Raw genomic sequence first — 57,671 nt, 5'->3', positions numbered from 1 at the left:
CGCCGTGCACTGGATCGGCACAAGATCCGCCAGGTGGGCCGCGGCCACATCGGCTGCTCTCTGCCGCCGAGCGGCGTCGGTCCACGACGCGTCGAGTACCACGCTCTCCCCGTGCGCCAGGGCGTGCGCCGCGCGCGCGAGCAGCGCCCCGTACACCCGTTCGGTTGCCTCCTCCGCGTAACGCCCCCGGCCGTAGCCGGGATCCGGGTCGCGGAGCCGCGCGTCCGCGAACATCTCCCGCCGCACCGCATCACTGGACACCAGAACCGCACCGACGGTGTCCGCGAGCGCCCGCGCGACTGTGGACTTGCCGGTCGCGGGCAACCCGCCGACGATCGCCAGCCGGACCGTCCCCGCCGCCAGGTGTTCCTCGGCCAGTGTCGTGTGGCGGCGGGCGTCGTCCGCGGACTCGACCCGTCCTTGCAGGTAGCGGACACAGTCCACCTTGGCTCGCATGAATGCCCGGTAGGCGACGTAGTGGTGCCGCAACGACGTGGGCGCGGGGTCCGTGGCCGCCGCGGTGTAGCGCTCGAACAGCAGCGCGGCCAGGTCCGCACGGCCGAGGTACTCGAGATCCATCGCCAGACAAGCAATGTCGTCGATGCCGTCGAGGTAGCGGAGCCGGTCGTCGAACTCGAGGCAGTCCAGGATCCGGGGTCCGTCGGGCAGACGGAAGATGTCGTCGGCGAGAAGGTCGCCGTGCCCGTCGACGATGCGGCCGGCATCGATCCGCGCGGTGAACAGCGGTGCCCGTCCGTCGAGGTAGCGCAGCACCTGTCGCTCGATCCGGCCCAGCCGGTCGTCGCCGAGAACGGCGGAGCCCAGGTCGCGGGTTTCGCGCAGGTTGTTCTGCCACCGCCGCCGTACGGCGGCGGTGGTGCCCTCGGCGTCCACGTCGGGTCCGCGGCGAGCACGGGCATGGAACCGGGCGACCAGCCCGGCGATCGTCCCGACGAGGTCCTCGCAACCGCCGGCGTCCACGAGCGTGGACAACCGGGCGTCCTCCGGCATCCGCCGCATCACGACCAGGGGCTCACCGGCCTCGGCCGCGCCGTCCGGGTCGCCGAGTTCGACGACCCCGAGGTAGACGTCCGGCGCCAGCCGCCGGTTCAGCTCCACCTCGCGAGCACAGACCGCTCGCCGAGCCGCGCGCGTCCGGAAGTCGAGGAAGTCGGTGCGAATGGGCTTCTTGGCCTTGTACACCCGCTCGCCGAGCAGGAACACCACACCCGAGTGCGTCTCGTGCAGCGCCGCGAACAGCTGGTCGTTCGGCGGCTGCGGCGGCGCGGCGTTCAGTCGGCCTCGCCGTGCTCGTCGTAGTGGCCCTCGTGTTCGGCGTGCCGGTGACCGTCGTGCAGGTAGTCGACGTGATCACCGTGCTGGACGGTCTCGTGGCCACAGTTCTCGCCGTGGACGTGGGGATGATCGGACGGATCGTGCTGATGATGCTCTGACGAAGTCATGTTCCCGCCTCTCGGTCGGTTCCACTGTGCACCGTCCACCGTAGTGCCGAGCCCCCCGCGAGGTGGCCGATCCGCGGCGGCCCGAAGATCAGCGGAAGCGCTCCGCGTCCCGGGCCATGCGCACCAGCCGGTCGGCGAGTTCGCTGAGCTCGGAGTGGTCGGCCTTCTCGTCGATCGCGGTGGCCACGTCCTCGGCGGCGCACCGCAACTCGAACATCCGGTCCGACAGCGCCGACGCCTCGTCCGGGCTCAGTACCACCGCGTCGGCGGAAATCGAGGTCCCCTTCACCGCGTTGCGCTGCTCGTAGGCGCGCTGGCGGCACGACTGCCGGCAGTAGCGGCGGCGCCGCCCGACGCCGGCCGAGGCCACGTCCCGTCCGCACCACATGCACGCGACGGGTCTCCGGGAAGCAGCCATGGTCGAACACCTTACTGCGGGCGGCGGGGCCGGCCCCGGTAAGATGGTGCGGCCGCATCCACGGGGGTCCCGGGAACGAATCGGGATTTCGGCACGTTGTAGATGGTTGTGAACGCTCGGTGCGCCGCCCACGGCGAACTGGCGCGGCGGAAGAACGAAGAGAGGACACACCATGGCAGATCGCGTACTTCGAGGTAGCCGGCTCGGTGCGGTGAGCTACGAGACCGATCGCGACCACGACCTGGCACCCCGCCGCATCGCCCGGTACCGGTGTGACAACGGCGAAGAGTTCGACGTGCCCTTCGCCGACGATGCGGAGATTCCCGGTACGTGGCTGTGCAAGAACGGCCTCGAGGGCACCCTGCTCGAGGGCAGCGCGCCCGAGACCAAGAAGGTCAAGCCGCCGCGCACCCACTGGGACATGCTGCTCGAGCGTCGGTCGGTCGAGGAGCTCGAGGAGCTGCTCAAGGAGCGCCTGGACCTGCTCAAGGCCAAGCGCCGGGGCGCCTAGAAGGCACAAGCACCGGGGCGCCTGAAGGGCGCCTGGCCGTCACCCGCTGTACTGTTCGGCGCCGCCACCGATGATCCGTGGCGGCGCCGAGCTGTTTCCGGACCGAAACAGCCGTCACGGGCAGTTGCGTGGAGCCGGTTCCCCGCGGAAACGCGCGTCGAGGTAGTCGAGCGCGCGGGGCGCGCCCAGCACCGCGGTGGTGAGGTGGTCGGGACTGGGGAACAGTTCCGACTGGATCGTCGCCCCGGCACGGCAGTACCGCTGCACGGTGGCGTCGATGGAGTCGACGGGGATCAGTGCGTCGGTGGGGCTGTGCCACTCGAAGATCGGTGCCGTCGGCACCCCCGGATACACCTCGACGCTGTTGTCGTCGAGGACGCGCTGGACGGCCGGGCTGTCGAACAGGCCCGTGGACGTGGCCACCTCGTCGACGCTGCGCCCGGCGCCGGTCGCGAGGATCTGATTGGTGCACGCGTTGGCGATCGCATCTCGCATCGCCAGACCGCGGTCGTTGAGCTGCTCCCCGATCGGCAGCTCGTCCGGGTACTCGCGTTCGAGGCCGATCGCGGCGGCGAGCGCGAGGCCGAACACCGGGTGCGGTGCGGTACCGAGCGCGCGGGCCATCTTTCCGAGGTTCATCGGGACCCCACCCTGGGCGACGCCCACGATGTTCAGTTCCGGCGCGTACGTCGGGGCCAGTGCGGCGGCGAAAGCGGTCGCCATGCCACCTCCCGAGTACCCGGCCATCGCGACGGGACTGCCCGACAATCCCAGCTCGGGCGCCCGCTGTGCGGCGCGGATACCGTCCAGCGTGATCTGGCCGCCGAGCCTCGCCGCGCCGTACGCGCTGGTCGGGCCCAGATGATCCGGTAGGGCCACCGTCCAGCCGCGGGACAGGGCGACGTTCAGCGCCGGTGCCTCGCGGATCATCAGGTCCGGGTCGCCGGTGTACAGCGCCCGCGAGGGTGCGCAGCGGGTGCCGAGAGCGTTGACGATGTGCTGATAGGACAGCAGCGGGCCGTTCGGTTGCCGGTTCGGCGGCGAGAGGACGGTGGTGACTGCTGCGATCGGCCGCCCCTCGGAATTGGTGGAGCGGAACTCGAGCTGCCACACCGCCGTGTTCGGGAAGGCCGCCAGCGCCGGCATGGGACGGACGGCGAGCACGTCGCCGTCGGACCGCTCGCCGAGCCCGGCGGGCGCGGTGTAGAACGGGTCCTGGGCGGCGGCCGGGTACACGGGCGCGGCGGCCGCGGCCGGAGCGACCCAGCCCGCCAGCGCGAGCACAGCCGCAAGCGCGGTCGCCCCCCGCCGCAGTCGGTGTGGCAGTGGATTCGACACGCGTTTCGACCCCATCGGCATTCCCCTCCGAATTCGTCCGCAAACCATGCAATTGCACCGAACGTCGCATTCGGTGCACGCTCGACGCCGCGGTCCGAATGTGACCGAACGGCGACCAAGCCTATGCGACGGCCGAGGGCTGCACGGTCCACTGTGCGAAATGTCTTGTGCCCGACGATCGTTGAAGTGCCCTTACTCTTCACTCGACTGTCGCGCAAACGAATCGGGACACTTCGGAAACGTCCGTGATCCGCCCGTCATCCATCGCGGCGAGACACACGATCGTGCTATTTCGAAATTCGCCGATGATTCGCCACACCTACGCACGCGTGACATCATGGAGAGAACGCACGCAGTCGGTGGACACGGCTGACGCGGGGGTTCCGGAGTGAACTGTCGCGCCGGTCCAGCACACGTAAGGCGGGGTGGCGCAATGGACGACACCAGCGGCTCGACACGGGCCTTCACCTCAGAACTCCCCTCGAACGGGTTTTCGGTCGAGCAACCGGATCTCAGAGACCTCCGGGCCGAACTCGACGCGATCGATGCACGTCTGCTCGAGGACATCCGGGCCCGAATCGACGTGTGCGTCCGCATCGCCGACGTCAAGCGTCGTCAAGGAATTCCCATGATGCAGCCGCATCGGGTGGGACTGGTCCAGGACCGCGCGGAGCGGTATGCCCGCGAGAACGGCTTGTCACCGGACTTCCTGCGGCGGTTGTACGAGGTGATGATCACCGAGACGTGCCGGGTCGAGGACGCCGTGATCGGCTCCGACGGCCACCCGACTCGCACATCGAGCTGATAGCCATGTCGACGCGAACGCTGCTCATCGACAACTACGATTCGTTCACGTACAACCTCTACAGCCTGCTGGCCGAGGTGAACGGGCGCCCGCCGGTCGTCGTGCACAACGACGCGGACTGGGGTGGGGTGCCCCTGGACGAATTCGACAACATCGTCATCTCTCCCGGCCCGGGGCGTCCGGATCGTAAGCGCGACTTCGGAATCAGCGCGCGGGCGCTGGCGAATCCCGAGCTGCCGGTGCTGGGCGTCTGCCTCGGACATCAAGGTCTGTGCCACCTGTTCGGCAGCGCCGTCGAGCTGGCGCCGGTCCCGATGCACGGACGGCTCTCGGCGATCCGGCACCGCGGCGAGGGCATCTTCTCCGGCATCCCGTCCCCGTTCCAGGGGGTGCGCTACCACTCGCTCATCGTCGGGGACCTGCCCCCGGAACTCGAGCCGTGGGCCTGGACCGACGACGATCTGCTGATGGCGGCGCGGCACCGCCGGTACCCGTTGTGGGGCGTGCAGTTCCATCCCGAGTCGATCTGCACCCAGTACGGACGCGAGCTCCTCGGCAACTTCCGTGACCTCGCGCCGGGCCGCGCCGGTTCCGGACCGTCGCGGGAAGCTGCCTGCCCCGCCCCCGTACCGAAGAACGAGAACGGCGCAACCGCACCGGGATACGTCGTCCACAGTCGCCGGGTGGATCGGGCGGTGGATCCGCAGGAAATCTATGCGCGGCTGTTCGCGGAGGGGACCGACAGCTTCTGGCTGGACGGCAGCGCCGCGAACGAACCGGAATCCCGATTCTCGGTGATGGGTGACTGTTCCGGTCCCCTGGCCGAGGTCGTGACGTACCGGGTGGCGGAGACGACGGTGTGCGTGCATCGGCCCGGACGCCCGGTCGAGCGGGTGCACCAGCGGTTCTTCGACTACATGGACGAGCAGTTGCGCGTCCGGCAGATACCTCCGGTGCCCGACCTGCCCTTCGCGTTCGGACTGGGCTACGTCGGCTACCTCGGGTACGAACTCAAGGCCGACGCCGGCAGCCAGGTGGTGCACACGTCGCCTACCGACGACGCGGCGTTCGTCTTCGCCGATCGCGCCGTCGTGGTCGACCACCTCGACGGCGTCTGTTACCTGCTCGCGCTCGGCGAAACCGCCGACGACCCGCGGGTGCCGGCGTGGTTCGAGTATGTCGAGGCGCAGATCCGCGACCTCGACGAGGCGGTGGCGTCGCCTCCCCCGCGTCCCCTGGTGAAGCTCGACGACGACACGAAACCGCGGATGCGGCACGGGAACGAGGAGTATCTCGCGCTCATCGGACAGTGCCTCGACGAGATCCGCTCCGGCGAATCCTACGAGGTGTGTCTGACGAACGAGGCGACGGTCGACCGGGCGATCGATCCGCTCCGCAGCTACGAGACGCTGCGCGAGATCAGCCCCACCCCGTACAGCGCGCTGCTCCAGTTCTCCGGCGTCTCGGTCCTGAGCGCGTCCCCGGAACGGTTCCTGCGGATCGGCGCCGACCGCGTCGTGGAATCGAAGCCGATCAAGGGCACCCGGCCGCGGCACGTTCATCCCGAGGAGGATGCCGCACTGCGCCGGGACCTGCTGGACAGCGAGAAGGACCGGGCCGAGAACCTGATGATCGTCGATCTCGTCCGCAACGATCTGTCCCGGGTGTGCGCCCCCGGTTCCGTGCACGTCCCGAAGCTGTTCGACGTCGAGACCTACGCGCCCGTGCACCAACTCGTGTCCACCGTGCGGGGCACCCTGCGCGACGACGTGTCCGTCGTCGACTGTGTGCGGGCGGCGTTCCCGGGCGGGTCGATGACCGGGGCGCCGAAGCTGCGGACGATGGAGATCATCGACAAACTCGAGGAGGGCCCGCGCGGTGTGTACTCGGGGGCCATCGGGTACTTCTCCCTCACCGGCACCGCGGACTTCTCGATCGTCATCCGCACGATGGTCGCGACCGACGACCGCGTCACCTTCGGGGTGGGCGGCGCGATCGTGGCGCTGTCGGATCCCGCGGAGGAACTCGAGGAGACGATGGTCAAGGCGGTGACCATGCGGCGGTGCCTGACGGCGACCACCCGCGAGACCGCCGCCGCGGGAAGCGATCCGGACGAGGTCGGCGACCGATGACCACCCACACCACACCCGCCGTCGCCGACGTCGTGGTGGTCGGCGGGGCCGGCGCGGTCGGGGGCATGCTCGCCGACCTGGCCCGGTCCGGCGGTGATTCGGTGACGGTGATCGACCGCGTCCGACCCGCGCGGGACGAATCGTCGGCGTTGCAGGGGGACGTCACGGCGCCGTCGGACGCGGTCCGGGCGGCGGTGGCCACCGCCGACACCGTGATCCTCGCGGTCCCCGACGACGTGGCGGCCGCGGCGATCCCGCTGCTGGCCACGCTGGCCCGCCCCGACGCTCTGCTGGTGGAGACGTTGTCGGTCAAGACTCACATCCATCGGGTACTGCGCGAATACGCCCCCGACCGGCCCGCGGTGGGTATCAACCCGATGTTCGCACCCGGTCTGGGAATGCCGGGGCGGCCCGTGGCCGCGGTCGTGCATCGGGGCGGGCCGGCGGTCGACCGCTTCCTCGGCGCCGTCGGGCGGTGGGGCGGGAGGGTGGTGACTGTCGATGCCGCCGAACACGATCGGGTCGCCGCCGCCACGCAGGCACTCACCCACGCCGCGGTGCTCGCGTTCGGCCTGGCCCTCGCCGATGCCGGACTCGGCATCGACACCTTGGCAGCCACGGCACCACCACCGTTCACCACCATGCTGTCCCTCCTGGCCCGCGTCGGAGGCGGCGCGCCCGCGGTGTACCACGACATCCAGGCCGGCAACCCCGAGGCCGCGTCGGCCCGCCGCGCGCTCGCGGGCGCGCTGTCGCGCCTCGCCGACACGGTCGAGCACGGCGACGACCACGAGTTCGCCACTCTGATGGCGGACGCCGTCCGCCCGCTCGGTGACCGACAGGCCGATTACGGCCGCGCCTGCGCGGCGGTGTTCGCGCACCTGCCGCGATTGCTACCGGAGGAAGGCGGTCGGCCATGACCACGGATCCGTACACGGACGAGGCGGCCACCCACGAATCGATGCTGCGGCTGCCGTCGCTGCCGTCGTTCGATCCCGGCGACCCCGTCGAGAGCGCGGTCATCAGGTCCCTGGCCGGCACCTGGCCTCGCCGCGCCACGGTCAAACGCCGCGAGCCCGACCTCGACGACCTATTCGACGCCGCCAGGGCCGACTACCCCGCCGGGCTCATCCCTTTCCGCGACGACGACCGGTTCACCCGGCTCGACGAGCCCGTACGGGCACGGGTGCACGCGTGGGCGTGGATTGCCTACAACAAGAACGTCATGGACGTCGAGCAGTACGTGGTCAATCCGGGTTTCCGGCTGCTGTCGCAGGACGCGTTCGGCACCGGTCTCGGCGACACCCTGACGGTGTCCACACTGCAGGCCATGGTCGACGAGCAGTACCACACGCTGATGCATCTCAACGCCAGCGCGCTCACCCGGCGGCGACGCGGATGGCACATGCCCGAGGCCCGACTCCCCTACGGGCCCACGGTTCGGCACCATCATGCGGCGGTCGCAGCGGCCGACACCCCTCGTGAGTCGGCGCTGCTGAGCCTGGCGTACACGACCGTCGCCGAGACGTCGATCAGCTCGTACCTGGGACTGATGACCGACGACCTCGAGTTGCAGCCGGTCAACCGCGCCACGGTCGTGTTGCATCGACGCGACGAGTACTGCCATTCGTCCATCGCCGGCGAGCTGCTGAAGATCGTGTACGAGCGTCTCTCCCGGGACGATCGACACGTCTTGCTGTCCGGGCTGGCCGCCGGGCTGCGCGCTTTCGAGGCCAACGACTACGCCACCTGGAACGCGATCATGGCGGCCGAGAACGTCCGTGACGGTGCGGCGTTGGTGTCCGACGCCGCGCACGACGCAGAGCGGCGGAAGCTGGTCCAGGACTGCAGCGCGATCCACCGGCTCTGCGCCGACCTCGACGTCGTCGGCGAGGTGCCGTACGAGTGGTGACGAAGTCCCCCGGTGGTCAGTTTCCGAGGAGATCGTTCAGGTCGTCGGCGTGGTCTTCTTCCTCGGCGAGAATGTCCTCGATCAGCCGACGGGTGGTGGGGTCGGCATCGCCGATCCAGCGGACGATCTCCTGGTAGGTGGTGATCACGATCCGTTCGGCCACCAGGTTCTCCTCGAGCATGGTCCGGATGTCGGTGTCGTCGGGGGCCGCGTACTGCGTGTGGGCCCGCTGCACGAGTGTCGCGGGGTCGAAGTCGGGCTTGCCTCCGAGCTGGCTGACCCGTTCGGCGGCACGCAGCCCGTGCTGCATCTCCTCGTTGGCGTGTTCGGTGAACTCGGCGGCCACCTGGGCTCGGTCGATTCCGCTGGCGGCGATCGCGTTCTGCGTGTAACGCATCACGCACACCATCTCGGTGGCAACCACCTGGTTGAGAACGTCGATCAGGCGGTCCACCTCGGCCGTGTTCCCCGAGGTGAGGGCGCCCCGGGTCATTTCCTTTCGTGCGTCCTCCCGGATTGCGGTGACGTCCAGTTCGAAAGCATTGGTGGTCATAACGATTCTCTCTCCTGTTCTCGTACTGCACTCGGCCCGTGAAGGCGGGAGTCCGAGCGATTCTGCGGGGCAAAGGTTTTCGACGGTTCGGTCGGCACGGTCACGGCGGCGGGAGACGGCACCGACAGTCCGCGGGGCACGGCTCCACCACGTCGATGTCGACGCCGCGGCGCGAGAGACGGCTCATCAACACCTCGCGGCGGCCCGCCGTGCTACCGAGATGGCAGAACCGCCACAACACCAGCGTATCGCCGGGCCGGACGCAGTCCAGCAGTTCGACGAGTCCCGGTGCAGGGGTGCCGGATTCGTCGATCCGCTCGATCCAGATGCGTCGGCAGCCGGCCTGCTCGAACAGACTCGTCTGCCCGCGGGGAACGGCGTCGCCGGCGACGGTCTGCGCGTATCCGAAGACCGTGCGCGATCCGGTCGCTGCTGAACCATAGTGTCGTGTTGCGTTGGAATGCAATGTGATTGCGGATCCCGCGCTGCTCATGGGCACCTCTTCTCATCGCCGTGCACGTGTGCGTCCGATGGGTCATCATACGTAGGACATCATATGTCGTACGTTCGTTCTTGCAGAGGAAGCGAGGTGACATGCCAATCGAAAGACAGGCCCCCGGCGACCCCCGCGTCGGCCGGTCGTTCGTCTCCCCGAAAGCGGCAGTAGCGAGCCCGAACGCGCTGGCCACCAGCGCGGGAGTCGACGTCCTCACCCGCGGTGGCACCGCGGTGGACGCCATGGTGGCGGTCAATGCCGCACTGGGCGTGGTCTATCCACACATGAGCGGGCCGGGCGGCGACGCCTTCTGGCTCGTGCACGACAGCGCCTCCGGGCAACAGCATGTCTACAACGCCAGCGGTGGTGCGGCTCTGGACGCGACCGCCGACCGGTACCCCAAGGCAGTGCCCTCGCGTGGCCCCGGGGCCGCGCTCACCGTCCCGGGCGCGGTGGACGGCTGGTGCCGGACGCACGAACGGTTCGGCCGGCTCTCGCTCGCCGACTGTCTCGCCCGCGCCATCGAGTACGCGCGTGACGGGTTTCCGGTCAGCCCCGGTTTGGCTCGGTACACCGCCGGCCACGCCGATCTGCTGACCGCGGTGCCGACGACGGCGGAGACGTTCCTGGGGACGGCCTTCGCGCCGCCCCGCACCGGTGACACGCTGTCCAATCCCCGATTGGCCGAGACCCTCGAGGCGATCGCGCAGGACGGGCGCGCGGGTTTCTACGAAGGACCGGTCGCGCAGGAGATCGGCCACTACCTGCGGACCCACGACGGCGTCCTGTCGGCCGAGGACCTGGCGGCGCACACCGGGGAATGGGTCGAACCACTGCGGGTGCCGTATCGGGGGCGGATCGTCGTGGTGCCGCCGCCCACGTCGGAGGGCATGGCGACCGCCCAGATCCTGGGGATCCTCGATCGCCTCGACGTGGCGGGCATGAAGGACGATCCGGTCGGCTACGTCGACACCCTCGTGCGCGCGACCGCGCTCGCGTTCGCGGACCGGGACCGGTATCTGGCCGATCCCGCGTTCCACGAGGTCCCCACAGCGGAGATCCTCGATCCGGAGTACCTCGCCGCCTGCGCGGCCCGGACACAGGCGACCGGAATCGTGCCGCCGGAGAAGCTCCCTCGGGCTGCCGGCGACACGACGTTCAGCTGCGCGGTCGACGCGCAGGGCAACGTGGCCGCCGTGGTGCAGAGCCTGTACTGGGAATGGGGCTCCGGCGTGGTCGCCGGAGACACCGGCGTGCTGCTGCAGAATCGCGGCGCCTACTTCTCACTGGACCCGAACAACCGTGACTGCCTGCAGCCCGGGAAGCGGCCCGCCAGCACGTTGACCAACGGACTGCTGGTCTCACCCACCGGTCCCGAACTCGTGTTCGGCGCCATGGGTGGTGAGGGCGAGCCCCAGACGCAGGCCGCGCTCGTGACCCGGATCCTCGATCACGGCATGTCGGTGCAGGAAGCGATCGACGCCCCCCGTTGGTTGTTGGGCCGGACGTGGGGCGAGACCCGGCGCGGACTGCGCCTCGAAGCGCGCTTCGGCCGTTCGGTGGCCGACGACCTCACCGCACGCGGTCACGAGAACGTGAGCCTGGCCGACGACTACGGCGACGTCTTCGGGCACGCGCAGGCAATCCGTATCCACTCCAACCGGCTCGAGGCCGCGTCCGATCCCCGTAGTGACGGCGCCGCTTTCGGCCTGTGACACCACCGATCTGCACTCACCCCCAGAAAAGGAGAAGAACGCACATGTCGCACGACCAGGTCAATCCGATCCCCGAACCGATCCGAGGCGACGAGGGTGCCACCGACCCCGGGCCGCGGGACCTGTTGCGGGACGCCGAGCAGCCGGACATCTCGATTCCGCCGAGCACCGATTCCGGGACGATGCAGAATCTGAAGTTCTCGTTCTCCGACTCCCACCGTCGGATCGAGCCGGGAGGGTGGTCCCGTGAGGTCACGGTCCGCGAACTTCCGGTCTCGACCACCCTCGCCGGCGTCAACATGCGACTGAAGCCGGGCGGTGTCCGAGAACTGCACTGGCACAAGGAGGCCGAATGGGCCTACATGATCAGTGGCTCCGCCCGGGTGACGGCGGTCGACGCGCAGGGACGCAGCTTCATCGACGACGTCGGCCCCGGCGACCTGTGGTACTTCCCCTCGGGCATCCCGCACTCCATCCGCGGACTGGCCGACGGGTGCGAGTTCCTGCTCGTCTTCGACGACGGCAGCTTCTCGGAGAACAGCACCTTCAGCATCACGGACTGGTTCTCGAGCACTCCCCCCGAGGTGCTGGCCGCGAACTTCGACATCCCCGAGGAGGCGCTGCGCGGCCTGCCGGCCGGCGAAACGTACATGTACCAGGGCGAGGTTCCCGGCCCGCTCGAGGACGAGCGGCGCGCCACCATGTCGCCGGCCGGGGAGACACCGCACGCGTTCACGTACCGACTGGACGCCCAGGATCCGGATTTCGAGGGCAGCGGCACGGTGCGGATCGCGGATTCGTCGAACTTCGAGGTCTCGAAGACCATCGCCGCGGCCCTGGTCGAGGTCGAGCCGGGCGGTATCCGGGAACTGCACTGGCACCCGACGAACGACGAGTGGCAGTACTACATCTCGGGCGAGGGCCGCATGACGGTGTTCGCGGCGGAGGGACACGCTCGCACCTTCGACTACCGGGCCGGCGACGTCGGATACGTCCCGTTCGCGATGGGTCACTATATTCAGAACACCGGCGACACGCCGCTACGGTTCTTGGAGATGTTCCGGTCCGATCGGTTCGAGGACATCTCGCTGAACCAGTGGATGGCTCTGACACCGCGCACCCTCCTGGAGGAACACCTGCGTCCGGATGAGCGGTTGATGCAGTCCTTGTCCAAGGACAAGCGACCGATCGTCAAGTAGGGGTTGCGGCTGTCGGGTGCCGCCGCGGACGAGCGACACCCGACAGCCCGACCAGAGGATCCGACCATGGCACTTCGACCGCACCGCCCAGTTTCCCTGGTCGCGGAGACCATCGACGCGTTGCAGCGCGAGGTCACCTCGGGGAACTGGGCGGTGGGGGCGCGCATCCCGACCGAGACCGAGCTGGTCGAGCAGCTCGGCGTGGGGCGGGGCACCGTTCGCGAGGCCGTCCGCGCACTGACCTACAGCGGAATGCTCGAGGTGCGGCGCGGCTACGGCACCTTCGTCCGGTCGGACACCGAGACGAGTGACGCGTTGCAGCGCCGGTTGCTGCAGTCCGATCATCACGAGGTGTTCGAGGTGCGTCGCGCGCTCGAGGTCGAGGGAGCGATCCTCGCGGCGCAACGGCGGACCGACGACGACCTCACGGTGATCGAGGAGGCGCTGCGACGGCGGACGGCGGCGGCGCGGAAGGTCGACATCGAGGAGTTCATCGCCGCCGACATCGCGTTCCACCAGGCCGTCGTCCGCGCGTCCCACAATCGGGTACTCACCCAGTTGTATTCGGACTTCGAGCCCAAGCTCTCGGCGGACCTCAAGCGCCAGTGCGCCGCGTCCCCCGAGGGCACGCTGCCCGACGTCGATCACCACAGCATCGTCGAGGCGATCCGCGCGCGGGACACCGAACGGGCCGCGCAGGCCGCGCTCCGGTACCTGACGGAGGCGGAGCCGTCCGATCCCGAGGAGACCGGGGTGCGGGAGAGGGTCGCCCGGCTGCGGAGCGAGCGAACGCCGTAGCGGACCGGTCTTTGCCCGACGGACCGGGACACGTCACCGCGTCGCAATTGTCCGTTTCACTGGGTTGTCGACGATGGACGAGTTCCCCCTGCCGTCGATGTCGAAGGAAAGCCCCGTGCTCAGGTCCACGAAGATGTTCACTACCGCGGGCGTCGCAGCCCTCCTCCTGGTTTCCGGCGTCGGCACCGCCGCGGCGGCCAGTCTCGGATCTCTCGCACCCGGGACACCCGAGCCGGCCGACCCGATGCGGGCGTGTAGCGAGGCCGAGGCCGAGCCGGTGCAAACGAAGGCGGTGTTCAACGATCCTGTGGCGGGCGACCCGGCGGCCCTCATGACCGCGCTGTGCTCGCTGATCAAGCAGGCCCCGGCCGGCTCGCAGATCCGCATCGCGCACTTCGTCGTCAGCGGAGCGGCCGGCGACGATCTCGCGGACGTCCTCATCGACGCGCACCGCCGCGGAGTGGCGGTACAGATGGTGCTCGACGGCTGGCAGGACGACAAGCCTCCGGCGCAGCGGATCCTGCAGGAGCTGGGCACCGACCGGAGTCGGTCGTCGTGGCTCCACGTGTGTTCCAACGTCTCCCCCGAGGGCAACACCTCGTCGTGCCTGGGCACCAAGGGCAATCACAACAAGTTCGTACTCTTCGGCGAGACCGGCGGCCACCGCAACGTCGTGATGCAGTCGTCCGCGAACCTCACCGACGTGAATTCGCGGACGTACTGGAACAACGCGGTGGTCCTCACCGGCAACGACCAGCAGTTCGGGGTGTACGGCCGGTACTTCGAGGAACTGTCCGCGGAGACCCGCACCGAGGCCACCCTCGGCACCATCCGCACCGACATGCCCGGCGGGCCGGTCGAGGTGTACTTCTCACCGGTCCCCGAGGGTGATCCGGTCCTGGACCGGTTACAGCAGCTGGCGTGCGGGACCACGACTCGGGTGGGTGTCGCGATGTCCGAGATCGACGACACCCGGGCAGCGGTCGTCGCCCGCCTGGCCGAGCTGTCCCGGCAGGGGTGCGACGTCCGGATCGTGCACGGGCCCATCGGCGCCGAGAGTGCCGCGCTGCTCGCTGCGGCACCGGCCGCCCAGGTCCGCACCCTCGACGCGGCCGAGCTTCCCGGCCGGGTGCATTCGAAGTACGTGGTGGTCGATCACGGCGCCGACTCCACGGCCGGGTGGGTGACGACCGGTTCGCAGAACTGGAATCACACGTCGCTGCGCCGCAACGACGAGACCACCCTCACGCTGCACCGGCAGGACATGGTCGACGCCTACCGCGCCAACTTCGAGCGCCTGTTCGACGTCGCCCGGTCCACCGCGCCCGCGTAGTGCCGGTCGCTCGCGGGGCACGACACGCGTGCCCCGCGAGCCGCGGTCACGGTGTCGCGTTGAGCCACTCGTAGAACGCGGGCTGCACGTTGGGGTTGGCGCCGGTGATGCCGTTGTACGCGCCGACGGCGGCCCCGATGCCGGTGCCGAGGATGCACCCGGCGACGAAGTTGGGGAAGATCGAGACGCAGCCGATCGCCAGTCCCACGCCGGCCCCGACCGCCATCCCGGCCGGACCGCCCTGCTCCCACCCGATGGTGATCTCCCGGATCAGGTTGTCCTGCGCGGTCTGCTTGTCGACGACCGGCTGGGAGTAGGGAACGGCGACGCCTCCGGGGACGGGTTCCGCGTACGCGACGCCGGTGCCCGTCCCGAGTGCGGCGACGACGAGAACCGTTGCGGCCGATGCCTTGAGGAGTTTCATGGCGCTCTCCGAACTGTCGGGGGAAGGCGGTCCAGTGGTCCCGACGCTAGTCGCCTCGCGCGGCCCGCGCCACGAATCCGTGATGTCCGCGACAAATGCGAAGTTTGTTGCAGGAGGACGGGTTTCAGTGATCGGCAAGGTGCTCTTCGAGCAGCGGCCCGATCTCCGCGAGCACCGCCGGCTCGATCATCTGGTTGTGCTCGCAGTCGATGGTGATCTCCCGAATGCTCCCGGTGACCGCGGACTGCCATTCCTGCGGCGTGTGCTCGCGTCCGGTGTCCCCGCTGCCGTCCCCGCGTCCCGCGGTGAAGAACAACAGGTCACCGTCGAACACCTCGGGCGTGTACCGGTTCATGATCTGCGCGGACGTCGTGAAGCCCTCGTTGATCCGCCGCAGGTGCGCCGGTGTGAGCCCCGTTTCCTGCCCCAGCGTCTCGTTGAGCAGGTCCACCGCCTGGGCGTACGTGAGTTCCCGCACGTCACCGTACGCGGACAGGTCCAGGCCCAGGCCCTCGAGCAGTTCGACGACGGTGAGCGGCCCGGTGGCGTCGGACTCGTCCGTGAGGTAGCTGTCCATGATGGCGAGCGTCGTCACTTCCTCTCCGGCGCTGCGGAGTTCGACGGCCATCGCGTGGGCGATCACCCCGCCCAGCGACCACCCGAGCAGGTCGTACGGCCCGTGCGGCTGGACCACGCGGATCTCCTCCACGTAGCGGTGCGCGAGCTGTTGCACCGACGGGAAGTGCGGTCCGCCGCTCAGCAGCGGCAGTTGCAGACCGAAGGCGGGCCGGTCGCTCGCCAGGTACTGGACCAGGCCCGCGTAGCCCCACGACAGCCCGATGCCGGGATGGACGCAGAACAGCGGTGGGCGTTCGCCGTTGGAGCGCAGCGGAATGACCACCTGGAGCGCGTCGTCGACGGGCGACTGGTCGTGCCCGAGGTAGCCGACGGGCAGGTCGATGCGCTTGGCCAGCCCCGCCGGGGTCGGGTCCAGGAACATCGTCTGGAGCGGGATCTGGCGGCCGACGCGCGACTGTAGTTCCGACATGATGCGGGTCGCGATGATCGAGTTGCCGCCCAGATCGAAGAAGCTGTCGTCGACGCCGACGTGCTCGATGCCGAGGACCTCCGCGAACACCTCGGTGACGGCCCGCTCGGTCGCGGTCGTCGGCGGCCGGAACTCCGCGGTGAGCGAGGTGAACTCGGGCGCGGGCAACGCCCGCCGGTCGAGCTTGCCGACCGGGGTGAGCGGGATGTCGTCGAGCACCACGATCGCCGACGGCACCATGTGCGCCGGCAGTTGGGCGGCCACGTGTGCGCGCAGATCCCGGGACTCGACGGTGTGCCCCTCGACGGGCCGGACGTAGGAGGCGAGCAGCGTGTCCCCGGACGGGCCGGGGTGGCCGAGCGTCGCGGCGAACGTGATCGCCGGGTGCCGTGTGAGGACGGCGTCGATCTCGCCGAGCTCGATGCGGAAGCCACGCACCTTGACCTGGAAGTCCGACCGGCCGATGTACTCGATGGTGTGGTCGGGCCGCCACCGGACGATGTCGCCGGTGCGGTACATCCTCGTTCCGGGTTCCCCGAACGGGTTGGCCACGAAGCGATCCGCGGTGATGCCGGGTCGGTTGTGGTAGCCGCGGGCCAGGCCGGGACCGGAGATGTACAGCTCACCCGGCACCCCCACCGGCACGGGCCGCAGCCGGCCGTCGAGCACCGCCTCCCGGAAGCCGATCGCCGGCCCGCCGATGTCGACCACCTCGCCCGGCTGCATCGGGGCGCTGACGCTGGCCTGGATCGTGGTCTCGGTGGGGCCGTACCCGTTGAACATCCGGCGTCCGGGCGCCCACTTGGCGACCAGTTCCGGCGGGCACGCCTCCCCGGCCACCGCGAGGACCTCCAGTGCTTCGAGTTCCGTGTCCTCGATGGAGGCCAGCGCGGTGGGCGTGATGAACCCGTGGGTGACGCCCTCGCGCGAGAACAGCTCGGCCAGTTCGCTGCCGCCGTAGACGGTGGGCGGCACGATGACCAGCCGGGCGCCGGCGCTGAAGGCCATCATCATCTCGAACACCGAGGCGTCGAAGCTCGGGGACGCCAGGTGCGAGACCCGGGACTGCGGGGTGACCAGGAAGTGGGCATGCTCCTCGGCGGTCAGATTCGCGAGGCCCAGGTGGGTGACGACCACACCCTTGGGCCGGCCCGTCGAGCCCGACGTGTAGATGAGGTACGCCGGGTGCTGCAGGTGCAGTGGAGCGGTCCGGTCGTCGTCGCCGATCGCGGCGGCCGACACCGCGGCGATCCGCGCGGCGACGTCGTCGTCGTCGACGATGATCCAGGGCACCGTGTCGGGCAGCCGTTCCCGCAGCGCGGCCGTCGTGAGTCCCACGCGGGCGCCGGAGTCGGTCAGCATGTGCGCGATCCGCTCGGCCGGGTAGTTGGGATCGACCGGCACGAACGCCGCGCCCGCCTTGGCGACCGCCCAGATCGAGACGATCTCCTCGATCGACCGGGGCATCCCGAGGGCGACGAAGGTCTCCGGGCCGACGCCGCGTTCGGCCAGCACCCGGGCCAGCCGGTTGGACTGCTCGTCGAGCTCGCGGTACGTGACGGTGCGCCGCAGATAGGACAGCGCGATCGCGTCGGGGTCGAGCGCCGCGGCGCTGGTGAGCAGCTCCGGCCACACGTGCGGGGACACTCCGGGCCCGCCGGCCGCGGGCGCGAGCGCCGCCAGCTCCGTCGAGTCGAGGATCTCGATGTCGCCGACCGCACGCTGCGGATCGGCGGCGACCGCGTCGAGCACCCGCACGAACCGCTCGGCGAAGCCGCGCACGGTGTCCTCGTCGAACAGGTCGGTCGCGTAGTCGAGCGACGCCTTGATTCCGGCCGCCGCACCGTCGTCCGTGAACTCCTCGGCCAGGACGAGTTCGAGGTCTTCCTTCGCGACCTGGGCGTCGATGCCGACGCCCTCGACCACCAGGCCCGGCAGCTCGAGGCGCGGCCGCTCGTTGTTCTGGAACTCGATGGACACCTGGAACAGCGGCGAGTACGACGTCGATCGGGGCGGATTGATCTCCTCGACGAGCCGCTCGAACGGCACCTCGGCGTGCCCGAAGGCCGCCAGGTCCGTCTCGCGGGCCTGCCGCAGGATGTCGTCGAACGCCGCACCGTGGTCGACGCGGGTCCGCAGCACCAGCGTGTTGACGAACATGCCGACCAGCTCGTCGAGGTCGGCCTCGCCGCGCCCGGCGATGGGCGTGCCGATGGCGATGTCGTCGGTGTCCGCGAGCCGGGCCAGCAGCGTCGCCAGGGCCGCGTGCATCGCCATGAACATGCTGGCCCCGTGCCGGCGCGCGAGTGCACCCACGCGGGCGTGCAGGTCGGTGGGGATTCGGAACTCGACGCGGCCGCCCCGGAAGGACTGCTGCACCGGCCGGGGGCGGTCGGTGGGCAGCTGGATGACGTCGGGCAGGCCCGCGAGTTCCGCGGTCCAGAAGTCGAGCTGACGGCGCAGCAGCGACTGGGGGTCGTCGTCCGAGCCGAGCAGCTCGTGCTGCCACAGCGTGAAGTCCGTGTACTGGACCGGCAGCGGCGCCCACTGGGGTGCACCGCCCGCGGCCCGGGCGGTGTACGCGGCCATGACGTCGCGGCCCAGCGGCGCCATCGAGTAGCCGTCCGCGCAGATGTGGTGCGCCACGATGACGAGCACGTGGGTGTCCGCGGCCACCTGCAGCAGCTGCGCCCGCACGGGCGGCGCCTCCGTGACGTCGAATCCGCGCGACGCGAACGCGGCGATCCGCTCGTGCAGGTCCGCGTCGTCGGACACGGGCACCGGGGTGAGGTCGGTGAGCACCTCGGCCACCGGGACCACCCGCTGGGTGGGCTCCCGGTCGACGACCGGGTACGCGGTGCGCAGCGACTCGTGCCGGGCCAGCACGTCCCCGACGGCGGCCTGCAGCGCGTCGACGTCCAGGAAGCCGGTGAGCGTGACGGCCATCGGAATGTTGTACGCGGCCGACGCGGTGTCGAACTGGTTGATGAACCACATGCGCTGCTGCGCGAGGGACAGCGGCACCCGCTCCGGTCGTTCCCGCCGCACCAGCGGGGGCCGGCCGTACGCCGCCGCGGTCTCCCGCTCGCGGGCGATCCACTGGGCCAGCGCGTGGATGGTGGGGGCCTCGAACAGTGCCCGGACCGGGATGTCGGTGTCGAGCACCCCGCTGAGCCGAGCCGTGACCCGGGTCGCGATCAGCGAGTTGCCGCCGAGATCGAAGAAGCTGTCCTCGATACCGATCCGGTCCAGCCCCAGCACCTCCGAGAAGACGTCCGAGAGGGTGTACTCGAGCGGATTCGTCGGGGCCCGGAACGTGTGGGATTCGCCGGTGCCGAACGCGAATTCGGGTTCCGGCAACGCCGCCCGGTCGAGCTTGCCGACCGGGGTGAGCGGAATCTCGTCCAGGATCGTGATCGCGGCCGGGACCATGTGGGTCGGCAGGTGCTGCGACAACCGATCGGTGAGCGCGGCCGGAGCCACGCTCGCACCCGGGTGCGGCAGCACGTACGAGGCGAGCACGGTGTCCCCGGCCGGGCCCGGCACCCCGAGCGTGACCGCGAAGCTGACCGCGGGATCGGCCGTGAGGGCGGCGTCGATCTCGCCGAGTTCGATCCGGAAGCCACGCACCTTGACCTGGAAGTCGGTCCGTCCGACGTATTCGATGGTGTAGTCGGGGCGCCAGCGGACGATGTCGCCGGTGCGGTACATCCGCTCCCCCGGCTTACCGAACGGGTTGGCCACGAACCGCTCGGCGGACAGGCCGGGCCGGCGGTGGTAGCCGCGCGCCAGCCCCACCCCGGTGACGTACAGCTCGCCGGGAACACCGATCGGGACCGGCTGCAGGCGCCGGTCGAGGACCAGCTCGCCGACCCCGCGGATGGGACCGCCGATCGTGATGGGGGCGCCGGCGGCCAACGGATCGCTGATGTTGGTCATGATGGTCGTCTCGGTGGGCCCGTACGCGTTGTGCAGTTGCCGGCCGGGCGCCCACCGGTTCGCGAGTTCCGGCGGGCACGCCTCACCGCCGACCGCGACGTGCGCGAACTCGTCGAGGCCGGTCGGATCGACCGTCGACAGCGCCGCGGTGGTCACGAACGCGTGGGTGACGTGTTCGGCTGCGAGCAGCCGGGCCAGGTCGGCGCCGCCGAACACCGTCGGTTCGGCGATCACCATGGTCGCGCCCACCCCGAACGCCTGCAGGTACTCGAACACCGCACCGTCGAAGCTCGGTGTCGCGAAGTGCAGGGTGCGGGAGTCGGCGGTGGCCCCGAAGCGTTCCTGCTGGTCGATCGCGAAGTTGTCGAGTCCCTGGTGGGTGACGACGACGCCCTTGGGTCGGCCGGTGGACCCGGACGTGTAGACGACGTACGCGGCGTGGTCGAGGCCGAGCGGTGCGGTGCGGTCGGCGTCCGTGACCGGGTCGGCGGAGCGGGCCGCGCAGGCGTCCGCGAACTCGGGATCCTCGAGCGTGAGCCAGGTGACGGTGTCGGGCAGCTGGTGCCGGTTCGCGGCGATCGTCAACCCCAGCCCGGCCCCCGAGTCGGCGAGCATGTGCTCGATCCGTTCGAGCGGATAGTTCGGGTCGACGGGCACGAAGGCGGCACCGGTCTTCGCGACCGCCCACACCGCCAGCACCGACTCGACGGACCGCGGAATGCCCAACGCCACGAAGGACTCCGGCCCGACGCCCTGATCGATGAGCACGCGCGCGATCTGCGACGAGCGGCCGTCGAGTTCGCGGTAGGTGACCTCGCGGCCCGAGAACGTGAGCGCGATCGCCTCGGGGTCCCGCGCCGCCGCGTCCGCGAAGATCTCCGGCAGCGCCCGGACCGAGCCGCCGGCCTTCCCCAGCACCGGCGCCAGGTCGCGCCGCTCGGCCTCGGTGAGCAGGTCCAGCCGCGCCAGCGGCTGCTCGGGCTCGGTGGCGATCCGTTCGAGCACCACCGCCACCCGGGTGGCGAGAGCGGCCACCGCGTCGCGGTCGAAGTACTCCGGGAAGTACTCGAACTTGAGGTTGAGCCGGTCCCCCACCGACGCCACCAGCGACAGCGGGTAGTGGGCGGCGTCGCGGCCGGCGATCCCGGTCACCCGCATGCCCGCGATGTCGGTGTCCGCGGTGAGCGCGTTGCGGTCCACCGGGTACGACTCGAAGACCGTCAGCGTGTCGAAGGCGATCGCCGGGCCCGTGGCCTTCTGGATGTCGGCCAGGCCCAGATAGTGGTGGTCGAGCAGCGTGGCCTGCTCGCGCTGGACCCGATCGAGCAGTTCACCGAGCGTCTCGGACGCGTCGAGGGTGATCCGCACCGGGAGGGTGTTGATGAACAGTCCGACCATCGACTCGATGCCGGGGATCTGCGGGGGCCGTCCCGACACCGTCCCCCCGAACAGCACGTCGGTGCGGGCGGTGGCGGCGCCCAGCACAATCGCCCACGCGGCCTGCACCACGGTGTTGAGGGTCAGGCCGCGGTCACGGGTCAGGCGCCGCAGCACCTCGGTTCGCTTGGCCGGCAGCGTGACCTCGAGTTCGTCGGTGCCGGTGGAGGCGACATCCGGTCGCAGCCGCGGGGCCAGCAGCGTCGGTTCCTCGACCCCGGCCAGGGCCCGCCGCCACGCCGCGGTCGACGCGGCGGTGTCCTGCCGGCGCATCCACGCCAGGTAGTCCCGGTACGGGTGCACCCGCGGCAGCACCGACGCGTCACCGTCGGTGGCGTACAGCGTCAGCAGGTCCCGCAGCACCAACGGTGTCGACCAGCCGTCGAGCAGGATGTGGTGGTTGGTGACGATCAGGCGGTGGTCGCCGCCGCCCATGTGCACCAGTGTCATCCGCACCGCCGGCGCCTGTTCGAGGTCGAACTTGGTGAGCCGGTCGGCCAGGGACAATTCGGCCAACCGGCGGGCCCGTGCGGTGGCGTCGAGCCGTGCGAGGTCCACCTCGGTCCACGGCAACTCGACGTGCCCGGGGATCACCTGCACCACATCGGCGTCGGCGCCGTCGCCGCCGGGCCGCACGAACGCCGCACGCAGGTTCGGGTGCCGATCGAGCAGGGCGTTGCCGGCGCGCCACAGCCGATCGGCGTCGACGGCGCCGCCCAGCGACAGCGTCAGCTGCACCAGGTAGGCGTCCACCGATTCGTCGGCGTAGACGGCGTGGAAGTGTAGGCCCGCCTGCAGCGGCGACAGCGACCACACGTCGGTCAGGTTCGGGACGCGATGCTCGAGCGCGTCGATCGCGGCCTGGTCGAGCCGCACCAGGTCCAGGTCGGACGGGGTAAGGCCGCCCGCCTCGGGGTGATCGGCGTGCCGGGCCAGTGCGGTGAGCGCCCGCACCCACAGGTCGGCGAGTTCGCCGGTGTCGACGGCGGCGAGCACACCGCGCGGGTACGACCAGGTGGCCCGCAGTCGTGGCCCGTCGGCGGTGTCGGTGACCATCGCGTTGACGTCGAGGACGTTCGCGGCGGGCAGCGTCGGGCTGGGGGCGTCGTCGAGATCGACGTCGGTGACCGGCAGCCACCCGACGGTCCCGGCGGCTCCCCCGCCGGCGCCGCTCAGCCGGCCCAGATAGTTGAAGCTCACCTGCGGGACGGGCAGCTCGGCGAGGATCGGCCCGGCCTGCGGGTCGAGGTAGCGCAGCATCCCGAAGCCGATGCCGTGGTCGGGGACGGCCAACAGCTGTTCCTTGACCGCCTTGATCGCGCCGCCGGCGGCCGGGCCGGCAGCGAAGGCGTCGTCGACGTCGATGCCGGCCAGATCCAGCCGGACCGGGAAGATCGTGGTGAACCACCCGACGGTGCGGCCCAGGTCGGCGCCGGGAATCACCTGGTCCTCGCGGCCGTGGCCCTCGAGGTTCACCAGCGCGGCCTCGGTGTCGCTGCCGCGGGCGCGGCGCCACCGGGTCAGCGCCAGCGCGAGCGCGGCGAGCAGCCCGTCGGCGACGTTGCCGTGGAAGGCGTGCGGGACGCTGGTCAGCAGCGCCTCGGTGACCGTCGCCGGCACCTCCACCGTCACCTTGTCCACGGTGCCCTGGACATCGACGTCCGGGTCCAGCGGACGGGAGCCGATCAGCGGGTCGGGTGTGTCCAGGGCGGTGCGCCACAGATCGACCTCCCGGCCGCGGCCGGGAGCGCCCGCGGCCGCGGCGTCCGCGAGCCCGTGCGCCCAGCGGCGCATCGTCGTCCCCACCGGGGCGAGTTCGGGCACGGCGCCGTCGGAGATCTGCGCCCACGCCGACGCCAGGTCCGGTACCAGAATCCGCCAGGACACCCCGTCGACGGCCAGGTGGTGGACCACCAGCAGCAGCCGCCCACCGGCGTCACCGGCGTCGAACCACACCGCCTGCAGCAGGATCCCGGCCTCCGGATCCAGACGGTCGGCAGCAGCGTCCAGTTCGGTGCGGGCCACGTCGAGGAACGCGGGCCCGGCCGGCGCCGACACCGGCACCCGGGTGAGCAGATCCGCGGCAGCGACCGCGCCCCCGACGCGGACCTCGATCGTCGGTTCCCCGGCCAGGTCCAGGCGGGCGCGGAGCATGTCGTGCCGGTCGAGGACGGCCTGCAGCGTGCGGGTGAGCTGGTCCCGGTCGATGCCCGCGGGCAGCGCCAGCAACACCGTCTGGGTGTATCGGCGCAGGTCCGCCCGCCGGACCTCCTCGTGACCCGACGCTCGATCCAGCAGCCAGTGGACTATGGGTGTGGCCGGGAACCGTCCGACGCCGCCGCCGGGAAGTTCCGCGAGCCGGACGGGCGTTTCGCTCTCGGCCGCGCCGGCGACCGCCGCCAGACCGGCGACGGTGCGGTGCTCGAACACGTCCCGCGGCGAGAACTGCAGACCCGCCGCCTTGGCGCGCGAGACCAACTGGATGGACATGATGCTGTCGCCGCCGAGCGCGAAGAACGAGTCGTCCACCCCCACCGTGTCCACCTGCAGGACGTCGGCGAACAGCTCGGCGAGCAGCCGCTCGGCGTCGGTCTGCGGATCCCGGCTCGCACTCGTCCGTGTCCCGAAGTCGGGCTGCGGCAACGCCTTCCGGTCGAGTTTGCCGTTGGCGGTCAACGGCAGCTCGTCGAGGATTTCGAGCGCCGCCGGCACCATGTACGACGTCAGCTCCCCCGCGACGTGGTCGAGTATCCGGGCCGCGTCCGGGTCGGCGCCCTGCTCGCGCACCGCGTAGCCGACCAGCCGGGCGGGCCCGCGGTCGTCCTGGTGCACGGTCACCACAGCCTGCGCGACGCCGGGGTACCCCAGCAACGCGGCCTCGATCTCGCCGAGCTCGATGCGGAAACCGCGGATCTTGACCTGGAAGTCGCTGCGACCCAGGTACTCCAACGCATAGTCCGGCCCGTGCTTCTGCCACCGGGCGAGATCGCCGGTGCGGTACATGCGAGCGCCGTCCGTCCCGAACGGGTCGGCGACGAACCGGCTCGACGTCAGTGCCGACCGGCCGAGGTAACCGCGGGTGACCTGGTCGCCGCTGACGTACATCTCGCCGGTGACGCCCGGCGGCACCGGGTGCAGTCGTTCGTCGAGGATCATCACCCGCAGCCCCGGCACGGCGCGGCCCACGACGCTGGCGTTCGCCTCCGCCGCGAATCCGCGGTCGAGGGCGAGCCACGTGACGTGCACCGTGGTCTCGGTGATGCCGTACATGTTCACCAGGCGCGGAGCGTCGTCGCGGTGGCGCGCGTACCACCGGCCCAGTTGGCCGAGGTCCAACGCCTCGCCGCCGAAGATGACGTACCGCAGCGCGAGATCGGCCACGGGCGACGACGTCTCCGACGCGATCCGGTCGGCCTCGGCGAGCTGGTAGAACGCGGTGGGCGTCTGGTTGAGGACGGTCACGCCCTCGGACTGCAGCAGGTCGAGGAACATCTCCGGCGAGCGGGCGGTGTAGAAGTCCACCACCACCAGACGCCCACCGTGCAGCAGCGGGCCCCACAGCTCCCACACCGAGAAGTCGAACGCGTACGAGTGGAACATCGTCCACACGTCGGACTCGTCGAATCCGAAGGTGGCCGCGGTGTTCTCGAACAGGGTCAGCACGTTGCGGTGGGAGACCTGCACGCCCTTGGGTCGTCCGGTCGAGCCGGACGTGTAGATCACGTACGCGATGTCGTCGGGCCGCAGCGGGGCGCGGCGGTCGGCGTCGGTGATCGGCCGGTCGGACGCGGCCGCCACCGCGGCGGCGACGTCGGCGTCGTCCAGCCGGACCAGCGGCACCCCGGTGTCCGGGACCGCGTCCGCGTCCGCGGTCGTGGTCAGGACGCACGCCGGTGCCGCGTCCTCGAGCATGAAGGCCAGGCGCTCGGCCGGATACGTCACGTCCAGCGGCAGGTAACCGGCGCCGGCCTTGACCACCGCGAGCAGCGCGACCACGAGCTCGGTCGAGCGGGGCAACGCCACGGCGACGAGGGATTCCGGGCCGACGCCGCGATCGGTGAGGTGCCGGGCGAGGCGGTTGGCGCGCGCGTCCAACTCGGCGTAGGTGAGGGTCCGGCCCTCGTAGGTGACGGCGCCGCGGTCGGCGAACCGAGCGACGGACCGGGCCAGCCGGTCGGCGAGGCTGACCGCGGGGGCGCGCCGGCCGGCGGTGTTCCACTCGTCGATCATCGTGGCGACTTCGTCCGCCGTGGTGAGCACGGCGTCCCCGGTCGGGCGAGCCGAGTCGGAGGTGACCGCGGTCAGCAGCCGGGTGAACCGCTCCCCCAGGTCGCGGACGGTGTCGGGGTCGAAGATGTCCGTCGCGTAGGTGAACGCAGCGTCGATGCCGTCGGGGACTCCGCGCTCGTCGTGTCGCTCGGCGAGGGTGAGCTGCAGGTCGAACTTGGCCACCTCCAGTTCGGCGGCCACCGGCTCGGCCACCAGGCCGGGCAGTTCGAGACGAGGCAGTTCGTTGTTCTGGAATTCCAGCAGCACCTGGAACAGCGGCGAGTGTGCGGTCGACCGTTCGGGGGCCAGCAGGTCGACCAGGCGCTCGAACGGCAGGTCGGCGTGCGCGAACGCGGCCAGATCGGCCTGACGGGTGCGGGCGAGCAGGTCACCGAAACCGGTCCCCGGCTCGACCGTGCTGCGCAGCACCAGGGTGTTGACGAACATGCCGACGAGGTCGTCGATCTCGGCCTCGCCGCGGCCGGCGACGGGCGTGCCGATCGCGATGTCGTCGCCGCCGCTGAGCTTCGCGAGCAGCACCGCCAGCGCGGCGTGCGCGGCCATGAACATGGTGGCGCCCTCGCGCCGTGCGAGTTCGGCGAGCGACCGGTGCACGTCGGCCGGGACGGTGAAGTGCACCCGCGCGCCGGCGAAACTCTGCTGCGCCGGCCGCGGCCGGTCGGTGGGCAACGCGATCGCGTCGGGCAGCCCGGCCAGCGTGTCGGTCCAGAACGCCAGCTGGCGGCTGATCAGCGATTCCGGATCGTCCTCGGCGCCGAGAACCTGGCGCTGCCAGGCCGCGAAGTCCGCGTACTGCACCGGCAGCGGCGCCCACTGCGGCAGGTGGCCGCCGGTGCGGGCCAGGTACGCGGTCATCACGTCCCGCGCGAGCGGCGCCATCGAGAAGCCGTCCGCGCAGATGTGATGCACGACCATCGTGAGGACGTGTTCGGTGGGGCCGAGCCGGACCAGCTCGGCCCGGACCGGCACGGCCGCGGTGACGTCGAATCCGCGGGAGATCAGTGCCGCGATGCGGCCGGGCAGCTCCTCCGGAGGGAGGTCGACCACGGTGAGGTCGGGGACGGCGTCCGCGGCCGGGACGATCACCTGCTCGGGTTCGCCGTCCGGCGCCGGGAAGTGGGTGCGCAGCGACTCGTGCCGCTCGACGACGTCTCCGACCGCCGCCTGCAGCGCGCCGATGTCGAGCTCCCCGCTGAGCCGGACCGCGAGCGGGATGTTGTACGCCGCGGAGTCGGTGTCGAACTGATTGATGAACCACATCCGCTTCTGCGCCAGGGACAGCGGCACGTGCGCGGGTCGCTCGGTGGGCACGAGGGGTGGCCGGGACGCGGCCGCGACGGTCTCGTGGCCCACCCATCGGGCCAGCTCGTGGGCCGTCGGCGCCTCGAACAGCGCCCGGACCCCGACGTCGACACCCAGCGCGGTGGCCAACCGTGCCACCACCCGCGTCGCGATCAGCGAGTTGCCGCCGAGGTCGAAGAAGCTGTCGTCGACACCGATCCGCTCTAGCCCCAGCACCTCGGCGAAGACGTCGACGATCGCCTGCTCCGTCGGGTTGGTCGGTGCGCGGAACTCGGTCTCCGACGGCAGGAACTCCGGATCCGGCAACGCGCGGCGATCGAGCTTGCCGATCGGGGTGAGCGGCAGTTCGTCGAGGACCATGATGCTCGCCGGCACCATCTGGGCGGGCAGCCGCTCGGCGGCGTAGTCGCGCAGGGCTCCGGGCTCGGGGCGCGCACCCGCGGTGGGGAGCACGTAGGTCACGAGCGCCGTCTCCCCGGTCGGGCCCGGGCGTCCGACCGTGACGGCGAACCGGATGTCGGGATGCTCGCCGAAGGCGTTGTCGATGTCGCCGAGTTCGATCCGGAACCCGCGAATCTTGACCTGGAAGTCGGATCGGCCGATGTACTCGAGCGCACGGCCGGCCCCGACCCGGACGATGTCGCCGGTGCGGTACATGCGCTCACCGGGCTCGCCGTGCGGGTTGGCGACGAACCGCTCGGCCGTCAGGCCCGGCCGGCGGTGATAGCCGCGGGCCAGGCCGGGCCCGCTGATGTACAGCTCACCCGGCACCCCGGCCGGCACCGGCCGCAGACTCGCGTCGAGTACCAGTTCGCTCTCACCGCTGACGGGGGTGCCGATCGCGACGGTCGCGCCCGTCACCAGCGGCGAGCTGAGGTTCCCCAGCACCGTCGTCTCGGTCGGCCCGTAACCGTTGTACAAGCGCCGTCCGGGTGCCCACCGGGCGACCAGCTCGGGCGGCACCGCCTCGCCGCCCACCACCACCGCGGTCAACTCGTCGAGGCCGGCCGGATCGACGGTGGCGGCGGCCGCCGCGGTGATCCAGGCGTGGGTGACGTGCTGCTCGCGGATCAACCCGGCCAGTTCCGCACCGCCGTACACGGTGGTCGGCGCGATCACCATGGTCGCGCCCGCGGGGAACGCGATCAGGTAGTCCAGGACGGCCGCGTCGAAGCTGGGCGTCGAGAAGTGCAGGGTCCGCGACGCCGATGTCGTCGCGAAGCGGGTGGTCGTCTCGTCGGCCAGATTGCCGATCCCGGCGTGGGTGACGACGACGCCCTTGGGCCGGCCGGTGGTTCCCGAGGTGTAGATCATGTACGCCGGATGGTGCAGGCGCAGCGGCGTCCGCCGGTCGGCGTCGGTGATCGGGGCGGCCGAGCGGGCAGCGCAGTGTTCGGCGAGTGCGGGGTCGTCGAGGACCGTCCACGGCACCGTGTCGGACAACCGCTCGCGCGCAGCCGAGACGGTGAGTCCGATCGCGGCCCCGGAGTCCTCGAGCATGAACACCACGCGGTCCGCGGGATAGTTCGGGTCCACCGGCACGAACGCCGCACCCGCCTTGGTGACCGCCCAGACCGCGAGCACCGATTCGATCGATCGCGGAATGCCCAGTGCCACGGCGGTTTCCGGCCCCACGCCGGCGTCGATGAGGACGCGGGCGAGCCGGTTCGACTGCGCGTCGAGCTCCCCGTAGGTCACCTCCACCTCGCCGGAGACGAGCGCGACGGCCTCCGGGTCGCGCGCGGCAGCCGCGGCGAACACGTCGGGCAGGGTGCGCACCGATCGGCCCGGGCGTCCGCGGAGCGGCACCAACTCGGCCCACTCGGCGTCGGACAGCAGCCGCAGCCGGGCCAACGGGCACTGCGGGTCGTCGGCGATCGTCGACAGCACGCGCGCGACCCGCTCGGTGAGCGCCTCGGCCTGCCCGCGCTCGAACAGTTCGGGCAGGTACTCGAGCTTCATTCGCAGCCGGTCGTCGGCGTTCGCGACCAGCGTGATCGGGTAGTGCGCCGCGTCGGTGCCCTCGTGGATCCGCAGCAGACGCAGGCCGGCGATGTCGGTCTCCTCGATCGCGGACCGGTCCACCGGATAGGACTCGAACACGGTGAGCGTGTCGAAGGCGAGCGCGGGACCGACGGCGTCCTGGATGTCGGTCAGGCCGACGTGGTGGTGGTCGAGCAGACCCGCCTGTTCGGCCTGCGTCCGGCGCAGCAGGTCACCGACGGTCTCCTCCCGGCCGAGGCGCACCCGGACCGGCAGCGTGTTGATGAACAGGCCGATCATCGATTCGATGCCGTCGATGTGCGGCGGACGCCCGGACACGGTGCCGCCGAACACGACGTCGTCGCGGCCGGTCAGCGCACCGAGAACCACCGCCCACGACGTCTGGACCATGGTGGCGAGCGTGACACCCCACTGCCGCGCCAACGACGACAGGCGCGCGGTCGTCTGCGCGTCGAGTGCCAGCTCGACGGCGTCCGGCACCGTCGACTGCTCCCGGCCGCGATCGAGCGGCGCCAGCAGCGTCGGCTCGTCGAGCCCCGCGAGCGCGTCGACCCAGGCCTGCAGCGACGCCGCGTCGTCCTGCGCGGCGATCCAGGCCAGGTAGTCGCGGTACGGGTGGACGCGCGGCAGCACCGTGGTGTCGCCGTCGGTCGCGTACAGGGTCAGCAGCTCCTGCATCATCAGCGGCGTCGACCAGCCGTCGAGCAGGATGTGGTGGTTGGTCAGCACCAGCCGGTGCTCGTCGGGGCCGGTACGGACCAGCGTGAAGCGCATCAGCGGCGCCCGCTCCATGTCGAAGCGGTGGGCGCGGTCCTCGGCCAGCAGGCGAGCGAGGGCGCGGTCCCGGTCCTGCTCGTCGAGTTCCGAGAGGTCGACCTCGTGCCACGGCAGCACCACACCGTCCTGGACCACCTGCACGGGAACGCCGTCGGCGCCGTGCACGAACGCGGCCCGCAGGTTCGGGTGCCGGTCCAGCAGCGCCTGGCCCGCCCGCAGCAGCCGCGCCGGGTCGGCGCCCCGGACGTCGAGCATCATCTGCACCATGTAGGCGTCGACGGAGCGGTCGGCCAGCAGCGCGTGGAACAGCAGGCCCGCCTGCAGCGGCGACAACGACCACACGTCGGTCAGTTGCGGGTACCGCCGCTCGAGGTCCTCGATCCGACGCTGGTCGAGTGCGACCAGGTCGAGATCGGAGGGCGTCAAACCGCCGGCACCGGGGCGCGACACGTGCCGGGCGAGGGCGACGAGCGCATCGGACCACAACCCCGCGAGCGTCTGCACCGCGGCGGCGTCGATCGCGCCGGTCGGAAATCCCCACGTGGCGCGCAGGCGTGCCCCGTCCGCGCCGCCGGTGGTGACGGCGTTGATGTCGAGCACCGACGCCACCGGGCGGTCGGCGTCCTGGAGAACATCCAGGGCGGCTTCGTCGGTTGGCACCCACCCGGTCCCGTCGGCGGGCACACCGGAGGTGAGGCGGCCGAGGTAGTTGAAGCTGACCTGCGGTGTCGGCAGATTCCGGAGGGTCCGGTTCCCGTCCGCGTCGAGGTAGCGCAGCATGCCGTACCCAATGCCGTGGTCGGGTACCGCCAGCAGCTGTTCCTTGACGGCCTTCACGGCGGCGGCGGTGCCGCGGCCGCCGGCGAACGCGTCGTCGATGTCGATCCCGGCGAGGTCGAGGCGCACCGGGAACAGCGTGGTGAACCACCCGACGGTGCGCGCCAGGTCGGCGCCGGGCAACACCGCGTCCTCGCGCCCGTGCCCCTCGAGGGTGACGAGCGCGTCGGCGGTCGCGGAAGCGCCCTGCTCGCGCCGCCACCGCACCAGCGCCAGGGCCAGCGCGGTGAGCAGGCCGTCGTTGACAGACCCGCGGAACGCGTCCGGCACGGTGGTCAGCAGCGCGGCGGTGACGTCGGGTGAGACCTCGACGGTGACGGAGTCCACGGTGGCGGCCACGTCGACGGCCGGGTCCAGCGGCCGACGACCGAGCAGCGGGTCGTCGCCGGCGAGTACCCGCTGCCAGTGCGCGAGCTCGTCGCGCCGTTCCGGGGCGGTCTCGACCAGCCCGTGTGCCCACCGCCGGAAGGACGTGCCAACGGGCGCGAGGTCGGCCCGTCCCCCGGCGGCGAGCTGGGTCCAGGCGGTCGCGAGGTCGGGCACCAGGATGCGCCACGAGACGCCGTCGACGACGAGGTGGTGCACGACGATCAGCAGTCGACCCGGACGGCCGCGGGTGCCGAGCCACACCACCTGCACCATGTCACCGGCGGCGGGATCGAGGCGGTCCTCGGCCGCGTCGAGCTCGGCGCGGACGAGGTCGGCGAACGTGTCGCTGCCCGGCTCCTCGGCGACCTCGACGCGCCGGATCAGCCACTCGGCGTACACCGTGCCCGGCGGCGGCACGATCATCCGGTGTTCGCCGGGACGGATCCGGGCGCGCAGCATGTCGTGCCGGTCGAGCACGGCCTGCAACGCCCCGGCGAGGGTGGCCTCGTCGAGGCCCTCGGGGGCGGTGAGCAGCGCGGCCTGTGAGAACCGGTCGTGGTGACCGCCCCGGCCCAGCAGCCACCGGGCCACCGGCAGCAGCGGGACGTTCCCGAGGCCGCCGCCGTCGAGTTCGGCGAGCACCGTGGCCTCTGCGGCGGTCTGCGCGACCGCGGCCAGTGCCGCGACGGTCTTGTGGTCGAAGACGTCGCGCGGCGAGAAGTGCAGACCCGCGGTCTTCGCCCGCGAGACCAGCTGGATGGACATGATGCTGTCGCCGCCGAGCGCGAAGAACGAGTCGTCCACGCCCACCGCGTCCAGTCCCAGAACCTCGGCGAACAACGCCGCCAACTGCCGTTCCCGCTCGGATCGCGGCTCCCGTCCGCGCACGGTGCGGGCACCGAAATCGGGGGTCGGCAGCGCCTTCCGGTCGATCTTCCCGGCCGGGCCGAGCGGCAGCGCGTCCAGCACCAGCACCGCCGACGGCACCATGTACGACGCCAGGAACGTGCCGACGAAGGCGATCACCTCGGCGGGGTCGAGCGCGACGTCGGTCGTCGCGTCGGGAACGACGTACCCGACCAGCCGGCTCGACGGGCCACTGCCGTCGACCGTGGCCACCGCGCGGGCGACACCCGGATACCGGCGCAGCGCGGACTCGACCTCGCCGAGTTCGATCCGGAAGCCGCGGATCTTCACCTGGAAGTCGGTGCGGCCGAGGTACTCGAGCTGGCCGGAACCGTTCCACCGCACGAGGTCACCGGTGCGGTACATGCGCTCACCGGGTGCCCCGAACGGGCCGGCCACGAAGCGCCCGGCGGTGGTGCCGGGCCGGCGGTGGTAGCCCCGCGCCAGACCGGTGCCCAGCAGGTAGAGCTCGCCGGGCACCCCGACCGGGACCGGATGCAGGCGCGCGTCCAGGACCACGGCGCCGGTACCCATCGGCGGGCGTCCGATCGTCACCGCGACGCCCACGGCCAGCGGTTCGCTGACACTCGCCACGACGGTCGCCTCGGTGGGCCCGTACGCGTTGAACATCCGCCGTCCGGGCGCCCACTGCGCCACCAGCTCCGGTGGGCACGCCTCACCACCGGTGACGATGCACTCGAGGCGGCGCAACCCGGCGGGATCGACCGACCCCAACGCGGCCGGGGTCACGAACGCGTGGGTGACGTCCTGCGCGCGCAGCAGATCGCGCAGTTCCTCCCCGCCGAGCACGGATGCCGGCGCGATCACCATGGTGGCGCCTGCGCCCACCGCGAGCAGCAGTTCGAGGATCGACGCATCGAAGCTCGGCGACGAGAAGTGCAGGGTGCGTGAGTGGGGGGTCACCCCGAAGCGGGTGCGTTCCTCCGCCGCGAAGTTGGCCAGCCCCCGGTGCGAGACGACGACGCCCTTCGGGGTGCCGGTCGACCCGGACGTGTAGATGAGGTAGGCGGGGTCGTCGATGTGCAGTGGGCGCACCCGGTCGGCGTCGGTGACCGGACCGCCCGCCTGGTGCGCCACGGCCGCGGCGGTGTCGTCGGTGCCGAGCGCCAGCCAGTCGGTGGACGCCGGCAGCGTGTCGCGGTGGGCGGCCGTCGTCACCCCGAGCGCCGCACCGGAATCGGTGAGCATGTGCTCGATCCGGTCGGGCGGGTAGTTCGGGTCCACGGGCACGAACGCGGCACCGGTCTTGGCGACCGCCCACGTTGCGGTCACGGAATCGGCCGAGCGCGGCAGGGCGAGCGCGACCACGGCGTCCGGGCCGATTCCGCGCGCGAGGAGCAACCGTGCCAGCCGGTTCGAGCGGTCGTCGAGATCGCGGTAGGACACCGAGGTGCCCTCGGACACCAGCGCGGGTGCGTCCGGGTCGACGACGGCGGCCGCGGCGAGCAGCTGCGGCAGGGTCCGGGCGGGGACACCGGCACCGCCGCCGACCGGGGCCAGGTCTGCCCGCTCGGGCTCCGTGAGCAGGGCGATGTCGCCGACGCGGGTCTGCGGGTCGGTCGTGACCGCCTGCAGCACCCCGGAGAAGCGTTCGGCGAGCCGCGCCACCGTGGCCGGATCGAACAGGTCGGTCGCGTAGGTGAAACCGGCGGCCATCCCGGCGGGGGCCCCCGCGTCGTCGAACTCCTCGGTGAGGGTCAGCTGCAGGTCGAAGTTCGCGATCGGCGGTCCGGCGTCGACGACGGAGACCGTCAGTCCCGGCAGCTCGAGCCGCGGCTGTTCGACGTTGCGGAACTCGAGCATCACCTGGAACAGCGGGGAATGGCTGGTGGACCGCTCGGGGGCCACCGCGTCGACCAATCGCTCGAACGGCAGGTCGGCGTGGTGGAACGCGTTCAGGTCGGTGTCTCGGACGCCGTCGAGCAGGGCGGCGAACGTCGCCGCCGGATCGAAGCGGCTGCGCAGCACGAGCGTGTTGACGAACATGCCCACCAGCGCGTCCAGGTGGGCCTCGCCGCGGCCCGCGACGGGGGTGCCGATCGCGAGGTCGTCGGTGTCCCCCAGCCGGGCGAGCAGCGCGGACAGGGCCGCGTGGACGGCCATGAACACGGTCGAGTTACGGGCACGGGCGATCGTCACCAGTCGGCGATGCGCGTCGGCGTCGATCCGGAACCGGTGGACGGCGCCGCGCATCGAGCGCTGCGCCGGCCGCGGCCGGTCGGTGGGCAGCTCGAGCACTTCGGGCAGCCCGTCGAGCGCGTGGGCCCAGTAGTCGAGTTGTGTCGAGAGCAGGCTGTCCGGATCGTCGGTGCTGCCGAGCACCCGGTGCTGCCAGAGCGTGTAGTCGGCGTACTGCACCGGCAGGGCATCCCATTGCGGCGTCCGGCCCTCGAGTCGGGCGATGTAGGCGCTCATCACGTCCCGGGCCAGCGGTGCCAGGGAGAACCCGTCGGCACAGATGTGGTGCACGACGATCACCAGCACGTGCGTCTGCGGGGCGATCCGCAGCAGCATCGACCGCACCGGGGGCGCGAGCGTGACGTCGAATCCGGTGCCCGCGAACCGGGCGATCCGCTCCGGCGCCTCGGTCTCGGAGACCGCGACCGGTTCGAGGTCCGCGGCGACCGCGCCGACCGGCACGACAACCTGGGTGGGCTCGCCGTCGACCATCGGGAACCGGGTGCGCAGCGACTCGTGACGGTCGAGGACGTCGGTGAGCGCGGCACGCAGCGCGTCCCGGTCCAGGTCGCCGTCGAGGCGCAGCGGCAACACCACGTTGTAGGCGGCCGAATCGGTGTCGAACTGGTTGATGAACCACATCCGCTTCTGCGCCAACGACACCGGGACGGTGGCGGGCCGTTCCTGCGGCATCAGCGGGGGCTGGTCGCCGCCGCGGCTGCCGGCGGTCTCGATCCGGCGTGCCAGCGCCGACACGGTCGGGGCGTCGAAGACCTCGCGGACCCCGATCCGGGTGTCGAGTGCGGCGTTGATCCGCGCCACCAGCCGGGTGGCGGTCAGCGAGTTGCCGCCGAGGTCGAAGAAGCTGTCGAACACGCCCACCCGCGGCGCCGCGACCAGCTCACCGAAGATCGACGCCACGATCTCCTCGACCGGGTTGCGAGGCGCGACGAATTCCGTTTCGGTGCTGCGGAATTCGGGGTCCGGCAGGGCGCGGCGATCCAGTTTGCCGGTGGCACCGAGCGGAAACTCGTCGAGCAGCAGGATCTGCGACGGGACCATGTAGGAGGGCAGCGACTCGGCGACCGCATCGCGCAGTGCCGACGGGTCCACCGTCGCCCCCGGTTCGGCGATCACGTAGCCCACGAGCGCCTCACCGACGATGTCGTCGCTGCGCACCACGACCACGGCCTGCCCGACCTCGGGCTGAGCGAGCAGCGCCGCCTCCACCTCTCCCAGTTCGATGCGCAGACCGCGCAGCTTGACCTGGAAGTCGGTGCGACCCAGGTAGTCCAGGGCGTAGTCCAGTCGCTCGGTCCTGCGCCAGCGGACGACGTCTCCCGTGCGGTACATGCGCGTCCCGGCCTCGTCGAACGGGTTCGCGACGAACCGGTCGGCCGTCAGATCGGGACGGCCCACGTACCCGCGGGCCAGCTGGGCGCCGGCGAGATAGAGCTCGCCCGGGACGCCCGCGGGCACCGGGTGCAGGCGCGCGTCGAGCACGAACACCTGCGTGTTCCAGACGGGGGCACCGATGGGCACCGACACCGTGTCGCCCGCGGTGTAGCGGCGGTAGGTGACGTCGACCGCCGCCTCGGTGGGGCCGTACAGGTTGTGCAGGTCGGTTCCGGACGCCGACGACGCTGCCGCGAACGCCGTGAACGCGGCCGCGGTGGCGGGCGGCAGTGCCTCGCCGCTGCAGAACACCGTCCGCAACGATCGGCACTGTCCGGGATCGGCGCCGGCGACGAACGCGGCGAGCATCGAGGGCACGAAGTGCGCGACGCTCACGTGGCGCTCGGCGATCAACTCCGACAGGTAGGCCGGGTCGCGGTGTCCGTCCGGGACGGCGATCGCCAGGCTCGCCCCGGTCTGCAGCGGCCAGAAGAACTCCCACACCGACACGTCGAACGTCGCCGGGGTCTTCTGCACCACCACGTCCGCGGGCGTCAATCCGTACTCGGCCTGCATCCAGGCCAGCCGGTTGACGATCGCCGCATGGCTGACGGCCACGCCCTTGGGGCGGCCCGTCGACCCGGAGGTGTAGATGACGTACGCGATGTGGCTGCCGCGCAGTGTTCCGCGTCGCTCCCCCGGGCGGATCGGACCGTCGTCGTGTCGGTGCAGATCGAGACGGTCGATCTCGATCACGTCCACGCCCGCAGGCAACCGGCCGTGATCACGACGGGTGGTCAGCACGCACACGGGCGCGGCGCTGTCGAGCACGTACTCGGTGCGGGCATACGGGTGGTCGGGATCGAGCGGAACGTAGGCGCCGCCGGCCTCGACCACCGCGTACATGCCGATCAGCAGATTCAGGGATCGCCGCATCGACAGCGCCACCCGGGACTCGGGGCCCACGCCGATCGCGATCAGCTCGCGCGCGAGGCGGCGGACCTCGGACGCGAACTGCCCGTAAGTCAGCTCCGCGTCACCGAACGTCAACGCCGGCGCATGCGGGGTGCGGCGGACCTGCGCGTCGAACAGATCCGCGAGGGTCCCGGCGGGCACGTCGTGGTCGGTGGCGTTCCACTCGCCGAGCACGAGTTCGCGTTCACCGTCGACGAGCACGTCGATGTCACCGACCCGGACGGTGGTGTCGACAGCGATCGACTCGAGGATCCGGACGAAGCGCTCCGCGAACGCCGCGACGGTGCCGGCGTCGAACAGGTCGGTGGCGTACGCGAACGTCGACTCCAGGGGACCCGGCTCCCCCTTCTCGTCTGTCGCCTCGGTGAGGATGAGCTGCAGGTCGAACTTCGCGGTGCCGGTGCCGATCTCGTCCACCTCGACGGTGACGCCGGGCAGCTCGAACCGATTGCGGTCGTCGCCCTGCAGCACCAGCATCACCTGGAACAGCGGCGAGTAAGCGGCCGAGCGCGGCGGGTCGAGGACCTCCACCAGCCGCTCGAACGGCAAGTCGGTGTTGCCGAGTGCCGCCAGGTCGGTGGTGCGGGTGCGGGCCAGCAGGTCCCCGAACGGTGCCACCGGTTCCACCTCGGTGCGCAGCACCACGGTGCCGACGAACATGCCGACCAGATCGTCGAGTTCGGCCTCGCCGCGCCCGGACACCGGCGAGCCGACGGCGATGTCGGAGCCGCCGCTCAGGCGGGCCAGCAGCACCGCCAGTGCCGCGTGCAGCACCATGAACAGGCTCGCCTCGTTCTCGGCCGCGACCTCGAGGAGCCGTCGGTGCAGGTGCGAGGCGATCGTGAAGTCGACCTCCGCGCCGCGCATCGACTGCTGCGGGGGGCGGGGCCGGTCGGTGGGCAACTCCAACAGATCCGGGGCGCCGGCCAGCGCCTCGCGCCAGAAGTCGAGCTGGCGGGCGACCACGCTGTGCGGGTCGTCCTCCGCGCCCAGCAGCTCCCGCTGCCACAGCGAGTAGTCGGTGTACTGGACCGTGAGCGGGGGCCACTCCGGCCCGCCGCCGGCGGCGCGTGCGCCGTACGCCACCATCACGTCGCGGGCCAACGGGGCCATCGACAACCCGTCGGCGGCGATGTGGTGCACGACCAGGGTCAGCACGTGGTCCTCGGAGCCGGTCCGCCACAGGCCTGCCCGCACCGGGAACTCGGCGGTGACGTCGAACCCCGCGGTCGCGGCGGCGTGCAGCCGGCCCGGCAGTTCGTCCTCGGTCACGTCGACGGGGTCGAGCGCGACAGGGACCTCCGCTGCGGGGCGCACGTCCTGGACGGGACCGTCCGCGGTGTTCGGGAACATCGTTCGCAGCACGGCGTGGCGCGCGATGACGTCGCCGAGCGCGGCCTGCAGCGCGTCGACATTCAGGTCGCCGTGCAGGCGGACCGCGATGGGGATGTTGTACGCCGCCGACGCCGGCGCGAACTGGTTGACGAACCACATCCGCTGCTGCGCGAGCGACACCGGGATCGGACCGTCGTGCTCGCGGGGAACGAGCGGGGGCCGCGCGCCGCGGCCGGGGCCGGCTGCCTCCACCCGGGCCGCGAGCGCACCGACCGTGGGGGCCTCGAACAGGTCGAGGACGCCGAGTTCGGTGCCCAGGGTCGCGTTGATGCGGGCGACGATGCGGGTGGCGGTCAACGAGTTGCCGCCGAGGTCGAAGAAGCTGTCGGTGGTGCCGATCCGCTCGATACCCAGCAGCTCCGAGAACACCCCGGCGATCTTCTTCTCGTCGAGGGTGGTGGGCGGCCGGAACTCGCCCGTGTCCGTCTCGAAGCGGGGTTCGGGCAGCGACCGTCGGTCCAGCTTGCCGGCCGGGGTCAACGGCAGCGATTCGAGCACCACGACGCTGGCGGGGACCATGTGCGGGGGCAGGACCTCGGAGACGTGCGCCACCACGTCGGCACCGAGACGGCTACCCGCGCCCTGCAGTTCCTGCCGGCTCTCCGGTTGGACGTACGCGACCAGGACGGTGTCGCCCGACGGCCCGACGTACCCGGTGGCGAGTGCGAACCCCACCTCGGGGTGCGAACGCAGCGCGGCCTCGACCTCACCGAGCTCGATCCGGTAGCCGCGGATCTTGATCTGGAAGTCGGTGCGCCCCAGATACTCCAGCTCTCCTCGGCGGTTCCACCGGACCAGGTCGCCGGTCCGGTACATGCGCGTTCCGGCCGTACCGAACGGGTTGGCGACGAAACGTTCGGCGGTGGTCCCGACCCGCAGGTGGTAGCCGCGGGCGAGCCCGGCGCCGTACACGTACAGCTCGCCGGCGACACCCACCGGCACCGGCTGCAGCCGGCCGTCGAGGACCAGCGCTCCGGTTCCGAGGGGTGGGCTGCCGATCGTGACCGCGCGCCCCACCTCGAGCGGGGTCGACACACTCGACACGACTGTCGCCTCCGTGGGCCCGTACGCATTGAACATCCGGTGCCGAGGCGCCCACTGCTCGACCAGGTACGGCGGGCACGCCTCGCCACCGGTGACGACGCATTCGAGGTCGGCGAGCGCGTTCGCGTCGACCGACCCGAGAGCGGCCGGCGTGACGAAGGCGTGGGTGACCCGCTCCCGCCGCAGCAGCGCGGTCAGTTCCGCGCCGCCGTAGATGGTCGGCGGGGCGATCACCATGGTCGCGCCGGCACCGAACGCGAGCATCAGCTCGAGCACCGACGCGTCGAAGCTCGGTGAGGAGAAGTGCAGGGTGCGCGACTGCGGGGTGACCCGGTACCGGGCGCGTTCGTCCTCCGCGAAGTTCGCCAGGCCGCGGTGGGAGACCGTGACACCCTTTGGTGTGCCCGTCGAACCGGAGGTGTAGATGAGGTACGCCGCCTGGTCGACGTGCACCGGCGCGAGCCGGTCGGCGTCGGTGACCGGCTCGGCGGACCACTCGCCTGTCTGGACGGTGAAGCCGGGTGCGTCGAGCACGAGGGACGGCACGACGCCGGCCATCGCTGCCGCGTGGTCGGCGACCGTCAACGCCAGCACCGCCCCGGAGTCGGTCAGCATGTGCTCGATCCGGTCTGCGGGGTACTTGGGGTCGACGGGCACGAAGGCCGCACCGGTCTTGGCCACCGCCCACACCGACGCGACCGAGTCGAGAGAGCGCGGCATCGACAACGCCACCACCGACTCGGGACCGACGCCGCGGTCGATCAGCATGCGCGCCAGTCGATTCGAGTGCTCGTCGAGCTCCCGATAGCTCACCTCGCGGCCCTCGTAGGACAGCGCGGGCCGCTCCGGGTCCATCGCCGCGGCCGCGCCCAGCAGGTCCGCGAGCGGGCGGGGTACGACACCGTCCCCACCCCGGACCCCCGACAGCGTCCGCCGCTCGTCGGCGCTCAGCAGATCGATGTCCGCGACGGTCACCGCCGGATCGAGCAGCACGGCGTCGAGGACCCGGACGAATCGGTGCGCCAGTTCCTCGATGGTCGACCGGTCGAACAGGTCGGTCGCGAAACCCAGGGTAGCCGTCAGACCAGCCGGGACCTGCTCACCGGTGCCGTCGCCGGCATACCGCTCGGCGACCGTCAGACGCAGGTCCAGTGCCGAGAGGTCGGGTTCGGTGGCGGTCCCCCGCACGACCAGGTCGTCGCCGCGCAGGTGCGGATTGTGGGCGTCGACGAATTCGAGTAGCACCTGGAACAGCGGCGAGTGCGCGTTGTCCCGCTCCCGGTCGAGCGCCTCCACGAGCTGCGCGAACGGTGTCTCGGCGTGCTCGAACGCGGCCAGATCCGCCGCGCAGACGTCGCTGAGCAGGTCGTCGAAGGAGACTCCCGCGCGCAGCCGGGTCCGCAGCACCAACGTGTTGACGAACTCGCCCCCGCTCCCGTTGCCCACGACCGGTGTACCGATCGCGAGGTCGTCGACGTCGGCGAGACGGGCCAGCAGCACCGCCAGCGCGGCGTGGACGCCGGCGAACACGGTGCACCCGCGCCGGCCGGCCAGTTCGACCAACCCCTGGTGCACCCGCGCCGGAACGGTGAAGTCGACGTGGTCACTGTCGAGAGTGCGCCGGTTGGGCCGGGGACGGTCCGACGGCAGCGACAGGATGTCGGGCAGCCCGTCGAGCTCGCGTGACCAGAACTCGAGCTGCGCGGCGGTCCGCAGCAGCTGCGCGCCGACGATCGAACTCTCTGCGTGGACGTCCGCGACGGGAGTGTCGGGTGCGGCCAGGACGAATTCCTCGACCAGTTCGAGGAACCGTCGGTGGTGCGTGTGCAGTTCGTCCTGGGTGTAGCGGTTCGGGTTCGCCCGGAACTCGACGAATGTCGTTGTCGGACTTCCACTCTGGAAGAAGTTGATGAGCAGGTCCTCGACCGGCCCGGAGGTGACGATGTGGTACTCGCCCTCCATCGACCCGAGGGTCATCTTCTGGTGGAAGAGCATGACGTTGACCATCGGTCCGGCCAACCCGCGGGCCGTCCCGGTCAGACCGGCGTCGCGCCGGATGTCCTCGATACTGCATCGCTGGTGCCGCAGCGCACCCATCAGTTCCAGTTGGATGCGGCCGACCACGTCGCCGACGGTGTCGCCGGGCAGCACCGTCGCACGCAGCGGTGCCACATTGACCATCATGCCGCCCGAGCGCTGCAGCGGTGCCGTCGTCCGTGCCGACACCGGCATGTTGACCAGCACGTCCGTGCGGCCGGTCATGCGCGCGAGGTAGCACGCGAACGCGGCGATGAGCACCGCGGCCGGGGTGGCCTCCGAGCGTCGATCGGTCGAGTCGAGCGCCTCCACCACGGCGGCCGGCAGCGGTGCGTTCTCGTACCGGCTGACCGCGGCCACCGGCCCGTCGGTCGTCGCGAGCGTCGTGCCCCCTTCGATGCCCGCGATGTGATCGGCCCAGTACTCACGGTCGGTCTGGAACCGGCTCGATGCCCGGTACTTCCGGTCGATTTCGAGCAGCTCGCGTAGTTCGAGTGCGCGGTTCGGTTCCGGCTCGCGGTGCTCGACCGCCGCGGTGTAGAGGGCGGCCATCCGGTTCGCCATCGTCATGCCGCTGTACCCGTCCAGGGCGACATGATGAATGCGGCTGTACCACAGGAAGTCCCGGTCGCCGACCTGGAGAATCGTCATGTCGATCAGCCGGTCGCGCGTCAGGTCGATGGGCACCGAGTAGTCGTGCTCCATCCACTCACGTGCGGCCGCCATCGGATCCGGCCGGTCCCGCAGGTCGACCCGCCCGATCGAGGTGTCGGTCTCCGGGTCGATCAGCTGCCACGGCTCGCCGTCGACCTCGATCAGCCGCAAGTACGGCGACTGGAACTCTCCCGACACGGTCAGCCCGCTGCGATGGAGCAGGTCCACGTCCAGGTCGCCGTGCACGGCGACGTACTGGGCGATGAAAATCGGGACACCCGGCGTGAGTTGCTGCGCGAACCACATACTCCGTTGCGCCGCCGAGAGCGGGAACGCCTCGGCAGGAAGGTTCGGAGTATCGGAACCGCGCTCGCCCGGTCCCCCGGATTCTGACATCTTCATTGACTCGCCCCCTGAGAGCAGAATGCTCGGGTTGCATCGGCACCACACCATATCAAGATCCATTCCGCGCCCGGACGGGTTTTCGCCCGGGATGAAACGGTCATATGGCCTGGTCAATGGGGATAAATGACCGTTCGGCTCGAATCGTCCGGTTGTTCGTTCCGACGGGCCGGCGCGGCCGCCTCGAGGCCGTTTCCGGACAGGTCCGTGGGCGCCGGATCACGTGTCGTCGCGACCGTGCACAGGGTCCGGGCGCAGATCTCTCCAGTTGCGGTCGATGTAGTCGACGCAGGCGCGGCGCGGCGCCCTTCCGTGCGCCACCGCCCAACCGGTGGGGACATCGGCGAATGCCGGCCACAGGGAGTGCTGGTTCTCCTCGTTCACCAACACCAGGTAGTCGGCGTCGGGGTCGTCGAACGGACTTGATGGACTTGTCACCACTTCACCTCTCGATCGTTTCGACGAAAGTGGTGCACACCACAAGCTAGATCGAGCGCCCTCGCGGGTTCGTTACACCATGCTAGACGCGCCGAATGCGTCCGAGCCCCGTTCGTGCACTTTTGTGTGACGCAAGTGCACGAACGGGGCTCGAGTGCTCGCAGTGACGCGAAATCGCCTATCCGAGTCGAGAACTCAGTGTTTCTTCACCTCGGCCTCGTCCGTCGTGTCCGGCACGGCGGACGCATCCGGCGTGCGCGCGGGCGTCCGGTCTCGGCGGGCACGCACGGCCGCGGCACCGAGCGCGACGACAGCTCCGAGACACAACAGCATCTCGGGGACCGGACCCAGGCGCGTGGCCACGGTCGTCCCGGTGCGCAGGGTGACGGGAGAGACCAGCGCCGCCGGCTCGAACAGGGGCGTCTGCTGCTCGATCGAACCGTCCGCGGCGATGATCGCGCTCACCCCGCTGGTGGCGGCCACGACCACGTCGCGGCGATGCTCGACGGCACGCACCCGCGACATCGCCAGTTGCTGGTACGTCATCTCGGTGTCGCCGAACGTGGCGTTGTTGGTCGGCACCGCGAGCAGTTGGGCACCGGCGCGAACGGACTGGCCGAGCGCCCGGTCGAAGGCGACCTCGTAGCACGTCGCGACACCGACCGGTGCGCCGCCCGCGGTCACGACTCCGTTGCCGTCACCCGGCACGAAGTTACCGGCCTGGTCCGCGTACTCGGAGAACAACCGGAAGAAGCTCCGGTACGGCAGGTACTCGCCGAAGGGCTGGATGATCCGCTTGTCGTGCCGCTCGCCCGGGCCCTGCGCGCCGTCCCACACGATCACCGAGTTGGTCGTCGTGCGGTCCGCGTTCACCAGCACCGCACCGACCAGGATGGGCGCACCGACCGCCTCGGACGCCGCCGTGATCTCGGCGGCCGCGTCGGCGTTGCGGAGCGGGTCGATGTCCGACGCGTTCTCCGGCCACACGACGAGGTCCGGCTGCGGCTCCCGGCCGGCCGCGACGTCGTCCGCCAGCTGGTAGGTCCGGCGCACGTGGTTGTCGAGCACCGCCCGCCGCTGCGCGTTGAACTCGAGCCCCAGGCGCGGGACGCTGCCCTGCACCGCCGCGACCGTGATGGTGCGGTCACCACCCGCATCGGCGTGCACGTAGGGCAGCGTCGCCAGCGCCGCGACCGAGGCGAGACCCGTGACGAGCACCGGACCGAGCAGCACGCGCGCCCGTGGCCGTCGGACGGCGGCGGCCACGGTGGCCAGGCCGGTACCGGTGAGCGCCACGCCGAAGCTGAGCAGCGGGGCGCCACCGAGCGCCGCCAGCGGCAACAACCATCCCTCCGGCTGCCCGAAGGCCAGTCGCCCCCAGGGGAATCCGCCGAACGGCACCGTCGAGCGCAACCATTCGGTGAGGCTCCACACCGCGGCGACGGCGAGCGCGATCACCCACGGCGGCCGGTGCAGCCGGGCCACCAGGACGGTGCCGAGCCCGAACAGTCCGAGAAAGACCGCTTCGGCGGCGGACAGTGCCAGCCACGGTAATGGCCCGACGTACTCGCCGATCCACGGCAGGAGCGGGACCAGGAAGCCGAGCCCGGCCAGGTAGCCGTAACCGAACCCGGCGCGCAACGTGCGGCCGCCGCGGCCGTACCGGGTGAGGACGGCCGTGAGCAGCGCGACGCCGAGCGGGGCGAGGAACCACAGCGGGCGCGGCGGGAAGCTCGCGAACAACAACAGCCCGGACGCGGCGGCGAGCACGCTGTCGCGCAGCGTCGAGGTCAGGACCCGACGGTCGCGGAGCCGCTCACCCTTCATGGACGGTGACTCCGCGGTGCACCGACTTCAGGCACACCGGCGTCCGTGCTCCGGACTCGAGCCGCGGCAGCGCCGGCACTCGGGACCGCGGATCGGTGGACCAGCGCTGCACGGTGTCCTTGGGCGCGGCCACGACGAGCTCGTCGGCGTCCCAGATCGCGTACGAGGCCGGGGCCCCGGGATTGAGGGTCCCGGCCATCCCGTCCCGCACGCCACCGGCGCGCCACGCGCCACGGGTGGCCGCCGAGAACGCCGCCCGCGGCGACACCCCGCTGCCGGGGGTGTGGTGCTCGACGGCCGCACGCAGCATCGACCACGGATCGATCGGGGTCACCGGGGCGTCGGAACCGAATGCCAACGACATGCCGGTCGAGGCGATCGGCGCGAACGCGTTCATCCGGGCGGCCCGGTCGGCGCCGACCCGACGTTCGTACATTCCGCCCGCCCCACCCCAGAGCGCGTCGAAGACCGGCTGCATGCTGGCAATCACGCCCCACCCGCCCAGCAGCGCGGCCTGCTCGGTGGTGACCATCTCGAGGTGCTCGATCCGGTGACCGCGCGCGGCCACGGTGGGTCCGCCCAGTTCGTCGGCGACCGCCGCGAACGCCGCGACCGCGGCGGCGACCGCGGCATCCCCGATCGCGTGGAAGCCCGCCTGGATGCCGGCGATCGTGCAGGCGCGTACGTGCGCCGCGATGGCGTCGACGTCGAGGTATGCGGTGCCGTGGTGATCGCTGCAGTCGGCGTAGGGCCGGATCAGGGAGGCGGTCCGCGAGCCCAGGGCGCCGTCGATGAACAGGTCCCCGCCGAGCGCGTGCGCTCCGGTCCGGGCCAGCAGGTCGGTGGCGGCCTCCGGTGACGTCACCGCCTCGCCCCAATACCCGCGCACCTCGACTCCGTGCGCCAGCGCGAGCAGCTCCCGGAAGTCGTCCAGGCCGCCGATGTCCGGTCCACCGCACTCGTGTACCGCGACGACGCCGTGCGCGGCCGCGTGGTCGAGCGCCGCGGTCCGGGCCGTCGCCCGCTGGGCGGCGGTGAGCAGGCCCCGCGCCTGCGCCCGCACCAGGTGGTGGGCGTCGCCGGTCAGCGGGCCGTCCGGCGAGAACCCGGCCGCGTCGGACAGTCCGGGCGCGGCCTGCCGCAGCGCGGTCGAGCACAGCGCCGAGTGCGCGTCGACGCGGGTGAGGTACACCGCCCGCCCGGGTGCGGCTGCGTCGAGGTCGGCGGTGGTGGGCGCGGCGTCGGGCCATCGACTGTCGTCCCAGCCGTGTCCCCAGATCACCGCGTCGTCGCGGGTCGCGGCGAACCGGCGCACCAGCTCGAGGCACTCGGCGCCGGAACGCGCGGTGCTGAGATCGAGCCCCGTCAGCTGCAGTCCGAGCGCGGTCACGTGCACGTGGGTGTCGACGAACGCGGGCGTCACGAACGCCCCGTCCAGCTCGACGATCTCGGCGTCCGGGTGCAGCGCGCGGCCCGGCCGGTCCTCGCCCACCCACACGACGACGCCGTCGGTGACCGCCATCGCGGTCGCGTCGGGAGCGCTGGGACTGTAGATACGGCCGTCGACCAACAGTTGGGTACTCACGAAGGTCCAGTGTGCCTGTTACGGGAGCGCGCGAGGTCCCTGGGTGGGGCCGTCGGGGCGAACGTCCGGGTACCCGTCCACGACCTCTCCGTCGATGACCGCGCCGCCGCGGCGGGCGCCGGCCGCGCGGGTCGCGAACTCGACCCCGGTCAGGGTGACGGCGGCGCGCTTGCCCGCGAGCAGCACGACGAGCGGCCGCAGCGCCCAGCGGGTCGGCGGCAGCAGCATCAGCAGACCGAGGACCGAGGTCACCAGGCCCGGCACGAACATCAGTACCGATCCGGCCGCGACCATCGCGCCGTCGGCGACCGCGCCCGCCGGGGACGCCTCGCCGCGAGTGGCCCGGCGGAAGCCGTCCATCACCGCGCGCCACTGTGACTTGACCAGCACCAGGCCGATCGCCGACCCGGCGATGAGCAGCAGCACCGTCCACAGCACGCCGACCATGGACCCGACCCAGATGAGGGCGCCGACCTCCACGACGACGTAGAGAACGAACAGCAGCGCGAACATGGTGGGTCCTTTCGGTGGCGGGCGCCGACGCGGAAGTCGTGGACGCTCCGATTGCTCAACGACCGGCGACCTCGGAATGCTCCCACGAACGGGGAATCGATCCCGTAACGGTCTAACCCTAAAGTTGACGTAGAGACTTTGTCCGTGGTTCGGTACGAGGACCGATCGGCTGGGAGGGCCGGTCCCCAGGGAGGAGTTCACCATGTCTCGTCGCACCGGCCGCACCTCGTCGCGCCGCCTGCTGGCCCGCCTGTCCGTCGCTGTCGCCGGGGTGGCCGCCGGCGCGGTCGCGTTTTCCGGGGTCGCCGCCGCGGCGCCCGCACCGGCCGCTCCCCCGTCGCTGCAGGACCTGCTCGGACAGTTCGCCGCCAACGTCCCGCAGGCCGGCGACCTGCTCGGTGGTCTGCTCGCCGCCCCGGGTGTCACCGAGGCGATCGAAGGCGCGACCGGCCAGGAGGTGGGCACCACCCGGACGAAGGACTTCGCCTTCCCCGCGCCGACGTTCGGCTGCGGCGTGGCCGGCAACCCCATGACCGTGACCGTCGCGAACGCGCAGGCCGGCCCGAACTTCCCGATGCCGCCGTGGATCGAACGTGGGCACCTGCGGTTCCAGGCACTGCCGGCCCACATGGAGATCCCGCAGCAGTCCGACCTGCAGGTGGCGTGGTTCAACACCACCACGCTGAAAGGCGACGTGGTCCGACTCGACGACACCCTGCTGAACGTGCCGACGCTGTCCAAGACCGTGGACACCGGCGAGGGCAACGTACTCGCCGCCCTCTTCGGCCAGGTGAAGTACGGATCGGGAACCACCTGCACCGCGTTGGGTACGGTCGGCCAGTTCACCGCGTGACACCGGCCGGATCGGGCACCGCGCCCCGGCGGGGGCGTCCGGTGGGGGTCGGGGATCGACCACGCAATTCCCCTATCGGCCCCTAATCGTCCCCTAACCTGCCGCCGAACGCCCCCGGACGGAAGCCCCCGAACGGTGCAATCGAGCCCGACACCGATCGGTGTCGACCCGGATCGAGTGACACTCAGGAGCGCACATGTCCATCTCCGCTATCTTCTCGGCCCTGCTCTCTGCAATGTTCGGTGGCAACGTCGGCTTCGGATCCGACGGTGGTTCGGCCGGTTCCACCGGCGGCGTCGAGGGCGGCGCCGGTGGTGGCGCCAACGGGGGCTTCAACTTCGGATCCTGACGTCGGTCGGGTGGGACGTCGATCCCGGCGTCCCACCCGCGCGGCTCTCGGGAACGGGACACAGTGGGTTTCGGTGTGACACTCCGGATCCGGTGCCACCGCTCGGCTTCCGATGTGACCTTCCGATGTGACACTGTGCACGCATGCGAGTCGCCGTCTACCTGGCCCATCCCGGGCCGGACAGTTTCAACAGAGCCCTGTTCGACGCCGTGACCGCGGAGCTGCGGGCCCGCGACGTGGACGTACTGGCCCACGACCTGTACGCCGAGGACTTCGATCCCGCCCTCACGGCCGCCGAAACCGACACCGTCGCAACCTCGGCCACGCGATCGGGCGCTGTCGTTCGCGAGCATCAGGCCGAGATCGCCACGGTCGACGCCCTGGTCTTCGTCCACCCCAACTGGTGGGGCATGCCGCCGGCGGTGCTCACCGGCTGGATCCAACGCGTTCTCGCGCCGGCGGTCGCGTACAAGCTCGACACCGCCGACGGCGAGCCGGCCGGACTGCTCCGTGCGCGGCGTGCGCTGGTCCTCAACACCTCCGACACCCCGGCCGAGCGCGAGCACACCGAGTTCGGCGATCCCCTCGAGCGGATCTGGGCGTCCTGTGTCCTGCCCTACGTCGGCGTCGACGACGTCCGCCGTGTCGTGTTCCGCACGGTGACCGATTCCGACGATCGCACCCGCGCCGACTGGCTGCGGCGGGCCCGCGAGGCGGCGGCGGAGCTGACTAAGCTGGGCGGGTGATCGTCACCCACGGCGCGGCCGCGCCTGCACTTCCGTCGGAGCGCCCGGTGGACCCCGACTTCACGCGCCTGCCGCTGCGCGCGCTCGCGGACGCGGCACTGACGACGGCGCGGTCCGCCGGCGCCGAGCACGCGGATCTGCGGGTCCACCGTCTGGTCACCCAGTCGCTGCGGCTGCGAGACGGCAGGGTGCAGTCCGCGCAGGATGCGGTCGAGACCGGCTTCGCGGTGCGGGTCGTCGTCGACGGCACCTGGGGCTTCGCGTCGCACGCGGAACTGACACCCGAGCGCGCGGCCGCCGTCGCGGCCGAGGCGGTGCAGGTCGCCCGCGCACTGCGCACGCTCAATCGCGAACGGGTCACGCTCGCACCGGAACCGGTGTACCGCGACGCGACGTGGGTGTCCGGCTACGACGTCGACCCCTTCACGGTCGCCACGGCGGCCAAGACGGAACTGTTGGCCGACTACTCGCAGCGACTGCTGAGCGCGGCCGGCGTCGACCACGTGAGCGCGAGCTGCCTGCAGGTCAAGGAGCAGACGTTCTACGCCGACCTGGCGGGCTCGACCGTGACCCAACAACGCGTCCGACTGCACCCCGAGCTCGAGGCGGTCTCGGTGGACGCCGACGCCGGGACGTTCGAGACCATGCGCACCCTGGCCCCGCCGGTGGGCCGCGGATGGGAGTACCTGACCGGCACCGGATGGGAGTGGGACGACGAGCTGGCCGAGATCCCCGGACTGCTCGCGGAGAAGATCGCCGCGCCCAGCGTCGACCCCGGCCCGACCGACCTGGTGATCGATCCCACCAACCTGTGGCTGACGATCCACGAATCCGTCGGACACGCAACCGAATACGATCGCGCCATCGGCTACGAGGCTGCCTATGCCGGCACGTCGTTCGCGACGCCCGACCTGCTGGGCACGTTGCGGTACGGCACCCCGGTCATGCACGTCACCGCCGACCGCACCGAGCACCACGGGTTGGCCAGCGTCGGGTACGACGACGACGCGGTCGCGGCTCAGCGTTGGGACCTGGTGCGCGGCGGCGTGCTCGTCGGCTACCAGCTCGACCGGGTCTTCGCTCCGCGCCTGGGCCTGCCGCGGTCGAACGGGTGCTCGTACGCCGACTCGGCCCACCACGTGCCGATCCAGCGGATGGCGAACGTGTCGCTGCAACCGGATCGGGCGACCGACACGACCACGGCGGACCTCGTCGCGCGGGTCGAGGACGGGATCTACGTCGTGGGCGACAAGAGCTGGTCGATCGACATGCAGCGCTACAACTTCCAGTTCACCGGCCAGCGCTTCTTCCGGATCCGGGACGGCCGCCTCGACGGTCAGCTGCGCGACGTCGCGTACCAGGCCACGACGACCGACTTCTGGGGCTCGATGGAGGCGGTCGGCGGCCCGTCGACGTGGCGGCTCGGCGGCGCGTTCAATTGCGGCAAGGCCCAGCCCGGTCAGGTCGCGGCGGTCAGCCACGGCTGCCCTTCGGCGCTGTTCCGGGGTGTCAACGTGCTCAACACCCGGACGGAGGGCGGTCAGTGACCACGAGCGGAGCCTCCGCGGTGATCGCGGCACCGGAACTGGTCGAGAGGGCCCTGGCCCTGTCGACCGTCGACGAGGCGATGGTGCTGGTCACCGATGCGAGCGAGGCGTCGCTGCGGTGGGCCGGCAACTCGATGACCACCAACGGGGTGTCGGTGTCGCGGTCGTGGACGGTGCTCTCGATCGTCCGGGAGAACGGGACCGCCCGGGTCGGTGCCGTGACCTCGTCGAGTGTCGACGCCGCCTCGGTGCACGATGTGGTGCGGGCCAGCGAGGCCGCCGCGCGCTCGGCGCAGCCCGCCGAGGACGCCATGGATCTGCCGGCGGCCGGCGGCATCGACCCAGGCTGGGTGGACGATCCGGAGACGACGGGGGTGGCGGTCTTCGAATCCCTCGTGCCGGGGCTGGCCGCCGGGTTCGACGGTGCGGATCGGCTGTACGGCTTCGCGCACCACCAGATGCACAACACCTGGCTGGGGACCTCGACGGGGCTGCGCCGACGGTTCACCCAGCCGACCGGTTCGATCGAGATCAACGGCAAGCGTGGCGATGCGAGCGCGTGGGTGGGAACCTCGAGCCTCGACTTCGCGGACGTGTCCGTCCCCGGCCTGCTCGCGGATCTGAGTCGCCGGCTGGACTGGTCGAAGCGCACGATCTCGCTGCCGGCCGGCCGCTACGAGACGGTGCTGCCGCCGTCGGCGGTGTCGGACCTGATGATTCCGCTGATGTGGGCGATGGAGGGGCGCGGTGCGCAGGAGGGGCACACCGCCTTCTCCCGGCCCGGCGGCACCCGGGTCGGCGAACGCCTCACCGACCTGCCGGTGACGTTGTTCTCCGATCCCCGTGCCGACCGCCTCGGGTACGCACCGTTCGTCGCGACCACCGCGTCGTCGGACACGGTGTCGGTGTTCGACAACGGCATGGACGCCAGCCGCGTCGACTGGATCCGGGACGGTGTGATCAACGCGCTGGCCTACCCGCGGGCGGCGGCGGCCGAGTTCGGCGCGCCCGTCGCGGTGCAGGGTGACAACCTGCTGCTCACCGGCGGTAGCGACGCCTCCGTCGACGACATGGTGTCCCGCACCGAACGGGGTCTGCTGCTGACGACGCTGTGGTACATCCGCGAGGTCGACCCCGCGACGGCGCTGCTCACCGGACTGACCCGCGACGGCGTCTACCTGATCGAGGACGGCGCCGTGACCGCGGCGGTCAACAACTTCCGGTTCAACGAGAGTCCGCTCGACCTGCTGCGCCGGGTGCGCGAGGTCGGGGCCACCGAGCCCACCCTCCCCCGCGAGTGGAAGGACTGGTTCACCCGAACCGCCATGCCGCCCGTGCGGATTCCCGATTTCCACATGTCCTCGGTCAGTCAGGCGCAGTGAGGATCCCCATGGCGGATATCGACGACGACGACCGGTGCCCGTGCCTGTCGGGTGAGGTCTACGGCTCGTGCTGCGGACGGTTCCATCGCGGCAGCGCCCTCGCCCCCACCGCAGAACAGTTGATGCGCTCGCGGTACGCCGCGTTCGCGGTGGGCGATGCGGACTACCTGCTGCGGACATGGCATCCGAGCACCCGCCCGGGCGCCCTCGATCTCGACCCCGACCTCGTGTGGCGGAGGCTGGAGGTGGTCGAACGCACCGGCGGCGGGCTCCTCGACGACACCGGCACCGTCGAATTCGTCGCCTACTACTCCGATCGCGGCGCGCGGGGCTCGATGCGCGAACACAGCCGGTTCGTCCGCGAGAACGGACAATGGTTGTACGTGGACGCCCTCCACTGACCGTATTCACCTCGCGAGAACAGGATCCTCCATGCGCTTCGGACTCTTCGTGCCCCAGGGCTGGCGACTGGACCTCGTCGGCATCGACCCCGCGAACCAGTGGCCGGTGATGCGGGACCTCGCGCTGCGCGCCGACCGCGGCCCGTGGGAATCGATCTGGGTCTACGACCACTTCCACACCGTTCCCGCCCCCACCGACGAGGCCACCCACGAGGCCTGGTCGCTGATGTCGGCGTTCGCCGCGGTCACCGATCGGGTCCGCCTGGGACAGATGTGCACCGCGATGAGCTACCGCAACCCCGCCTACCTCGCGAAGGTGGCGGCCACCGCGGACATCATCTCCGGCGGGCGCGTCGAGATGGGCATCGGTGGCGGATGGTACGAACACGAGTGGCGCGCCTACGGGTACGGCTTCCCCTCGGCCGGCGAACGGCTCGGCCGCCTCGACGAGGGTGTACAGATCTTCCGGCAGGCGTGGACCACCGGAACCGCCACACTCGACGGCCGGCACTACCAGGTCGACGGTGCGATCGTGCGGCCGCTGCCGCTGCAGGAGGGCGGCATCCCGCTGTGGATCGCCGGCGGCGGCGAGAAGGTGACCTTGAAGATCGCCGCGAAGTACGCGCAGTACACGAACTTCGACGGCACTCCCGAGGTGTTCGCGCACAAGTCCCGGATCCTGCGTGAGCACTGCGCCGACGTCGGGACCGACTTCGATGCCATCGTGCGGTCCGCGAACTACAACCTGGCGATCGGACACACCGAAGCCGAGGTCGAGGACCGGCTGGCCGCGCTGCGCGCGCGACTCGAGCCGATCGTCGGCGCCGAACGGGCCGACGCCTCGCTCGAGGCGTTCCGCGGCATGCCCGCCGTCGGCACTCCCGAACAGATCGTCGAGAACCTCACGGCCCTGAAGAAGCAGGGCCTCGAGTACGCGATCTTCTACGATCCCGAGGCCGCGTACGACACGTCCGGACTCGAGCTGCTCGAGCAGGAAGTGCTCCCGCACCTGGCGTGACGTGGCGGGCGCTGGCCGCCGGTCGGCGCCCGGAGTAACGTCCGCGGCGGGGTGAGCACGTCGTGGACTGGTTCGACACGAGCGACTACTGGCTGGGACGGCTGCTCTTCAAGGAGGGGCTCGCCGTCATCTACCTGTGCGCGTTCCTGGTGGCGGTGGACCAGTTCCGGCCGCTCATCGGCGACGACGGCATGCTCCCGGTGCGGCGGTTCCTGGCGGGCCGGCGCTGGCAGCGCTCGCCGAGCATCTTCCACGTGCACTACTCGGACCGGTTCTTCGCGGGGATCGCGTGGACCGGCGTGGGGCTGTCGGGCGCGGCGGTGCTCGGCCTGCTCGACCTGCTGCCGCTCCCACTGTGCATGCTCGGCTGGCTGCTGCTGTGGGGCCTGTACCTGTCGATCGTCAACGTCGGGCAGCTGTGGTACGGATTCGGGTGGGAATCGTTGCTGCTCGAGGTGGGTCTGCTCGCGGTCTTCGTCGGCAACGCCGACACCGCTCCCCCGCTGCTGACGTTGCTGCTGTTGCGGTGGTTGCTGTTCCGGCTCGAGTTCGGCGCCGGGCTGATCAAGATCCGCGGCGATCCGTGCTGGCGGGACCTCACCTGCCTGTCCTACCACCACGAGACCCAGCCGATGCCGGGCCCGCTGAGCTGGTACTTCCACCATCTGCCGCGACCGCTGCACAAGATCGAGGTGGCCGGCAACCACTTCACGCAGCTGGTCGTGCCGTTCTTCCTGTTCGTGCCGCAGCCCGTCGCGGGCGGAGCGGCCGCGATCATGGTCGTCACCCAGCTGTGGCTGGTGGCGAGCGGGAATTTCGCGTGGCTCAACTGGCTCGCGATCGTCCTGGGCCTGTCGGTGCTGCCGGACGGCTTCTGGGAGTTCGTGTCCCCGTTCACGGCACCGTCCGGGGTCGCTGCGGCACCGCCCTGGTTCGTCGCGCTGGTGACCGCGTTCACCGCCGCGATCGTCGCGCTCAGCTACCGTCCCGCCCGCAACCTGTTCTCGAGTCGGCAGATGATGAACGCCTCGTTCGACCCGTGGCACCTGGTGAATACGTACGGCGCGTTCGGGCACGTCACCCGCACCCGCCGCGAGATCGTGGTCGAGGGCACCACGGACACCCACATCACCCCCGACACCGAGTGGCGGGCGTACGAGTTCAAGGGTAAACCGGGCGATCTGCGAAGACGGCCGCGTCAGTTCGCGCCCTACCACCTGCGCCTCGACTGGCTCATGTGGTTCGCGGCGATCTCCTCGAGCTACGCGGCCGCATGGTTCGGCGGGTTCGTCACGCGACTGCTCGAGGGGGACCGTGCGACTTTGAAGCTGCTGCACCACAATCCGTTCCCGGACCGGCCCCCCACCCATGTGCGGGCGCGGGTGTTCCGCTACCGGTTCACCACCCGGGACGAGCGCCACGCCACCGGCGCGTGGTGGGCGCGCACGTACGAGGGCGAATTCGTACCCCCGGTGTCGCTGCGCGGTCCGCCGTAGCCGCTGCCCGCGACGTCAGCTGCTGCTGCCGAACGTCCCGGGGCCGGGGCCGACCGGGTAGGCGGCCACGTCCATGATCACCGAGCCCGCGCACGGGCCGTCGGCGATCTCCGTGCGCCAGGAACCGATCAGGGTGCCGTCGGGTTGCGGCGTGTAGTACGCCTCCGAGTGCGCCGGGGCCCAGACCTTGGGCGTCCCCTCCCCCTGCCAGCAGTCCCACTCCCAGTCGTAGGGATGCACCCAACTGGTGCCGTCCCACGTGTACTGCGCGGGCTGCGGCAGGGTCGGGTTGGCGGGCGCGGGCCCGTCGACGACCGTGGCCACGCAGGTGTCACCGGTGCACGTCGTCTCGAACGTGTAGGTGTCGGCGAAATCCGGTTCCCATTGCCGCGCCGCGAGACTCGTACCGGTCTTCGTCGCGGCGAAGCGCTTGACCGAGTACTCACCGGTCCACGACGGCTGGCCGGGTCCCGGCGGCGCCCCAGCCGCCGGGACCGCAGCGGCGACCGACCACGCGGCGAGCAACGCAACTGCCGGAAGGGCTCTTCGCATGGGCGAAAGTGAAGCACGCGGCCCGCGCGTGCCGTCGACGAATTCCCGAATGACCGATATCCGTGGGTTGCCGCCGCGAGCGTCAGGCGGGCGCGGTCACCGCCAGGCCCACCGTCCCCTTCCTTCCCCGGCGGATCAGGCTGCCCTTCACCGTGATCCAGCCCAGGATGCCGTACTTGCGGGCGATGACTTCACGGGCACGATCGGTTCCCCCGTCGTCGAGGACGGCGGCGGTTGCGTCGATCTGCGGGCCCTTCGGGTGTCCGCGCACGTCGCAGACTGCGACCGTCACCCGGTCCGTACGGCGGATCCGCTTGACCTTCCAGGAGTCGGTGACCGTCCAGATCAGCATCCGGTCGCCGTCCATCGCCGCCCACAGCGGTGTCGGCACGCCCGATCCGTCCTTCTTGAACGTCGTCAGCAGAACGTATTTCGCGTTTCCGATGTCGCTCAGCGTGGCAGCCATGCAGTCAGCGTACGGTCCGCGGCACGGAACCGATGAACGATGCGTGAACATCCGTGCCGGTGCCGCGGTTTCAGTTGAACAGCCGTCCATCTCGAGGTTTGCTGAGGCGGACCGCGCACCGACGAGCCCGTGAGGACACCCGTGACCGACCTCGACCCGATCAACCGGCGACACTTCCTCGCAGGCGCCGGCGTCGCCGCTGCTGCCGTCCCGCTGATGGCGATGGCACCACCCGTCGCCGCGGCGGCCCCGGCCCCGACACCCGCCGGGGGCAACTTCGCCTTCCCGACCGGGTCGACGGTGCGGGTGTTGGTCACCGGCGACGCCGGCACCGGCACTTCGCCGCAGTGGGCGGTCGCCGACGCGGCCCGCAAGGTGCACCGGGCCGAGCCGTTCGGAATGGCGCTCGGACTGGGCGACAACATCTACGAGGCCGGTCCCGTCGGCGGGCGGGACGAGCAGTTCGCCACCAAGTTCGAAGACCCCAATCACGGGCTGGACTTTCCCTGGGTGATGGCGCTGGGCAACCACGACAACAGCGCGGTGTTCCCCGGCGACGGCGGCTGGCTGCTGCGCGGCAACGACGAGGTCGAATACCACGCGACGTCGCGCAAATGGTGGATGCCGTACCGCTACTACTCGGTGCGAGTGCCCGAGGAGAACCCGGTCGTGGAGTTCTTCGTGCTCGATCTCAACCCGGTCGCCGCCTACCTGCCGCCGCTGTTCGTGCCGTACTGGGCGGCGGACGGGCAGTTCATGAACGAGCAACGGGCCTGGCTGGACGCCGCGATCGCGGCCTCGCCGGCGAAGTGGAAGATCGCCTGCACCCACCACCCGTATCTGAACAACGGCTCGCACGGCGATGCCGGCGCGTACGACGGGATCCCGCTCGAGCCGATGAACGGCGTCCATGCCGAGCGCTTCTTCGAGGACCACGTCGTCGGGCGCTGCCAGTTCATCCTCTCCGGTCACGACCACTCGCTGCAGGTCCTCGAGCCGACGGTCGAGTCCAAGGGCACCCGGCAGATCGTCTCGGGGGCGGCCGCGAAGAACAACCACGGCAAGTCGACGCGGCCCGAGCGAGCGAATCTGTACCAGAACTTCGACGACGTCGGCTTCATGACCATGGACCTGTCGGCGGACGCGGTGCGGCTGCGGGTGTACACCGTCGACATCCCGACGGCGGAACCGAACCTGGTGTTCGACCGTCGGCTGGCCTGACCGGTGCGATGAGTTCCGCCGGCGCACGGAGTCTGTCTTCTCGTAACCCACCTCGAGAGCGGAGCATCACGTGAGTCAGCTGCTACGGGTCCAGAACTTCACCGTCTCGAGCGACGGCGTCGCTTGCGGCGAGAATCAGACCTTCGAGAGTCCGTTCGGCCTCGATCCCGGCGAGATGCTCGCGTGGGCAGGCGCCACGGCGAGTTGGCCCATGCGCACCGACGGCGGCGGCAGCCGCGGCCTCGACGACTACTTCACCCGCGACTTCTCCCACAACATCGGCGCCGAGATCATGGGCCGCAACAAGTTCGGTCCGCAGCGCGGTCCGTGGGAGAACCTCGAGTGGGAGGGCTGGTGGGGCGAGGAACCCCCGTTCCACACGCCGGTGTTCGTGCTGACCCACCACCCACGGCCGTCGATCACGCGCGGCGAGACCACGTTCCACTTCGTCGACGGTGACCCGGCCACGATCCTCGCGGAGGCCAAGGAGGCGGCGCGGGGCAAGGACGTCCGGCTCGGGGGCGGGGTCACGACCATCCGGGAGTTCCTCGACGCCGACCTCGTCGACACCCTGCACGTCGCCGTCTCCCCCATCACGTTCGGCACCGGACTGCGGCTGTGGGAGTCTCCGGACGAACTACGCGACCGATTCCATCTGGAAACGGTGCCCAGCCCGAGCGGAGTCACCCACCACCTGTTCTGGCGCTAGGCGGCTCCGCGTCAGCCTTCGAGCTCACCCTCGGTCTCGAGGTACACCTGCCGCAGACCGTCGAGGATCTCCGGGGACGGCTCCTCCCACATCTTCCGCTCGACGGCCTCGAGCAGGCGCTCAGAGATGCCGTGCAGCGCCCACGGGTTCGACTCGGACATGAACTTGCGGTTCTGCTCGTCCAGCACGTACGTCTCGGCGAGTTTCTCGTACATCCAGTCCGCGACGACGTCGGTGGTCGCGTCGTAGCCGAACAGGTAGTCGACGGTCGCGGCCATCTCGAAGGCGCCCTTGTAGCCGTGCCGGCGCATCGCGTCGAGCCAGCGGGGGTTCACCACCCGGGCCCGGAAGACGCGGGCGGTCTCCTCCGACAGCGTCCGGGTGCGGACGGCATCCGGGCGGGTGCTGTCGCCGATGTACGCCTCCGGAGCCTTACCGGTGAGCGCACGGACCGTGGCGAC

The 57,671-nt window shown here is 71.0% G+C and carries 33 protein-coding genes and 1 pseudogene (2 of these 34 cut by a window edge); 19 read left to right on the top strand and 15 right to left on the bottom strand.

What is annotated here, in order from left to right; translation table 11 throughout:
• From E7742_RS07675 to E7742_RS07665, 3 genes and pseudogenes are all read right to left on the bottom strand, one after another.
• Positions 1–1,227, bottom strand: the 5' portion of a protein-coding gene (locus E7742_RS07675; RefSeq protein ID WP_254699190.1) for a bifunctional aminoglycoside phosphotransferase/ATP-binding protein. The gene continues 198 nt to the left of window position 1, outside the view; only the first 1,227 of its 1,425 coding nucleotides appear in the window; it begins with the start codon at positions 1,225–1,227; its stop codon lies beyond the left edge, outside the window.
• Positions 1,228–1,292: 65 nt separating this feature from the next.
• Positions 1,293–1,457: pseudogene (locus E7742_RS07670) on the bottom strand (zinc transporter permease); the annotation flags it as partial.
• A 94-nt stretch (positions 1,458–1,551) separates the two neighbouring features.
• On the bottom strand, positions 1,552–1,881 hold the full coding sequence (locus E7742_RS07665) for a hypothetical protein (RefSeq protein WP_217497524.1): 330 nt from the start codon (positions 1,879–1,881) through the stop codon (positions 1,552–1,554).
• Positions 1,882–2,053: 172 nt separating this feature from the next.
• Between E7742_RS07665 and E7742_RS07660 the strand changes: the two genes are divergently transcribed.
• Positions 2,054–2,392, top strand: coding sequence for an RNA polymerase-binding protein RbpA (locus tag E7742_RS07660; protein WP_137798408.1), 339 nt, complete (start codon positions 2,054–2,056; stop codon positions 2,390–2,392).
• Between the two features lie 114 nt (positions 2,393–2,506).
• Here the strand turns inward: E7742_RS07660 and E7742_RS07655 are convergent, their stop codons facing one another.
• Positions 2,507–3,751: a lipase family protein gene (locus E7742_RS07655; RefSeq protein ID WP_441346884.1), complete on the bottom strand. Its 1,245-nt coding sequence runs from the start codon at positions 3,749–3,751 to the stop codon at positions 2,507–2,509.
• Positions 3,752–4,163: 412 nt separating this feature from the next.
• Here E7742_RS07655 and E7742_RS07650 point away from each other — a divergent pair, with 412 nt between their 5' ends.
• The 4 genes from E7742_RS07650 to E7742_RS07635 are packed head-to-tail and all read left to right on the top strand — an operon-like array spanning position 4,164 to position 8,579.
• Positions 4,164–4,535 carry a chorismate mutase family protein gene (locus tag E7742_RS07650; RefSeq protein WP_137798406.1) on the top strand — a complete coding sequence of 124 codons (372 nt, stop codon included), beginning with the start codon at positions 4,164–4,166 and terminating at the stop codon, positions 4,533–4,535.
• A 5-nt stretch (positions 4,536–4,540) separates the two neighbouring features.
• A complete protein-coding gene (gene pabB / locus E7742_RS07645; protein WP_137798405.1) occupies positions 4,541–6,667 on the top strand; it encodes an aminodeoxychorismate synthase component I in 2,127 nt (708 codons plus the stop codon).
• A complete protein-coding gene (locus E7742_RS07640; protein WP_137798404.1) occupies positions 6,664–7,587 on the top strand; it encodes a prephenate dehydrogenase/arogenate dehydrogenase family protein in 924 nt (307 codons plus the stop codon). The genes pabB and E7742_RS07640 overlap by 4 nt, the downstream gene beginning before the upstream one ends.
• Complete coding sequence (locus E7742_RS07635; protein ID WP_137798403.1) at positions 7,584–8,579, top strand: AurF N-oxygenase family protein; 996 nt, start codon at positions 7,584–7,586, stop codon at positions 8,577–8,579. Before E7742_RS07640 ends, E7742_RS07635 begins: the two co-directional genes overlap by 4 nt.
• 16 nt (positions 8,580–8,595) lie before the next feature.
• Here E7742_RS07635 and E7742_RS07630 read toward each other — a convergent pair whose 3' ends face one another.
• Entirely contained in the window at positions 8,596–9,132 is a 537-nt protein-coding gene (locus tag E7742_RS07630) for a ferritin-like domain-containing protein (RefSeq protein WP_137798402.1), read from the bottom strand.
• Positions 9,133–9,232: 100 nt separating this feature from the next.
• Positions 9,233–9,625, bottom strand: a complete 393-nt coding sequence (locus E7742_RS07625) for a recombinase family protein (protein WP_137798401.1) — start codon at positions 9,623–9,625, stop codon at positions 9,233–9,235.
• 101 nt (positions 9,626–9,726) lie between these two features.
• Between E7742_RS07625 and ggt the strand changes: the two genes are divergently transcribed.
• The 4 genes from ggt to E7742_RS07605 all read left to right on the top strand — a co-directional run bounded on the left by ggt (position 9,727) and on the right by E7742_RS07605 (position 14,673).
• Complete coding sequence (ggt, locus tag E7742_RS07620; RefSeq protein ID WP_137798400.1) at positions 9,727–11,343, top strand: gamma-glutamyltransferase; 1,617 nt, start codon at positions 9,727–9,729, stop codon at positions 11,341–11,343.
• A 44-nt stretch (positions 11,344–11,387) separates the two neighbouring features.
• Positions 11,388–12,542 (top strand): oxalate decarboxylase family bicupin, encoded by a 1,155-nt coding sequence (locus tag E7742_RS07615; RefSeq protein ID WP_137798399.1) that lies wholly within the window; start codon positions 11,388–11,390, stop codon positions 12,540–12,542.
• 66 nt (positions 12,543–12,608) lie between these two features.
• Positions 12,609–13,340: a FadR/GntR family transcriptional regulator gene (locus E7742_RS07610; RefSeq protein WP_137798398.1), complete on the top strand. Its 732-nt coding sequence runs from the start codon at positions 12,609–12,611 to the stop codon at positions 13,338–13,340.
• Positions 13,341–13,455: 115 nt separating this feature from the next.
• Positions 13,456–14,673: a phospholipase D-like domain-containing protein gene (locus E7742_RS07605; protein WP_217497523.1), complete on the top strand. Its 1,218-nt coding sequence runs from the start codon at positions 13,456–13,458 to the stop codon at positions 14,671–14,673.
• 46 nt (positions 14,674–14,719) lie between these two features.
• Here E7742_RS07605 and E7742_RS07600 read toward each other — a convergent pair whose 3' ends face one another.
• The 6 genes from E7742_RS07600 to E7742_RS07575 all read right to left on the bottom strand — a co-directional run bounded on the left by E7742_RS07600 (position 14,720) and on the right by E7742_RS07575 (position 46,470).
• Entirely contained in the window at positions 14,720–15,097 is a 378-nt protein-coding gene (locus E7742_RS07600) for a hypothetical protein (protein WP_137798397.1), read from the bottom strand.
• Positions 15,098–15,221: 124 nt separating this feature from the next.
• On the bottom strand, positions 15,222–42,107 hold the full coding sequence (locus E7742_RS07595) for a non-ribosomal peptide synthase/polyketide synthase (RefSeq protein WP_137798396.1): 26,886 nt from the start codon (positions 42,105–42,107) through the stop codon (positions 15,222–15,224).
• 219 nt (positions 42,108–42,326) lie between these two features.
• Complete coding sequence (locus E7742_RS07590) at positions 42,327–42,545, bottom strand: MbtH family protein (protein ID WP_137798395.1); 219 nt, start codon at positions 42,543–42,545, stop codon at positions 42,327–42,329.
• Positions 42,546–42,740: 195 nt separating this feature from the next.
• Entirely contained in the window at positions 42,741–44,372 is a 1,632-nt protein-coding gene (lnt, locus tag E7742_RS07585) for an apolipoprotein N-acyltransferase (protein WP_137798394.1), read from the bottom strand.
• Positions 44,362–45,957, bottom strand: coding sequence for an amidohydrolase (locus tag E7742_RS07580; protein ID WP_137798393.1), 1,596 nt, complete (start codon positions 45,955–45,957; stop codon positions 44,362–44,364). Before E7742_RS07580 ends, lnt begins: the two co-directional genes overlap by 11 nt.
• Before the next feature lie 18 nt (positions 45,958–45,975).
• Positions 45,976–46,470: an FxsA family protein gene (locus tag E7742_RS07575; RefSeq protein WP_137798392.1), complete on the bottom strand. Its 495-nt coding sequence runs from the start codon at positions 46,468–46,470 to the stop codon at positions 45,976–45,978.
• A gap of 202 nt (positions 46,471–46,672) precedes the next feature.
• Between E7742_RS07575 and E7742_RS07570 the strand changes: the two genes are divergently transcribed.
• From E7742_RS07570 to E7742_RS07540, 8 genes are all read left to right on the top strand, one after another.
• A complete protein-coding gene (locus tag E7742_RS07570; protein WP_137798391.1) occupies positions 46,673–47,323 on the top strand; it encodes a hypothetical protein in 651 nt (216 codons plus the stop codon).
• Positions 47,324–47,519: 196 nt separating this feature from the next.
• Complete coding sequence (locus E7742_RS23155; protein WP_175420433.1) at positions 47,520–47,672, top strand: hypothetical protein; 153 nt, start codon at positions 47,520–47,522, stop codon at positions 47,670–47,672.
• Positions 47,673–47,815: 143 nt separating this feature from the next.
• Entirely contained in the window at positions 47,816–48,418 is a 603-nt protein-coding gene (locus tag E7742_RS07565) for an NAD(P)H-dependent oxidoreductase (protein WP_137798390.1), read from the top strand.
• Positions 48,415–49,965 (top strand): TldD/PmbA family protein, encoded by a 1,551-nt coding sequence (locus E7742_RS07560; RefSeq protein WP_137798389.1) that lies wholly within the window; start codon positions 48,415–48,417, stop codon positions 49,963–49,965. The genes E7742_RS07565 and E7742_RS07560 overlap by 4 nt, the downstream gene beginning before the upstream one ends.
• 20 nt (positions 49,966–49,985) lie before the next feature.
• Positions 49,986–51,347: a metallopeptidase TldD-related protein gene (locus E7742_RS07555; protein WP_137801088.1), complete on the top strand. Its 1,362-nt coding sequence runs from the start codon at positions 49,986–49,988 to the stop codon at positions 51,345–51,347.
• Positions 51,348–51,355: 8 nt separating this feature from the next.
• Positions 51,356–51,748 (top strand): YchJ family protein, encoded by a 393-nt coding sequence (locus E7742_RS07550; protein ID WP_137798388.1) that lies wholly within the window; start codon positions 51,356–51,358, stop codon positions 51,746–51,748.
• Positions 51,749–51,779: 31 nt separating this feature from the next.
• Complete coding sequence (locus E7742_RS07545) at positions 51,780–52,766, top strand: LLM class F420-dependent oxidoreductase (protein WP_137798387.1); 987 nt, start codon at positions 51,780–51,782, stop codon at positions 52,764–52,766.
• A 62-nt stretch (positions 52,767–52,828) separates the two neighbouring features.
• A complete protein-coding gene (locus E7742_RS07540; RefSeq protein ID WP_137798386.1) occupies positions 52,829–54,262 on the top strand; it encodes a lipase maturation factor family protein in 1,434 nt (477 codons plus the stop codon).
• A gap of 15 nt (positions 54,263–54,277) precedes the next feature.
• On the opposite strand, the gene E7742_RS07535 is transcribed toward E7742_RS07540, so the two are convergent.
• Together E7742_RS07535 and E7742_RS07530 are read right to left on the bottom strand one after the other, a co-directional pair.
• Positions 54,278–54,814, bottom strand: a complete 537-nt coding sequence (locus E7742_RS07535; protein ID WP_137798385.1) for a hypothetical protein — start codon at positions 54,812–54,814, stop codon at positions 54,278–54,280.
• Positions 54,815–54,896: 82 nt separating this feature from the next.
• Positions 54,897–55,280, bottom strand: a complete 384-nt coding sequence (locus E7742_RS07530; RefSeq protein WP_137798384.1) for a PPOX class F420-dependent oxidoreductase — start codon at positions 55,278–55,280, stop codon at positions 54,897–54,899.
• A gap of 141 nt (positions 55,281–55,421) precedes the next feature.
• On the opposite strand from E7742_RS07530, the gene E7742_RS07525 reads away from it, so the two are divergent.
• The gene (locus E7742_RS07525) at positions 55,422–56,501 is read left to right on the top strand and encodes a metallophosphoesterase (protein ID WP_137798383.1); all 1,080 of its coding nucleotides are present in this window, start codon (positions 55,422–55,424) and stop codon (positions 56,499–56,501) included.
• Positions 56,502–56,571: 70 nt separating this feature from the next.
• Complete coding sequence (locus E7742_RS07520; protein WP_137798382.1) at positions 56,572–57,210, top strand: dihydrofolate reductase family protein; 639 nt, start codon at positions 56,572–56,574, stop codon at positions 57,208–57,210.
• An 11-nt stretch (positions 57,211–57,221) separates the two neighbouring features.
• On the opposite strand, the gene cobN is transcribed toward E7742_RS07520, so the two are convergent.
• Positions 57,222–57,671, bottom strand: partial view of a cobaltochelatase subunit CobN gene (cobN, locus tag E7742_RS07515; RefSeq protein WP_137798381.1) — the end only. Its footprint extends 3,183 nt past the window's final position; 450 of the gene's 3,633 nt are visible here — the last part of the coding sequence; the start codon falls outside the window, past its right edge — the gene reads right to left on this strand; the stop codon is at positions 57,222–57,224.

The organism is Rhodococcus sp. SGAir0479, from assembly GCF_005484805.1.
Taxonomy (GTDB): Bacteria; Actinomycetota; Actinomycetes; order Mycobacteriales; family Mycobacteriaceae; genus Prescottella.
This window is presented reverse-complemented; position numbering and strand designations above follow the sequence as displayed.

What these genes read in the sequence shown, in the direction of transcription:
- E7742_RS07665 (WP_217497524.1), bottom strand. Translation starts at nt 1,881, where the DNA reads ATGGCTGCTTCCCGGAGACCCGTCGCGTGCATGTGGTGCGGACGGGAC.
- E7742_RS07660 (WP_137798408.1), top strand. Translation starts at nt 2,054, where the DNA reads ATGGCAGATCGCGTACTTCGAGGTAGCCGGCTCGGTGCGGTGAGCTAC.
- E7742_RS07655 (WP_441346884.1), bottom strand. Translation starts at nt 3,751, where the DNA reads ATGCCGATGGGGTCGAAACGCGTGTCGAATCCACTGCCACACCGACTG.
- E7742_RS07650 (WP_137798406.1), top strand. Translation starts at nt 4,164, where the DNA reads ATGGACGACACCAGCGGCTCGACACGGGCCTTCACCTCAGAACTCCCC.
- pabB (WP_137798405.1), top strand. Translation starts at nt 4,541, where the DNA reads ATGTCGACGCGAACGCTGCTCATCGACAACTACGATTCGTTCACGTAC.
- E7742_RS07640 (WP_137798404.1), top strand. Translation starts at nt 6,664, where the DNA reads ATGACCACCCACACCACACCCGCCGTCGCCGACGTCGTGGTGGTCGGC.
- E7742_RS07635 (WP_137798403.1), top strand. Translation starts at nt 7,584, where the DNA reads ATGACCACGGATCCGTACACGGACGAGGCGGCCACCCACGAATCGATG.
- E7742_RS07630 (WP_137798402.1), bottom strand. Translation starts at nt 9,132, where the DNA reads ATGACCACCAATGCTTTCGAACTGGACGTCACCGCAATCCGGGAGGAC.
- E7742_RS07625 (WP_137798401.1), bottom strand. Translation starts at nt 9,625, where the DNA reads ATGAGCAGCGCGGGATCCGCAATCACATTGCATTCCAACGCAACACGA.
- ggt (WP_137798400.1), top strand. Translation starts at nt 9,727, where the DNA reads ATGCCAATCGAAAGACAGGCCCCCGGCGACCCCCGCGTCGGCCGGTCG.
- E7742_RS07615 (WP_137798399.1), top strand. Translation starts at nt 11,388, where the DNA reads ATGTCGCACGACCAGGTCAATCCGATCCCCGAACCGATCCGAGGCGAC.
- E7742_RS07610 (WP_137798398.1), top strand. Translation starts at nt 12,609, where the DNA reads ATGGCACTTCGACCGCACCGCCCAGTTTCCCTGGTCGCGGAGACCATC.
- E7742_RS07600 (WP_137798397.1), bottom strand. Translation starts at nt 15,097, where the DNA reads ATGAAACTCCTCAAGGCATCGGCCGCAACGGTTCTCGTCGTCGCCGCA.
- E7742_RS07595 (WP_137798396.1), bottom strand. Translation starts at nt 42,107, where the DNA reads ATGAAGATGTCAGAATCCGGGGGACCGGGCGAGCGCGGTTCCGATACT.
- lnt (WP_137798394.1), bottom strand. Translation starts at nt 44,372, where the DNA reads ATGAAGGGTGAGCGGCTCCGCGACCGTCGGGTCCTGACCTCGACGCTG.
- E7742_RS07575 (WP_137798392.1), bottom strand. Translation starts at nt 46,470, where the DNA reads ATGTTCGCGCTGCTGTTCGTTCTCTACGTCGTCGTGGAGGTCGGCGCC.
- E7742_RS07570 (WP_137798391.1), top strand. Translation starts at nt 46,673, where the DNA reads ATGTCTCGTCGCACCGGCCGCACCTCGTCGCGCCGCCTGCTGGCCCGC.
- E7742_RS23155 (WP_175420433.1), top strand. Translation starts at nt 47,520, where the DNA reads ATGTCCATCTCCGCTATCTTCTCGGCCCTGCTCTCTGCAATGTTCGGT.
- E7742_RS07565 (WP_137798390.1), top strand. Translation starts at nt 47,816, where the DNA reads ATGCGAGTCGCCGTCTACCTGGCCCATCCCGGGCCGGACAGTTTCAAC.
- E7742_RS07550 (WP_137798388.1), top strand. Translation starts at nt 51,356, where the DNA reads ATGGCGGATATCGACGACGACGACCGGTGCCCGTGCCTGTCGGGTGAG.
- E7742_RS07545 (WP_137798387.1), top strand. Translation starts at nt 51,780, where the DNA reads ATGCGCTTCGGACTCTTCGTGCCCCAGGGCTGGCGACTGGACCTCGTC.
- E7742_RS07535 (WP_137798385.1), bottom strand. Translation starts at nt 54,814, where the DNA reads ATGCGAAGAGCCCTTCCGGCAGTTGCGTTGCTCGCCGCGTGGTCGGTC.
- E7742_RS07530 (WP_137798384.1), bottom strand. Translation starts at nt 55,280, where the DNA reads ATGGCTGCCACGCTGAGCGACATCGGAAACGCGAAATACGTTCTGCTG.